Origin of the sequence: Ensifer sp. ENS11 (genome assembly GCF_014851895.1) — a bacterium.
Taxonomy (GTDB): Bacteria; Pseudomonadota; Alphaproteobacteria; order Rhizobiales; family Rhizobiaceae; genus Ensifer; species Ensifer canadensis.
In genome coordinates, this window is record NZ_JACVAN010000009.1 from 57,672 (window position 1) to 114,205 (window position 56,534).

Annotated in this window: 53 protein-coding genes and 2 pseudogenes (2 of these 55 cut by a window edge); 30 read left to right on the forward strand and 25 right to left on the reverse strand. The window is 60.9% G+C overall.

Annotation, left to right across the window (positions count from 1 at the left end; all coding sequences use genetic code 11):
- Positions 1-320, forward strand: the final stretch of a protein-coding gene (locus IB264_RS18570) for a hypothetical protein (RefSeq protein ID WP_084814012.1). It extends 1,546 nt beyond the left edge of the window; only the last 320 of its 1,866 coding nucleotides appear in the window; the start codon falls outside the window, past its left edge; the stop codon is at positions 318-320.
- A 24-nt stretch (positions 321-344) separates the two neighbouring features.
- On the opposite strand, the gene IB264_RS18575 is transcribed toward IB264_RS18570, so the two are convergent.
- Complete coding sequence (locus IB264_RS18575; protein ID WP_057220057.1) at positions 345-1,061, reverse strand: transcriptional regulator NanR; 717 nt, start codon at positions 1,059-1,061, stop codon at positions 345-347.
- Between the two features lie 150 nt (positions 1,062-1,211).
- Between IB264_RS18575 and oiaX the strand changes: the two genes are divergently transcribed.
- Together oiaX and IB264_RS18585 are read left to right on the forward strand one after the other, a co-directional pair.
- Positions 1,212-2,468, forward strand: coding sequence for a 3-oxo-isoapionate-4-phosphate decarboxylase OiaX (gene oiaX / locus IB264_RS18580; RefSeq protein ID WP_057216965.1), 1,257 nt, complete (start codon positions 1,212-1,214; stop codon positions 2,466-2,468).
- 3 nt (positions 2,469-2,471) lie between these two features.
- Positions 2,472-3,773, forward strand: coding sequence for a four-carbon acid sugar kinase family protein (locus tag IB264_RS18585; RefSeq protein WP_057216967.1), 1,302 nt, complete (start codon positions 2,472-2,474; stop codon positions 3,771-3,773).
- 299 nt (positions 3,774-4,072) lie between these two features.
- Here IB264_RS18585 and IB264_RS18590 read toward each other — a convergent pair whose 3' ends face one another.
- The 3 genes from IB264_RS18590 to IB264_RS18600 form a co-directional block, all read right to left on the reverse strand.
- Positions 4,073-5,518, reverse strand: a complete 1,446-nt coding sequence (locus IB264_RS18590) for a sulfatase (protein ID WP_057220056.1) — start codon at positions 5,516-5,518, stop codon at positions 4,073-4,075.
- Between the two features lie 139 nt (positions 5,519-5,657).
- On the reverse strand, positions 5,658-6,716 hold the full coding sequence (locus IB264_RS18595) for a LacI family DNA-binding transcriptional regulator (protein ID WP_057220055.1): 1,059 nt from the start codon (positions 6,714-6,716) through the stop codon (positions 5,658-5,660).
- 64 nt (positions 6,717-6,780) lie between these two features.
- Positions 6,781-7,971, reverse strand: a complete 1,191-nt coding sequence (locus IB264_RS18600) for a glycoside hydrolase family 88 protein (protein WP_057207188.1) — start codon at positions 7,969-7,971, stop codon at positions 6,781-6,783.
- 237 nt (positions 7,972-8,208) lie between these two features.
- Between IB264_RS18600 and IB264_RS18605 the strand changes: the two genes are divergently transcribed.
- The 10 genes and pseudogenes from IB264_RS18605 (at position 8,209) to IB264_RS18645 (ending at position 19,956) form a co-directional block, all read left to right on the forward strand.
- The gene (locus IB264_RS18605) at positions 8,209-9,051 is read left to right on the forward strand and encodes a carbohydrate ABC transporter permease (protein ID WP_225906239.1); all 843 of its coding nucleotides are present in this window, start codon (positions 8,209-8,211) and stop codon (positions 9,049-9,051) included.
- Between the two features lie 37 nt (positions 9,052-9,088).
- The gene (locus IB264_RS18610; protein ID WP_051509368.1) at positions 9,089-9,937 is read left to right on the forward strand and encodes a carbohydrate ABC transporter permease; all 849 of its coding nucleotides are present in this window, start codon (positions 9,089-9,091) and stop codon (positions 9,935-9,937) included.
- A 47-nt stretch (positions 9,938-9,984) separates the two neighbouring features.
- Positions 9,985-11,067, forward strand: a complete 1,083-nt coding sequence (locus IB264_RS18615; protein WP_192433896.1) for an ABC transporter ATP-binding protein — start codon at positions 9,985-9,987, stop codon at positions 11,065-11,067.
- Positions 11,068-11,101: 34 nt separating this feature from the next.
- Positions 11,102-12,388, forward strand: coding sequence for an ABC transporter substrate-binding protein (locus IB264_RS18620; RefSeq protein WP_057207190.1), 1,287 nt, complete (start codon positions 11,102-11,104; stop codon positions 12,386-12,388).
- A gap of 111 nt (positions 12,389-12,499) precedes the next feature.
- A complete protein-coding gene (locus IB264_RS18625) occupies positions 12,500-13,786 on the forward strand; it encodes an ABC transporter substrate-binding protein (protein WP_084814009.1) in 1,287 nt (428 codons plus the stop codon).
- A gap of 59 nt (positions 13,787-13,845) precedes the next feature.
- On the forward strand, positions 13,846-15,720 hold the full coding sequence (locus IB264_RS18630) for a DUF2264 domain-containing protein (protein WP_192433898.1): 1,875 nt from the start codon (positions 13,846-13,848) through the stop codon (positions 15,718-15,720).
- 46 nt (positions 15,721-15,766) lie between these two features.
- Positions 15,767-16,606 (forward strand): 5-dehydro-4-deoxy-D-glucuronate isomerase, encoded by an 840-nt coding sequence (gene kduI / locus IB264_RS18635; protein ID WP_084814008.1) that lies wholly within the window; start codon positions 15,767-15,769, stop codon positions 16,604-16,606.
- On the forward strand, positions 16,603-17,367 hold the full coding sequence (kduD, locus tag IB264_RS18640; protein WP_084814007.1) for a 2-dehydro-3-deoxy-D-gluconate 5-dehydrogenase KduD: 765 nt from the start codon (positions 16,603-16,605) through the stop codon (positions 17,365-17,367). The genes kduI and kduD overlap by 4 nt, the downstream gene beginning before the upstream one ends.
- A 44-nt stretch (positions 17,368-17,411) precedes the next feature.
- A pseudogene (locus tag IB264_RS34675) lies at positions 17,412-17,555 on the forward strand (transcriptional regulator); the annotation flags it as partial.
- A 268-nt stretch (positions 17,556-17,823) separates the two neighbouring features.
- Entirely contained in the window at positions 17,824-19,956 is a 2,133-nt protein-coding gene (locus IB264_RS18645; RefSeq protein WP_244494263.1) for an adenylate/guanylate cyclase domain-containing protein, read from the forward strand.
- A gap of 243 nt (positions 19,957-20,199) precedes the next feature.
- On the opposite strand, the gene IB264_RS18650 is transcribed toward IB264_RS18645, so the two are convergent.
- The 5 genes from IB264_RS18650 to IB264_RS18670 form a co-directional block, all read right to left on the reverse strand.
- Entirely contained in the window at positions 20,200-21,531 is a 1,332-nt protein-coding gene (locus IB264_RS18650) for a DUF2778 domain-containing protein (RefSeq protein WP_244494691.1), read from the reverse strand.
- A gap of 441 nt (positions 21,532-21,972) precedes the next feature.
- A complete protein-coding gene (locus IB264_RS18655) occupies positions 21,973-22,578 on the reverse strand; it encodes a nucleoside deaminase (RefSeq protein ID WP_025430241.1) in 606 nt (201 codons plus the stop codon).
- A gap of 83 nt (positions 22,579-22,661) precedes the next feature.
- Positions 22,662-24,149 (reverse strand): nucleobase:cation symporter-2 family protein, encoded by a 1,488-nt coding sequence (locus IB264_RS18660; protein ID WP_192433928.1) that lies wholly within the window; start codon positions 24,147-24,149, stop codon positions 22,662-22,664.
- Positions 24,150-24,240: 91 nt separating this feature from the next.
- A complete protein-coding gene (locus IB264_RS18665) occupies positions 24,241-24,708 on the reverse strand; it encodes a hypothetical protein (RefSeq protein ID WP_192433900.1) in 468 nt (155 codons plus the stop codon).
- 192 nt (positions 24,709-24,900) lie between these two features.
- Positions 24,901-25,794 carry a LysR family transcriptional regulator gene (locus tag IB264_RS18670; protein WP_192433902.1) on the reverse strand — a complete coding sequence of 298 codons (894 nt, stop codon included), beginning with the start codon at positions 25,792-25,794 and terminating at the stop codon, positions 24,901-24,903.
- Between the two features lie 92 nt (positions 25,795-25,886).
- Here IB264_RS18670 and IB264_RS18675 point away from each other — a divergent pair, with 92 nt between their 5' ends.
- From IB264_RS18675 to IB264_RS18685, 3 genes are all read left to right on the forward strand, one after another.
- A complete protein-coding gene (locus IB264_RS18675) occupies positions 25,887-27,302 on the forward strand; it encodes an aldehyde dehydrogenase family protein (protein WP_057216984.1) in 1,416 nt (471 codons plus the stop codon).
- Positions 27,303-27,310: 8 nt separating this feature from the next.
- Entirely contained in the window at positions 27,311-27,463 is a 153-nt protein-coding gene (locus IB264_RS18680; protein WP_158071659.1) for a hypothetical protein, read from the forward strand.
- 64 nt (positions 27,464-27,527) lie between these two features.
- Positions 27,528-28,094, forward strand: coding sequence for a tyrosine-protein phosphatase (locus tag IB264_RS18685; RefSeq protein ID WP_057220050.1), 567 nt, complete (start codon positions 27,528-27,530; stop codon positions 28,092-28,094).
- Between the two features lie 98 nt (positions 28,095-28,192).
- On the opposite strand, the gene IB264_RS18690 is transcribed toward IB264_RS18685, so the two are convergent.
- From IB264_RS18690 to cmoA, 5 genes are all read right to left on the reverse strand, one after another.
- On the reverse strand, positions 28,193-28,867 hold the full coding sequence (locus IB264_RS18690; RefSeq protein ID WP_051509367.1) for a phosphatase PAP2 family protein: 675 nt from the start codon (positions 28,865-28,867) through the stop codon (positions 28,193-28,195).
- Positions 28,868-28,926: 59 nt separating this feature from the next.
- Positions 28,927-30,249, reverse strand: a complete 1,323-nt coding sequence (locus IB264_RS18695; RefSeq protein WP_084814249.1) for a histidine kinase dimerization/phospho-acceptor domain-containing protein — start codon at positions 30,247-30,249, stop codon at positions 28,927-28,929.
- A 6-nt stretch (positions 30,250-30,255) separates the two neighbouring features.
- Positions 30,256-30,909 (reverse strand): response regulator transcription factor, encoded by a 654-nt coding sequence (locus tag IB264_RS18700; protein ID WP_192433904.1) that lies wholly within the window; start codon positions 30,907-30,909, stop codon positions 30,256-30,258.
- Positions 30,910-31,134: 225 nt separating this feature from the next.
- Positions 31,135-31,884 (reverse strand): isoprenylcysteine carboxylmethyltransferase family protein, encoded by a 750-nt coding sequence (locus tag IB264_RS18705; RefSeq protein ID WP_057220049.1) that lies wholly within the window; start codon positions 31,882-31,884, stop codon positions 31,135-31,137.
- A gap of 9 nt (positions 31,885-31,893) precedes the next feature.
- Positions 31,894-32,655, reverse strand: a complete 762-nt coding sequence (cmoA, locus tag IB264_RS18710; RefSeq protein ID WP_057207202.1) for a carboxy-S-adenosyl-L-methionine synthase CmoA — start codon at positions 32,653-32,655, stop codon at positions 31,894-31,896.
- 108 nt (positions 32,656-32,763) lie between these two features.
- Between cmoA and IB264_RS18715 the strand changes: the two genes are divergently transcribed.
- Positions 32,764-33,189: a LysR substrate-binding domain-containing protein gene (locus IB264_RS18715; RefSeq protein WP_057207203.1), complete on the forward strand. Its 426-nt coding sequence runs from the start codon at positions 32,764-32,766 to the stop codon at positions 33,187-33,189.
- Positions 33,190-33,427: 238 nt separating this feature from the next.
- Here IB264_RS18715 and IB264_RS18720 read toward each other — a convergent pair whose 3' ends face one another.
- The 4 genes from IB264_RS18720 to IB264_RS18735 all read right to left on the reverse strand — a co-directional run bounded on the left by IB264_RS18720 (position 33,428) and on the right by IB264_RS18735 (position 36,728).
- Entirely contained in the window at positions 33,428-33,667 is a 240-nt protein-coding gene (locus IB264_RS18720; RefSeq protein ID WP_057207204.1) for a 4-oxalocrotonate tautomerase family protein, read from the reverse strand.
- 86 nt (positions 33,668-33,753) lie between these two features.
- The gene (locus tag IB264_RS18725; RefSeq protein WP_057207205.1) at positions 33,754-34,467 is read right to left on the reverse strand and encodes an SDR family NAD(P)-dependent oxidoreductase; all 714 of its coding nucleotides are present in this window, start codon (positions 34,465-34,467) and stop codon (positions 33,754-33,756) included.
- Positions 34,468-34,609: 142 nt separating this feature from the next.
- On the reverse strand, positions 34,610-35,542 hold the full coding sequence (locus tag IB264_RS18730; protein ID WP_057207206.1) for a LysR family transcriptional regulator: 933 nt from the start codon (positions 35,540-35,542) through the stop codon (positions 34,610-34,612).
- Positions 35,543-35,696: 154 nt separating this feature from the next.
- The gene (locus IB264_RS18735; RefSeq protein ID WP_084814004.1) at positions 35,697-36,728 is read right to left on the reverse strand and encodes a GlxA family transcriptional regulator; all 1,032 of its coding nucleotides are present in this window, start codon (positions 36,726-36,728) and stop codon (positions 35,697-35,699) included.
- Positions 36,729-36,816: 88 nt separating this feature from the next.
- On the opposite strand from IB264_RS18735, the pseudogene IB264_RS18740 reads away from it, so the two are divergent.
- The 3 genes and pseudogenes from IB264_RS18740 to IB264_RS18750 all read left to right on the forward strand — a co-directional run.
- A pseudogene (locus IB264_RS18740) lies at positions 36,817-38,145 on the forward strand (FAD-binding oxidoreductase); the annotation flags it as partial.
- A gap of 1,103 nt (positions 38,146-39,248) precedes the next feature.
- Entirely contained in the window at positions 39,249-40,682 is a 1,434-nt protein-coding gene (locus IB264_RS18745) for a family 16 glycosylhydrolase (RefSeq protein ID WP_057207209.1), read from the forward strand.
- Positions 40,683-41,049: 367 nt separating this feature from the next.
- Positions 41,050-41,235, forward strand: coding sequence for a twin-arginine translocase TatA/TatE family subunit (locus IB264_RS18750; RefSeq protein ID WP_025430220.1), 186 nt, complete (start codon positions 41,050-41,052; stop codon positions 41,233-41,235).
- Between the two features lie 246 nt (positions 41,236-41,481).
- On the opposite strand, the gene IB264_RS18755 is transcribed toward IB264_RS18750, so the two are convergent.
- Genes IB264_RS18755 through IB264_RS18765 form a run of 3 tightly spaced genes read right to left on the reverse strand, consistent with a single transcriptional unit; the run spans position 41,482 to position 43,884 of the window.
- Positions 41,482-42,405 carry a U32 family peptidase gene (locus tag IB264_RS18755; protein ID WP_057225867.1) on the reverse strand — a complete coding sequence of 308 codons (924 nt, stop codon included), beginning with the start codon at positions 42,403-42,405 and terminating at the stop codon, positions 41,482-41,484.
- Between the two features lie 4 nt (positions 42,406-42,409).
- The gene (locus IB264_RS18760) at positions 42,410-43,387 is read right to left on the reverse strand and encodes a peptidase U32 family protein (RefSeq protein ID WP_057217002.1); all 978 of its coding nucleotides are present in this window, start codon (positions 43,385-43,387) and stop codon (positions 42,410-42,412) included.
- Complete coding sequence (locus IB264_RS18765) at positions 43,378-43,884, reverse strand: SCP2 domain-containing protein (RefSeq protein WP_057225863.1); 507 nt, start codon at positions 43,882-43,884, stop codon at positions 43,378-43,380. Before IB264_RS18765 ends, IB264_RS18760 begins: the two co-directional genes overlap by 10 nt.
- A gap of 113 nt (positions 43,885-43,997) precedes the next feature.
- Between IB264_RS18765 and IB264_RS18770 the strand changes: the two genes are divergently transcribed.
- Both IB264_RS18770 and IB264_RS18775 read left to right on the forward strand, forming a co-directional pair.
- Positions 43,998-45,509 (forward strand): UbiD family decarboxylase, encoded by a 1,512-nt coding sequence (locus IB264_RS18770; protein WP_025430216.1) that lies wholly within the window; start codon positions 43,998-44,000, stop codon positions 45,507-45,509.
- Positions 45,506-46,132: a UbiX family flavin prenyltransferase gene (locus IB264_RS18775; protein ID WP_025430215.1), complete on the forward strand. Its 627-nt coding sequence runs from the start codon at positions 45,506-45,508 to the stop codon at positions 46,130-46,132. The genes IB264_RS18770 and IB264_RS18775 overlap by 4 nt, the downstream gene beginning before the upstream one ends.
- On the opposite strand, the gene IB264_RS18780 is transcribed toward IB264_RS18775, so the two are convergent.
- The 3 genes from IB264_RS18780 to IB264_RS18790 all read right to left on the reverse strand — a co-directional run bounded on the left by IB264_RS18780 (position 46,081) and on the right by IB264_RS18790 (position 47,481).
- A complete protein-coding gene (locus IB264_RS18780) occupies positions 46,081-46,773 on the reverse strand; it encodes an NnrU family protein (protein WP_025430214.1) in 693 nt (230 codons plus the stop codon). The genes IB264_RS18775 and IB264_RS18780 overlap by 52 nt on opposite strands.
- 9 nt (positions 46,774-46,782) lie before the next feature.
- Positions 46,783-47,199 carry a hemerythrin domain-containing protein gene (locus IB264_RS18785; RefSeq protein WP_025430213.1) on the reverse strand — a complete coding sequence of 139 codons (417 nt, stop codon included), beginning with the start codon at positions 47,197-47,199 and terminating at the stop codon, positions 46,783-46,785.
- A 120-nt stretch (positions 47,200-47,319) separates the two neighbouring features.
- Entirely contained in the window at positions 47,320-47,481 is a 162-nt protein-coding gene (locus IB264_RS18790) for a hypothetical protein (protein ID WP_164474911.1), read from the reverse strand.
- A gap of 123 nt (positions 47,482-47,604) precedes the next feature.
- On the opposite strand from IB264_RS18790, the gene IB264_RS18795 reads away from it, so the two are divergent.
- The 6 genes from IB264_RS18795 (at position 47,605) to IB264_RS18820 (ending at position 53,234) form a co-directional block, all read left to right on the forward strand.
- On the forward strand, positions 47,605-48,162 hold the full coding sequence (locus IB264_RS18795) for a cytochrome c oxidase subunit 3 (RefSeq protein ID WP_025430212.1): 558 nt from the start codon (positions 47,605-47,607) through the stop codon (positions 48,160-48,162).
- A gap of 5 nt (positions 48,163-48,167) precedes the next feature.
- Positions 48,168-48,446 (forward strand): cytochrome C oxidase subunit IV family protein, encoded by a 279-nt coding sequence (locus IB264_RS18800; RefSeq protein WP_025430211.1) that lies wholly within the window; start codon positions 48,168-48,170, stop codon positions 48,444-48,446.
- Positions 48,447-48,618: 172 nt separating this feature from the next.
- The gene (locus IB264_RS18805; protein ID WP_025430210.1) at positions 48,619-49,071 is read left to right on the forward strand and encodes a cytochrome c; all 453 of its coding nucleotides are present in this window, start codon (positions 48,619-48,621) and stop codon (positions 49,069-49,071) included.
- A 24-nt stretch (positions 49,072-49,095) separates the two neighbouring features.
- Positions 49,096-50,442, forward strand: coding sequence for a nitric-oxide reductase large subunit (locus IB264_RS18810; protein ID WP_025430209.1), 1,347 nt, complete (start codon positions 49,096-49,098; stop codon positions 50,440-50,442).
- 67 nt (positions 50,443-50,509) lie between these two features.
- Positions 50,510-51,322, forward strand: a complete 813-nt coding sequence (locus IB264_RS18815) for a CbbQ/NirQ/NorQ/GpvN family protein (protein WP_025430208.1) — start codon at positions 50,510-50,512, stop codon at positions 51,320-51,322.
- Positions 51,323-51,332: 10 nt separating this feature from the next.
- The gene (locus IB264_RS18820) at positions 51,333-53,234 is read left to right on the forward strand and encodes a nitric oxide reductase activation protein NorD (protein ID WP_025430207.1); all 1,902 of its coding nucleotides are present in this window, start codon (positions 51,333-51,335) and stop codon (positions 53,232-53,234) included.
- A gap of 69 nt (positions 53,235-53,303) precedes the next feature.
- Here the strand turns inward: IB264_RS18820 and hemN are convergent, their stop codons facing one another.
- Positions 53,304-54,656 (reverse strand): oxygen-independent coproporphyrinogen III oxidase, encoded by a 1,353-nt coding sequence (gene hemN / locus IB264_RS18825; RefSeq protein WP_057225852.1) that lies wholly within the window; start codon positions 54,654-54,656, stop codon positions 53,304-53,306.
- 226 nt (positions 54,657-54,882) lie between these two features.
- Here hemN and IB264_RS18830 point away from each other — a divergent pair, with 226 nt between their 5' ends.
- Complete coding sequence (locus tag IB264_RS18830) at positions 54,883-55,173, forward strand: DUF2249 domain-containing protein (RefSeq protein ID WP_025430205.1); 291 nt, start codon at positions 54,883-54,885, stop codon at positions 55,171-55,173.
- Positions 55,174-55,307: 134 nt separating this feature from the next.
- Positions 55,308-56,534, forward strand: the 5' portion of a protein-coding gene (locus IB264_RS18835; RefSeq protein WP_025430204.1) for a hypothetical protein. The gene runs 138 nt beyond the window's last position; only the first 1,227 of its 1,365 coding nucleotides appear in the window; the start codon lies at positions 55,308-55,310; the stop codon falls past the right edge of the window.

Below are 56,534 nucleotides of genomic sequence, written 5' to 3' on the forward strand. Positions count from 1 at the left end.
CAGGCCCTTTCGGGCTTGTCGCCGGTGAGGGGGAGACGACCGCGAAAGGCGAGTTGCGGCCGCTTGCACATGTGCTGGCCCGTCTCGGGGCACTCGCAGGCGAAGAGGTTGTCGCGGTCGAGACCTCACGGCCGGATGCGGTGCTGGGGCTGGCGTCCCGGGAGCGGTTGCTTCTGGCAAACATAACGCCTGCGCCGCAGACAGTGTTGCTCACTGCTACGCCGCGAAAGGTCGTGGAAATTGCGAGCGGTGAGAAAGTCCTGGCGTCAGGACAGCACGTCACTCTACCAGCCTATGGCTGCGTCGAGATCTTCATCTGAGCGTTATACCAACCTACGTTGATACTACTTCTGGCTCTTGAGGGCATAGAGTGCGCGGGAGCGCTCCAGGTGTTTTACCATCGCCTGTTCGGCAAAATCGGCGTCACCCTTTTCGATCGCGCGGATGATTTCCGCGTGTTCTGCAAGTGTGAAGTCCTCGCGGCCCGTCCATATGAGCATTTCCGTATGGTAGGACTTCAGCCATCCCAGCATCGCGCCGCTGACGGCCGCAAAGATCGGGTTGCCCGAAATCCGGGCGATCGCGTGGTGGAATTCCATGTCGGCATCGATGAAGGCATCCGCATCGCCGAGACTCTGTTTCTGCTTTTCGAGCAGCCCGCGCAGTTCGGCGATCTGTGCCGGGCTTACCTTGGCTGCCGCCTCGCGGACCATGCCGCGCTCGAAGAAGATGCGGGCGCTCTTGAGGTGTTCCAGCGAGTCCGAAGAGCCGGAAAGCATCAGCTTTGCCGGCAGATCGACCTGCCGGAAGATGGATTCCGCGGTTATGCGCAAAACTTTGGCGCGCTCGCCTTGGGAAATCTCGACGAGGCCCTTGCCGGCGAGCGCCTGCATCGCTTCGCGGATGGCCGGGCGCCCGACGCCGTAGCGTTCCATCAGTTCGCGTTCGGACGGCATGTCGTCGCCGGCCTTCAGCTCGCCGGTCTCGATCATGAGCTTCAGTCGCGAAAACACTTCATCGGAGAGTTTCTTGCGGACGATCGGTTCGGAAACAACGTTCATGAGTCACCTGGTTTCGACAGGTTTGATTATGCATCAAGTTCCCATGCTGCAACAGGTTTCGCCGCAGCCGGCTTGCAATAACATAAATACTCATTATACCAGTTTGTAGCCGTTAACAAGCGTGCCGCACGGGATGCGGGAGGAGAGAACGTGATCCGTCTGACCTATCGGATAGAGACGCCCGGATCTGTAGAAGCGATGGCGTCGAAGATCGCCAGCGACCAGTCGACAGGCACCTTCGTGGCGTTGCCGGGGGAGACGGAAGAGCTGAAGGCGCGCGTGGCGGCGCGCGTCGTCGCCGTCCGTCCGCTGCCGCCCACGCACCAGGCCTCCTTCTCTGACGAAGCGGGTGGCGCCAAACAGTTCAACCGTGCGGATGTCGACATCGACTTCCCGATGGACGCGGTGGGCACGGATCTCTCCGCGCTGATGACCATCGCCATCGGCGGCGTGTTTTCCATCAAAGGGCTCACAGGTATCCGTATCGTCGATATGAAGCTGCCGCGGGAATTTGCGGCGGCCCATCTCGGGCCGCAGTTCGGCGTGGCGGGAAGCTTCGCGTTGACCGGTGTGAAGCATCGCCCGATCATCGGCACCATCGTCAAGCCGGCGCTCGGCCTCAGGCCGCATGAAACAGCTGATATGGTCGGCGAGTTGATCGAGGCGGGCGTCGATTTCATCAAGGACGACGAGAAGCTGATGAGCCCGGCCTATTCGCCGCTGAAGGATCGTGTCGCGGCGATCATGCCGAAAATCCTCGCCCACGAGCAGAAGACCGGCAAGAAGGTCATGTACGCCTTCGGCATCAGTCACGCCGACCCCGACGAGATGATGCGCAACCACGATATGGTCCTTGAGGCCGGCGGCAATTGCGCCGTGGTCAACATCAATTCGATCGGTTTTGGTGGTCTCGCCTTCCTGCGCAAGCGCTCTAGCCTCGTGCTGCATGCCCACCGCAATGGTTGGGATATCCTCACGCGCCATGCCGGCCTCGGCTTCGAGTTTTCCGTCTGGCAGCAGTTCTGGCGCCTGCTCGGCATCGACCAATTCCAGATCAACGGCATCCGCGTGAAATACTGGGAGCCGGACGAAAGTTTCGTACAATCCTACAAGGCCATCAGCACGCCGTTGTTTTCGGAAGACGACAGGGCGCTGCCGGTGGTCTGCTCGGGCCAGTGGGGCGGGCAGGCGCCCGATACGATCGCGGCGACCGGTGGATCGACAGCGCTTCTCTACCTCTGCGGCGGCGGCATCGTCAGCCATCCGGGCGGGCCGGGAGCGGGCGTGAAGGCGGTCAAGCAGGCATGGGAGGCGGCGGTCGCGGGCGTGCCGCTGGACGCTTACGCGCAGGATCATCCGGAACTCGCGCAATCCATCGAGAAATTTGCCGATGGCAAGGCGGCCTGAGCCATGACACGACCGCTGATCAGCTATTATGGCGACGACTTCACCGGCTCAACCGACGTCATGGAGGCGCTCGCCTCGAACGGTGTCGAAACGGTGCTTTTCCTGAAAGTGCCGGACGCGGACCTGTTGTCGCGCTTCGACGGCGCGCGCGCCTTCGGCCTTGCCGGCACGAGCCGCAGCGAAACGCCTGAGTGGATGGACGTGCACCTTCGCGAAGCCTTCGGCTGGCTGAAGACGCTCGACGCCGAACTCTGCCACTATAAGGTCTGCTCGACCTTCGATTCCGCGCCGCATGTCGGCAATATCGGCCGGGCGATCGAGATCGGCCGCACGGTCTTCGGCGAAGCGACCGTGCCACTCATCGTCGGCGCGCCCCAGATCCGCCGATATACGGCCTTCGGAGAGCTCTTCGCCGCCTATCAAGGCCGCAACTACCGCATCGATCGTCATCCGGTCATGTCGCGCCATCCGGTCACGCCGATGGACGAGTCCAATCTGCTGATGCATCTCGCGCGCCAGACAAAGCTCTCTTCGGCACTCATCGATAATGTCGCGCTGCTGGGCCGGTCGGCGCTTGAAGACGCCGACATCCTGCTCATCGACGTGCTCGACGCGTTGACCCAGGCCGCCGCCGGTGCCTTGGTCTGGAACGCGCTGCATCCCAGAAGCGGCTTCATTTGCGGATCCTCCGGTGTCGAATATGCCTTGATCCCCGCATGGCGGAACGAGGGTCTGATCGGCGACAAACCTGTCTTTGCCGAGGCCGGTCCGGTGGATCGCATCGCGGTCGTGTCCGGCAGCGTTTCTCCCACCACGGAGCGGCAAATTCGCCATGCGCTCGCAAACGGTTTTGGCGGCGTCACGCTTGATCCTCTTGCACTTTCCGGCGACGAGGCCGGAGCTGCAATTGCCGTGGCGATCGAAGCCGGCCTCAAGGTGCTGGAAGGCGGCGACAGTGTCGTGCTTTACACGGCGCTTGGTCCATCTGCCGATCGGGGCGGCGAACTCGATTCATCGACAGGCGCTCGTCATCGCCTCGGCCGCGCGCTCGGCCAAATTCAGTCGGCGCTTGTCCAGCGCGCCGGGATCTCGCGCGCCGTGGTGGCCGGCGGCGATACGTCAAGCCACGCGCTCGGTCAGATGGGCATTTTGGCACTGACGCTAAAGATGCCCCTGCCGCAGACGCCGGGCTCGCCGCTTTGCATCGCTCATGGCGGTGCGGTGGATGGCTTGCAGATCGCGCTGAAGGGCGGGCAGGTTGGCGGCGACGACTATTTTTCCATGATCAGAGCGGGCAAAGTATAACTCGGGCGGTGAGCGGCACACCAACGTTAGGCTGGAAATAAAGAGATAGAGCGTTTCCGCGCCTCCGTTTAACGCAGACGTGCGACTGGGCCGCCCGGGCGAGCTGCCGGATCATTCTTCGAAATGCTCATATTCGAAGGTCGACCTTCAGCCAGCGGACAGCGCCGGCATGATCTCCAAGATGAGATCGGGTGCGCTTGATCGGCGAAGATGTCGGTAAACCTCAGAGCGACGACTTGTTCGCTGTGGCGGCCTCGAAGCTGTCCACCAGTAGCCGTAGGGCGGGTAATGACCGGAGCTTAAGGGAAGGCCAAGGCTTTCCTGCGCAGTATGAACTGCTGGAGCGCATCAGGGCCAAGCGCGATGTGGTCTCCTGTTAGCCGCATGTGCTCGGTCAGTTTGGAAAACAAGTATGCGGCCAGATCTTCGCGCTCCACGACCAGGTTGGTCGTTTCCTGCGGGTCGCTTGCCAGCGCGTAAAGCTCAAAGAAGACCTCGTCCTTGAAGATGTCGACGATGAGCTTGTGCGATTGGTGGATGATACACCGCGAGAAGTTGCCCAGGGCGCCATTGCCGTCGAACTGAACAAAGATATCCTTATGCTCGCAAGGCGTCCCGGCGTTGATCGACGGCATCAGGGAGCGGCCGGGAAGGTCTTTGGGTTTCTCGACGTTCACGATGTCGCAAATCGTTGGCAAGACGTCGATGTGACTGACCGCTTGGTCGCAGACCCCGATGCCGGCCATGGGCGCCGGCATCTTGAACAGGAGAGGTGTGCGGATCGCCTCCTCGTACATGCACATCTTCTGCCAGAGGCGATGCGAGCCGAGCATCTCGCCATGATCGCTCGTAAACACGATCAGTGTTTCGTCGTAAATGCCTTCAGCCTTCAGCTTGGAAACGATCGCTCCGATGCAATGGTCGAGAAGAGCCACCAGCCCGGCATAGACGCGCCAAATCTCTTTCCAATCGTCGCGGCTGTAACGGGTGCCGAGGAAGCCGGGTAGATTGTAGAGCTGCAGCGGACTTTGGCCGGAGAACCATTGGCCGACATTGTCAGGCGGCTCGACCTCTCGCGCCAACGAATACCACGGCTCGGGCACATCGAAGGGGGGATGCGGCGCCAGGAACATGGCGCTCAGGAAAAGTGGCCGCGATCTGTCGCGGTTCTCGATGGCGCCGAGCGACGATTGCAGGATATAGCCGTCGAAGAAGCTGTCGAACCCCGGCTCATAGCAGCCGGTCGCCGGCGTCGAATAGTCTCCGACCGAGGTAACGGTGCCTGAAGTCAGTTCCGGAACGATGCCGCGGAAGCGTTGGCCTCCAGGTGGACGGTGCCCCCTCGCATCGAGAAACGCGCCGTAATTCTCTTCAAGTGCATGCCACCTGACCGCCGTGCCTTCGCGCATCTCGAGCGGTGGCTGGTACATCAGATGCTGCTTTCCCGCGTGCCATCCGTCCCAATCGGCAGACAGCAGTCCGTACAGGTTGGCGAAGTCGTCACCTATGAAGCCATGCTGTTTGTCCACCTCGACCCAGGGGTTGATCAGACAACCGGTCGAATTGGGATATCGCCCGGTGAAAAACGCGCCGCGCGAGGGAACACAGAGCGGGGAAGCGCAATAGGCGTTCGGGAAAAGGCAACTGTCGGCCAGAAGCGCCTGCAGATGCGGCATGTAGGATGTGCCGATGAAATCGTAGCGAAGCTGGTCGGCCATGATGACGACGACGTTCGGTTTCTTCATGGATTATCCTCGCTAAGCCAAGGAAAAAAGGCAGCGCAATGCGTTCGCCGTGGCAGCCCGGTCAGTCAGACATCGGCGGTGGCATGCCGTCTGCAAGGGGTGAGCAGGCGTCGGTGAAGGCCTGTAGGTTTCGTCGTCGTCAGCGGGCGGGACGTTCCCTGGGCGGACCGACGGTCGCCCTTTCGATCAGTTTGACGCCCATGTTGACGCGCGTGATGCTTTCTTCGGCGTTGGCTATTCGCTTCATCAGGAGTTGAACGCCGATCCGGCCGAGCTCGATGCGATCGATGCTGATCGTCGTCAGCGGCGGCCGGCTGTGCATGGCAATCGCTACGTCGTCGAGCCCGATGATCGAATAGTCGTCGGGCACCGAAAGCCCCTGGCTCTGAAGCGCCTGCATGACGCCGAGCGCCACCACGTCCATGCTGCAGAAAAGCGCCGTTGCCTTGTCCAGCCTGCCGCTCTCGAGCGCTTGGCGCGTGGCCAATTGCGCCTGGGTTTCCAGGAAACCCATCTTGCCGAGATCAATGAGGTGCTTGTCCGGATCGAAGACAATTCCAGCTTCCTCCAGCGCCAGGCGAAATCCTTCAAGGCGACGCTGCATGGACAGTCGCCGTGGCAGCGTCACATGCATGATGTCTCGGTGCCCGGCCTCCAGCAGGCGGCGCGTCGCTAGCCAGCCCGCCGACCAGTTGTCGGGCAGAACACTGTCCATGCGCATCGAACGATCCATGCCGTTTATCAGAACGGTCGGCACACCACTTGCGGCGAGCCGGTCGATCGCGGCCCGGTCGTCCAGGCCGACCGCGATGACTGTGCTCGGCTCCGCGCCACGCAGGTATTCGTCGATCTCCGCGGTGTTCTGTTTGGTGTCGAGCGTCAGCAGCTGCACGTCGACTTTCAGCGAATGCGCCGCTGCCTCGTCCAGTGCGCCGCGGATCACATCCTCGTAGAACTGCGACCCGGAGTAGTACTCGGCCGGCACGATCAACGCGGTGCTTCCGATGCCAGCCTTGTGAAGCGATCGGGCGTTGCGCCCGAGGTAGCCGAGTTCTTCGGCAAGAGCCAAAATCTTCTTGCGGCTCTCACCGCTGACGCCGCCGCGATTGTTCAGCACCTTCGACACGGATGCGACCGAAACGCCGGCTGCATCGGCGATGTCGCGCAGTGTCAGTGTGGCGAGTTGATCATCGGTCATTGGAAACCCACTCCATCAGATTCCTGCGCTTTTTGGGAGTCGCAGCGACTGGCATTTTGTCTGCTTACCAGAAGAATTGTGTATGCCCGAGCGACCGCATCAAGGCCTCCATGAAATAGTAGTCTCCATAGGGAAGCATGGTGTCGGAATAGCCTGATCCGACATGGGCCGCGCCATGGGCGAGAAGGCCGAGTGCCGTTGGATCTTCGGTCAGGTCGCAGGTGTCGAGCAAGCCAGCGATCAAGCGGTCGGCAAACCCGCGCCAGGCTTGAGCCTCGTCGACGTCGCACTGGTCGGCGAGCATGTAGATGCCGGCTGCCATGATGGCGCCGGCCGAACTGTCGCGCGGCGCGTTCTTCGGGTTGGGGACGTCATAGTCCCACACGGGCACGAGGTCGCTGCCCATCAGCTGCTCGGCCTTGGCGGCGAGCCTGCGGGCCGCATCCAGATAGGTCCTGTTGCCGGTGACGCGCGCGCATTGCGCAAAACCGTGGATCAGCCAGGCCTGGCCGCGTGACCAGCATGATCCGTCGGCATGGCCCTGGTGGGTTTCTCCGCGCAGTGCCTCGCCGGTGCTCGGGTCGAACAGGAAGGTGTGGAAGCTGGTATCGTCGTCGCGCACCAGATGTTTCAATGTGGTGTCGGCATGGCCGTCGGCGGCCTCGCGAAAGTCGGCGCGTCCGGTTTCGCCGTAGGCCCAGTAGAGGAGGGCGAGGTTCTGCATCGTATCGGCGATGATCCGCCCGTTGGCGAAATCTGCGCGCATGGAGCCATGCGCCGGTTGCGCGTTCCACGCCTGAAGATAGCGCCCCTCCGGTCGGTACCGGCCGAGCAGCAGATTGGCGGCTTCAAGAGCGAGCGCGCGCGGCTCCTTCTCGCCGGTCATCAGCCATTCGGCGACGCAGCTGAGCGAGAACTGGAAGCCAAGATCATGGTCCTGAGCGCGGCGATGCGCCAGAATGCCCCGAAAGATCGAGCGGCGGGCGCGCGCTGCGTTCAGGAATGTCGGATCTCCTGTTAGCTGCGAGGCAAGCCATAATTGGCCGGCATGAAAGCTCACGACCCAGTCGTAGGGGCTGCAATAGGCCCAGCTATTGTCGCTCAAGCCGATCTTCGGGTTGCGAATGCCGATGATCGGCATGGTCGTGCGCAATTTTTCGATGCTGCGTACGAGCGCTGCCTGGTGGCGATCAACATGAGAGGTGGCGGCTGCCGGCACGGAGGCTGCAAAGTAGCTACTGGTTTCGATTTTCATGTGAGTGCTCCTGAGTGTGGAAATCTTTTTGCTCATTACGCAATTTTCGTCAATAGCGAAACTTTCGCTTGACGAAGAATGTTTTCGGTTTCATTCTTATGTCTAGTCTGGGCGTCCTTCGTGACGTCCACGGCGCCGATAAGGGAGGGTGAGGGAATGTCCATTACGGACGCATCGAATGCAGGGCCGCCTCTGAGCGTGCGACTGCGCAGCCAGTTGGGCGGCTACGGCTTCCTGATGCCCTGGCTGCTGGGGTTTGTCGTGCTGACCTTGGGACCGGCCGTTTCGTCGTTCTATCTCTCGCTCACCGACTTCGGCCTGATGGGGCCGGCCAACTGGGTCGGCGCCGAGAACTATGTGCGGATTGCCAGCGACGACCCCCGTTTCTGGACGGCGATGCGGGTGACTTTCACATTCGTTCTCCTGTCGGTTCCGCTCAAGCTGATGTTCGCGTTGGCGATCGCCGTGGCGCTGAACAAGGGGCTGCGCGGCCTGACGGTCTTTCGGGCGATCTTCTATCTTCCGTCGCTGGTCGGCGGCAGCGTTGCGATCGCGGTGCTCTGGCGGCAGGTGTTTGCCGGCGACGGGGTGCTGAACCAGGTTCTGGCGGCGCTTTTCGGCTACGAAGGCCCGAGCTGGATCTCGAACCCGTCCACGTCGCTCTACACCCTGGTTCTGCTCGCGGCCTGGCAGTTCGGCTCGTCGATGATCATCTTTCTCGCCGGTCTGCGCCAGATCCCGCAGGATATGTATGAGGCTGCCAGCATCGACGGGGCAAGCCGCTCCCGCCAGTTCTTCAAGATCACGCTGCCGCTTTTGACGCCGGTGATCTTTTTCAATGCGGTGATCCTGACGATCGACGCGTTCAAGGCTTTCACCTCGGCTTTCGTCGTCAGCGACGGCAGCGGTGGTCCGATCGATACGACGCTGTTCTACACGCTCTACCTCTACCAGGAAGCCTTCACCAACTTCCGTTTCGGATACGCATCAGCCCTTGCCTGGGTGCTGGTGGTCATCATCGCCATTTTCACGACGCTGTCCTTCATGTCGGCCAAATATTGGGTGCACTACGATGACTGATACCGTCTACGCGTCGAACGTCGTCGAGGCAGCTGCCATGCCCGACGGAGCCAAATCCTCGCCGCTGAAGCGGGCGTTGGTCTACGCGCTCCTGACCGCCGTGAGCTTCATCATGCTCTATCCGTTGCTGTGGATGGTCTCGAGCTCCTTCAAGCCAGAAAACGAGATCTTCGCGACGACATCGCTAATACCGCAGGAGTTTACGCTCGATGCCTACCGACGCGGTTGGAATGGCCTGAGCGTCAGCTTCGGCCACCTGTTCCTCAACTCGCTGCTGATCTCGGTCCTGGTCGTCATCGGCAACCTGATATCGTGCTCGATGGCCGCCTATGCCTTCACGCGGCTGCAGTTCAAGGGACGCGGGTTCTGGTTCGCGCTCATGCTCGGAACCCTGATGATGCCGCAGCATGCGGTGCTGATCCCGCAATATCTGATGTTTCTCAAGTTCGGCTGGGTCAACACGATCATGCCGCTTGTCGTGCCGAAGTTCTTCGCCATCGATGCCTTCTTCATCTTCCTGATGGTTCAGTTCTTCCGCGGCATCCCGCGCGAACTCGACGAGGCGGCCATCATGGACGGCGCCGGGCCGTTGCGCATCTTCCTCAAGGTGATCCTGCCGCTTTCGACGCCTGTCCTGGCGACCGCCGCAGTCTTCTCCTTCATCTGGACCTGGGACGATTTCTTCGCGCCGCTGATCTATCTGAACGACATCGAGAAATACACGGCCCAGCTTGGTCTTCGAACCTTCGTCGATGCCACGGCGCAATCGGATTGGGGCGCTCTGCTTGCGATGTCGACTTTGACCGTATTGCCGATCTTCGTCCTCTTCCTCCTGTTCCAGCGGCTGCTGATCGAAGGCATCGCGACGACGGGCATGAAGCGGTAGTGCCGCGAACAAAAACCACAGAACAAGCAATAGGAAAGGGGAGCCCCATGACGACGCTCGCTTTGAAGCAAGTCCAGAAGCGCTACGGTGCCGTCGAGGTCATCCGCGGCGTCGACCTCCAGATCGGCAGCGGCGAGTTCGTCGTTTTCGTCGGCCCGTCGGGGTGCGGCAAGTCAACGCTCTTGCGCATGATTGCCGGGCTGGAGCCCATCTCCGGCGGCGAGCTGGCGATTGGCGGCGCCAGGATGAATGAGAAGGCAGCCTCCGAGCGCGGCATCGCCATGGTCTTTCAGTCCTACGCCCTCTATCCGCATATCAGCGTCTACAAGAACATGTCGTTTGGTCTTGAAACCATGCGCATGCCAAAGCCCGAGATCGACCAGCGGGTGCGCAAGGCCGCCGAAATCCTGCAGATCACGCAGCTGCTCGAACGCAAGCCAAAGCAGCTGTCGGGCGGCCAGCGTCAACGAGTGGCCATCGGCCGCGCCATCGTGCGCGATCCGAAAATCTTCCTGTTCGACGAACCCCTGTCCAACTTGGATGCCGAGCTTCGCGTGCAGACCCGTGTCGAGATTGCAAAGCTCCACGCCGACATCGGCGCCACGATGATCTATGTCACCCATGACCAGGTCGAAGCCATGACGCTCGCTGACCGGATCGTCGTGCTGCGCGCCGGCCGGATCGAGCAGCAGGGAACGCCGCTCGAAATCTACAACAGGCCGGTCAACCGCTTTGTCGCCGGCTTCATCGGTTCGCCCAAGATGAATTTCCTGGATGTATCCGTGGTGGGGCGCCGCGACGACGGTGTTGTCATCGGTCTTGCCGGTGCCGATGTCGCGGTGCCGCTGGTCGAGAGAGCCGAGATCGGGGCGACCCTCAGTCTTGGCGTTCGCCCGGAGCATATCAGGGCCAACGGCGCGGGCGGCATCCATCTGGGGACATTGACGATCACCCATATCGAGCATCTCGGCGGCCAGACCATCGTCTATGGGCGTATGCCCGACAAGCAGGCGCTCATCGTCGCCATGGAAGGCCAGACACTGCTTGGCACGGGCGAAACGCTGAGCGTCAGCATCGCGCCGGAACATTGCCATCTCTTCGACGCCGAAGGGCGCAGGCTTGCCGACTAGGCTCAGGCAAAAACGGAACCAAAGGGAGGAATTCATGATCAATCGACGCGAACTTCTACGCAACGGCCTGCTGCTCGGCGGAGCGGCTGCATTTTCGCAGCTTCCGCTGCGGACCGCATTTGCCGACAGCGCCACGATGCGGCTCTACTGGTGGGGCACGCCTGCGCGCGCCGAGCGCACCCTTGGCGTCGCCCGGCTGTTTGAAGCCGCCAATCCGGATGTCAAGATCAACGGCGAAGTCGGCGGCAACGACTATTGGTCGAAACTGACGACGATGCTTGTTGGCGGCAATGCCCCTGATATTTTCCAGCTCGAGCCTGGCCGATTTGCCGACTATGCGCGCCGTAACACCACGCTTCCGCTCAACGATTTCCTCGGCAAGTCCATTCGAACCGACAAGCTCGCGCCGGGTGTGCTGGAGCTTGGAACCGTTGACGGCAAGGTGGCGGGCATGCCGCTGTCGCTCAACGCGTTCGCATTGTTCTATGACACGGAAGCCTTCAAGCAGGCCGGGCTCAATCCGCCGGGGGCCGCGACCACGTGGGACGAGTTCGCCAAACTTTGTGTCGAACTGACCAAGGCGATCGACCGCAAGAACGTTTGGGCGGTCGGCAACGCATCACGTTACACCTATGCCTTTGATGCATTCTTGAACCAGCGCGGCAAGCGATTGTACGGCGAGGACGGCAAGATCGGTTTCGATGTCAACGATGCCAAAGACTGGTATGGCTACTGGGAGAGCCTCGCCAAGAACGGCGGCTGCGTGTCGGCCGAAGTTCAGTCGATGGACCAGATCCAGGTCGATTCAAACCCGCTGGCAACCGGCAAGGCCGCTATGGCCATCGCGTTTTCGAACCAGCTTCTCGGCTACCAGTCGGCGATGAAGAACCCGCTAGGGATCACCACCTTGCCGGTGACGGATCCATCAGGACCGTCCGGCCTGTTCTACCGGCCGGGTCTGCATTTCGGCATTGCAAGCACCTGCGAAAATCCGGAACTTGCTGCCCGGTTCATTGACTTCTTCGTCAACGATATGGCTGCCGGCAAGGTTCTCGGCGTCGAGCGCGGCGTTCCCGTCAACACCGACGTCAAGGGCGCGGTCGTTCCGCTGATCGACGACGTGTCGAAACGGACGGTCGACTACATCTCGTCGATTGCCGGCCGGGTCGGCGCCTATCCTCCGCCAGTGCCGGTCGGCGCCTCCGAATTCGACACACGCGCCTTCCGGCCGCTGGCAGACAAGGTGGCCTTTGGCCAAGTGACGCCCGCAGAAGCGGCTGATCAGTTGGTTGCGGAAGGCGGCCGAATTCTCAAGGGCTGATCGTCTCGCGACGATAGTGGCCGCTTCGCTTGTCGAAATCGCCTATGCGCCCAAGTGCGCCGCCGAAGGAGGTCGGCGGCGCACAGAAATCGAAGCTTTCGGGAGAGGACCATGCTTGGCAGACGCGAATTTTTGCAATTGGGGTTGTTGTTCGGGGGCGCGGCAACGTTTTTGCAATCGCCGTTGCGCTCGGCACTGGCGGATAGCGCAACGATGCGCCTCTTCTGGTTCGGTTCTCCCGCACGCGCCGAGCGCACGCTTGGTGTTGCCAGGTTGTTCGAGGCCGCAAATCCCGGCGTGAAGATCAATGGCGAGGTTGGCGGCAACGACTATTGGTCGAAGCTGACGACGATGCTGGCCGGCGGCAATGCGCCCGATATTTTCCAGCTCGCGCCAAGCCGCTTTGCCGACTACGCCCGCCGCAACACCCTGCTTCCGCTCGGCGATTACCTGGGAAGCGTAATCCGTACCGACAAGTTGATGCCCGGCGTCCTCGATCTCGGGGCGGTCGACGGCAAGGTCGTCGGCATGCCCCTGTCGTTGAATGCGTTTGCTCTGCTTTACGACAGTGTCGCCTTCGACGAGGCCGCCATTGCGCCGCCCGGACCGACGACGACCTGGGACGATTTTGCCAGGCTCTGCATCGACATCACCAAGGCGATCGGCCGGAAGAATGTCTGGGCGGTCGGCAACGGCGCGCGCTACAGCTATGCCTTTGAGGCGTTTCTCGTTCAGCGCGGCAAGCGACTGTACGGCGAAGATGGCCGGATCGGCTTCGATGCCACCGATGCCAGCGACTGGTACGGCTATTGGGAAAGTCTGGCGAAGAACGGCGGCTGCGTGTCGGCCGAGGTCCAGGCAATGGACAAGCTTCAGATCGATTCCAATCCGCTTTCAACCGGTCACGCGGTGATGGCGATCGCCTTTTCCAACCAGTTGCTCGGCTATCAGGCGCTCGCTAAGAACAGGCTGGGGATCACCTCGCTACCGATCGCCGACGCGGCGGGACCTTCCGGCCTGTTCTACAAGGCGAGCCTGCATTTCGGGATTGCCAGCACCTCGAGGCAGCCGGAGCTTGCAGCCCGGTTCCTCGATTTCTTCATCAACGACCTCGCGGCCGGCAAAATTCTCGGCGTGGAACGCGGCGTGCCGATCAACCTTGATGTCAGGGAGGCGGTGACGCCTCTTGTCGACGATGTCTCGAAACGATCGGTGGACTACATTTCCTCGATAGCGGGACGGGTGGGCGCCTTTCCGCCCCAGGTTCCGATCGGGGCCTCCGAGCTGGAGGAACGCGTGTTCCGACCGATCGCCGACCAGGTTGCCTTCGGCCAGCTGACGGTCGCTGCAGCCGGCGAGGAGCTGGTCGCGCAGGCAAACCGCATCCTCAGGAGCTGACGTTTCCAACGGCTCGCCCTGGGCCCTGCACCATAAGCCTCCCAAGACAGGAATGGCCAATGACAGATGGCATATACCCCGACAGCCTGTTCCATCCGTGGTCGGGCAATGAACTGCGCACGCGGGCCGATGTCGAGCGCGCGCTGAAATCGCTCTGCGACCCGGCCGAATCCTACCGGTCGGCCGGTGGCGCGCGGTTGCGGTTCGACGCGACCGCTGCGCATTTCGATCAGGCGGCAGCCGATCTCGAGGGCTTCTCGCGGTTGTTGTGGGGGCTGGTGCCGGCGCAGGTCGGCGGTGCCGACTGGATCGACTGGAAGCCGATCGCACGCGGTCTTGCGTGTGGCACGGATCCGCACCATCCGGAATATTGGGGGCAGCCGACGGATCGCAACCAGCGCCTCGTCGAGCTCGCGGCAATCGGCTTTGCGTTGCGTCTCGTGCCGGACAAACTCTGGGCTCCTCTTGAGCCAGATGAGCGCGAGAACGTCGTCGCCTATCTCAAGTCAGGGCATGCCTGCCGGTTTTCTGAGAACAACTGGAAGTTCTTCCGGCTGCTCATCAGCCTGGGGCTGGATTCCGTCGGCGCCGATCACGATCGGGACTTGGACCAGGCCTATATCGACGAAATCGAGACTTTCTATTTCGGTGATGGCTGGTACAGCGATGGCGACGCGCGCCGTGCCGACCACTACATCCCCTTCGCCTTTCACTTCTATGGGCTCATTCTTGCCGTGCTCGACGGCCGCGCCTACACGCAGCCCTATCGCGAGCGTGCGCGTCTCGCCGCCGGCGATATGACGCGTTGGTTTGCCGATGATGGCGCCGCATTGGCGTTTGGCCGGTCGATGACCTATCGCTTTGCCATCGCCGGTTTCTTCGGCGCTCTGGCATTTGCCGGCGAGGAGGCGCTGCCTTGGGGGCAACTGAAGGGCTTCTATCTGCGCAATCTGCGCTGGTGGGCCAAGCAGCCGATGGCGTCGAGAGACGGCATCCTGCCGGTTGGTTACGCTTACCCGAACCTTCTGATGTGCGAGACCTACAACTCACCGCAGTCGCCCTATTGGGCCTTGAAGGCGTTTCTGCCGCTGGCCTTACCGGAGCAACACCCCTTCTGGAGCGCTGAAGAGGCGGATTGCCCACCGCGCGCCGACGTCGCCGTGCACGTGCACACGGGCATGATCATCAGGAACCCTCCTGGTGATGCCATCGCGCTTTGCGGTGGCCAGCAAACGGGTCCGCAAAACACCTGGGCACGGTTCGGTGCCGAGAAATACAGCAAGTTCGTCTATTCCGCCCGCTACGGTTTCAGCGTGGAAAGTGACCCCAACCGTTTCGCCGACGCTGTCCTGGACGGCATGATCGGATTCAGCAGCGACGGTCTCCAGTTCCATGTCCGCCAGGCCAACGAGCAAGTGCTGATCGCCGATGACGTCCTCTACGCGCGCTGGCGGCCCAATGGCGACATCCTGGTCGAAACCTGGCTCTACTGTCATGGCGATTTCCATGTCCGCACCCATCGCGTCTGGGCCGAGCGAGCGGTCCTAACCAAGGAAGGCGGCTTTGCGATCGCCCGAAGCGATCGGCTTGCCGATGCACTGGAAGGTGAAGCTGGCAACGCTGTTGTTGCAACTCCGCACGACCTGTCGGCGATCGTCGATCTCGGCTCGTCGGTCATCCGTGCCGGCAAAGCGCATATCGCCCAGCCGAACACCAACCTGATTGCCGGAAGGACGCTGGTGCCGCAGTTGACGGCCGAACTCCCCCCCGGAAAGAGCACGCTTTTTGCAGCCGTCCTGGCGAGCGCCGATCCGGCCGCCGGGCGCAGCACGCTGACGCGCTTGCCGCCGGCCCCCGACCTGCCAGCGCTTGAAGCCCTGATCAAGGCAAAGGGCCGGCCGGTCACCCTTATGAGCAGAAATACGAGTGCCTGACCGGCGGTTGACGCCGGCCCATTTTGCAAGTCGAGGACAAGAACTGATGGATATTCGCCAAGCTATACATTTCGAACAGGCCGAGACGCTCGACACCGAGGGGCTGCGGCGCCATTTCCTCATCAAGGATCTCTTCGTTGCCGGCGAGATCCGCGCCACATACAGCCACTATGACCGCCTGGTTCTGCTCGGCATCCGGCCGGAAGCTGCACCGCTCGCCTTCAGCGCCGAGCTCGCGAAATCCGCTGGCGTTGCCGATTTTCTCGAGCGGCGGGAACTGGCCGTCGTGAACCTTGGCGGCGGCGCGGCGAGAATATCTGTCGATGCCGTGGATCATGTCATTGCGCCTTTTGAGGCGCTCTACATCGGCAAGGGTGCGAAAGGCGTGTCCTTTGCCGCCGTGGACGAGGCATCGCCTCCAAAACTCTATGGCGTCTCGGCGCCCGCGCATGCCAGCCACCCCACCCGCAAGATCCCCCAGGATGAAGCGTCTCCCCAGGCGCTCGGGACGAGCGAGGCCGCCAACAAGCGCACCATCTACAAATATGTCCATGATGGCCTGTTGCCGACCTGCCAGCTCATGCTCGGCATCACGCGGTTCGAGCCGGGGAGCGTCTGGAACACCATGCCTGCGCACCTTCACGATCGGCGCATGGAAGCCTACCTCTATTTCGACATGCCGGAAGATCGTATGGTCGTCCATCTCATGGGGCGGCCCGAGGCGACGCGTCACCTGATCGTTCGCAACGAGCAGGCGGTCATTTCGCCCCCGTGGTCGATCCACAGTGGCAGCGGCACGGGCTCCTATGCCTTCGTGTGGGCAATGGCAGGCGATAACCAGTCCTTCGCCGACATGGATTTTGTGGCAATGGAGACCCTGCGATGACCGAGATTGGGGATCTGTTCAGTCTTTCCGGCAAGTGGGCGCTGGTCACAGGCGCCCGGGGAGGGCTGGGGCAGGCGACGGCACTCGCGCTTGCGAAGGCAGGGGCCGACATCGTGGGCCTCGGGTCGACGCCGATGCCGGAAACCAGAGAGTTGATCGAAGCTGTCGGACGCCGATTCCTCGGCATCCAGGCGGATCTTTCGCAACCCAACGATTTTCGCTCTCTCGTCGGCGAGATCGACGAGCAAACCGGGCCAATCGATATCCTGGTCAACAATGCCGGAACGATCAGGCGTGCCGATCTGCTCGACTACTCCGAGGCTGATTGGGACGTGGTGACGAACGTCAACGAGAAGAGCCTGTTCTTCCTCAGCCAGGCCGTTGCGCGCGGCATGGTTTCGCGTCGCTTCGGCCGCATCATCAACATCGCATCGCTGCTCTCCTTCCAGGGGGGCATCCGGGTTCCGGCCTATACCGCCTCCAAGCATGCGGTGGCGGGGCTGACGAAGCTGATGGCAAACGAGTTGGCTGCATCCGGTGTCACCGTCAATGCGATCGCGCCCGGCTATATGGAAACTGACAACACCGCGGCCCTGCGAGCGGATCCGGAGCGACAGAGGCAAATCCTCGAACGTATTCCCGTCGGGCGATGGGGCGTTCCTGAAGATCTGGCGACCGCGGTCCTGTTTCTGGCAAGCCCGCATGCATCCTATGTGACTGGAGCTATCATTCCGGTGGATGGAGGATGGCTCGCGCGGTGATGGCACTTCGATCGTTAGGACAGTCGCTATGTCGAGCGTGACGCGAGATCGGCATCGAGGATCTGGAGGGTGAGAAAATCATCTCGTTCTCGCGACAGAACCTGTCTTACACGGAGCGCTCCGAGAAGTTCGAGGAGTACAATCTTTCGACGAACGTCACTTACAGCTGCGACGACACCTTCTCGCTACAACGCCGCGCGTCTTGTTAGACGCGCAAAGGTCGCTGTAGCACTTTGAATTGCTGCATGTTTTTATCCTTAAATCGAATACGACGTTGGCCGTCGAGTGGTTTCTAGCTTAAGATGGCATCTGCTATACGCCGAGGTTGGCACTGCCCAACAGGCAGCAGATGACGGTTCCACCTTGAACAGTCTGCTGTAGCAGAGGTGCGACGTTCGGATCATCACCATTGACGGTATTTGCCCGGCACTTCGCGTTATTGGTGGGAGTGGATTCATGCGTTCGCCAGATATGACCGGAATATCCCGACCCCCGCGCTGGGGGTTGGCCGCAAAGCTGTTTACGACGCTCGTCCTGCTTGGCGCCGCCGCGATCTTGGTGACCGGTGTACTCGGTTACTTCCGTGCCCGTGACGCCATCGAAAAAGCGGTTTTCGACCAACTCACGGCCGCCCGTCAGAACAAGACGCGTCAAGTCGAAACCTATTTTCGCACCATCGCAGCGGAACTGCGCCTGCTCGCCGCCTCCAAGATGGTGGTTGATGCGACGCGCGAATTCCGGATTGCAGTCGACCAGCTCGATCGCGCAGGCGTACAGCCTGACCTTCGGCAGAAGGTCCAAGATTGGTACGCTGCGAACTTCATCCCGCAGATGACGAGTATCCTGGGAAGGCAACCGGAGCTGTCCGACTATCTGCCGGTTGGTGGCGCTCCGTACTATCTGCAGTATCACTACATCGTGGAAAATCCGAACCCGGCGGAGCGACGCAAGCTGCTCGATGATGCCGGTGATGGCAGCGAATACACCAGGCTGCATGCCACCTATCATCCATTGATGCGCGCAGCCGCCTCGATGGTCGGTTTCTTCGATTTCATGATTGCTGATCCCAAGTCGGGTCGCCTGATCTACACAGTCCAGAAAGAACTCGATTTCACCACGTCCCTGCAATTCGGCCCCTACCGTCGCTCCAACGTCGCAGCCGCTGTCGCTCGCTGTGCAGAGCCCGCCGGGCAATCGGCCATCTGCCTCGAGGATTTCGCTCCATATGCACCGACCGGTGGGGCGCCAATTGCCTTCATGGGAGCACCGGTGATTGATAAGGGTGTCGTCATCGGGGTGCTGGTGGCGCAACTGTCGAACGAGGAGATCGACAACGTCGTCACTGGTGGTCGCCGGTGGCGACAGGAAGGGTTCGGCGACACGGGCGAGGCATATTTAATTGGACCCGACTATCTGGTGCGCTCTGGACCGCGGACATTCTACGAGAACCGGGAGGCGTACTTCGCCGAACTCAAGTCTGTCGGTGCCTCGGACGAGGAGATCGCCGCCATTCAGCGTTACGGGACGCCGGTGATGCATCAGCGCATCGACACCGAAGCATCTCGGGCAGCACTTGCCGGTGTCGAAAACACCGGCGAGATCATCGGGTACCGCGGCGTGCCGACACTCGCCTCGTGGGGCCCGCTCGAGATACCCGGCGTCAGGTGGGCGCTCGTCGCTAAAATTGACAGCGCCGAGGCCTTCGCGCCGATCGCCCAGCTCCGCCAGGAGCTGCTGATCGTCGGGGGATTGGCGCTGTTGGCGGTGGCCGTGACGGCCGCATGGCTTTCGCGCGCACTGCTCGGACCGCTGCGTGAACTCACTGCCGGAGTAAAGCGCTTCGCGGCCGGCGACTATGGAGCCAGTGTGCCAGTTCGCACGCGCGACGAGGTGGGCCAACTCTGCTCAGCCTTCAACGGCATGGTCGAGACGCTGCACGAAAAAAATGTCGTGATCGAGAACAAGAATCGTGAGAACGAGGAACTGCTCCTCAACGTGCTGCCGGCTCCGATCGCCAACCGGTTGCGCGGTGGCGAGGCTGGGATCGCCGACGGCTTCGCCGAGGTGACCGTCGCCTTCGCGGATCTGGTTGGCTTCACGGCTCTGTCATCGGAGATGCCGCCACACGAGGTCGTCACGTTTCTCAATGGGCTATTCACGCGCTTCGATGTCGCCGCCAATGAACTCGGAATCGAGAAGATCAAGACGCTTGGTGACGCCTATATGGCGGTGTGTGGCTTGCCCGAGCCGGTGGCTAACCACTCCGAGCGGATGGTGCGCATGGCTATCCGCATGGTTCACATTACCCGAGAGCACGCGATGGAAAACAACGTCTCGATGAAGCTCAGGGTTGGTGTCAATACCGGGCCGGTCGTGGCCGGCATCATCGGCAAGAGCAAGTACATCTACGACCTGTGGGGCGATACGGTGAACCTTGCCAGCAGGATGGAATCAGGCGGCGTGCCCGACGCGGTTCAGGTGACGCGCCCTGTCTACGAAAAGCTCAAAGACCACTTCGTCTTCGAGCCGCGCGGCCCTATCGAAGTCAAGGGCAAGGGCAAGGTAGAGGCCTGGCTGTTGAGGTTGTAATGCCGGACCGGCCATATCCGGCCTGTCGATCAGGTGGAAGCGATACGGGAACGCGTCCGCAATTTCTCGCCGGCATGAACGTCTACGTCTCAACCTAATGGCAGCGAATTTGGAATGTCTTTGACCTTTATGGCCTTCGCGCGGAGATGATGTAGCTGGAATACTCCAAGCCGCGTCCTTCTCAGTCGCGTTGGCGAAACGCCTTGGCGGCCATCACTACCGCGACTGCCGGGATGTTGTCCGTCAGCCCTTCTTTCCGTTCGATGCCATCTGTATGCCGGCCGCGCGTCCGCCGCTCGGAACCACGACGATCTGCCTGACCTTGCCTTCTTTGAACGCTGTGAGGAAACGCTTGTAGTCCTTGAAGGCGACGCAGCCATGCGATTCCGCCCGGCCGCTGCGCAGCAGGTAGCTGTGGGTCAGGAAACCGTCTCGGCCGTGCTTGTTCTTTCCGTCGACAGGCAGCATGCGGACCGCCTCGACCCCATGGAAGCGCGTTTCGCGCATCTTGAGATTGTAGGTGTGCGGTGGGGTGGGTCCGGTCATCTTGACGTTTACGTAACGCGGATTGTCGGCCATCTTGCCGATGCCGGAATGGGCTTCGAGCACGCTGCCGTCGGGCATATAGACCTTCGCGGCGGTGATGTCGTAGACGGCGACGCCATTTCCTGCCCGGGCACCACCGCCGAATAGGTTGCGCAGTGCGCCGAGGCCACCGCCCGATCTTTTGTCCGCCGGATTGTCCGGCCGCACAAAGGCAAGCTGTTGCTGCTTTGGCGTTTCGCGTTCTTCGGCCTTCGGCGCTGCGTCGTCCTTGGCTCGCCGGGTCTCGGGTTTCTCTGTTTCAGCGGTAGGCTTTTGGGCTTGATCTCCGCCGGGACGGAACTGCGGCTTCGGTCCCGAAGACGGCGTGTCCTCGTAGTCTGGCAGGGCAACGGCCTCATCTTCGGCGTTCGGGTCCGGCGAGGCCGCGAGGTCGTCCTCCATTGGTACCGTCAGCAACGCCGAAAACACAGCGCTGTCCGTTGCGCTCTGAGAGGGGCCCGCATAGGCCAACGAGACCAAGGGCTTGTCGGTTGCTACGGCGCGCGGCGGCCCGAACCGTTCCGGCGCAGGCGCGTCAAGACTGGCGATCGCGCGGCCTGGCGTGACGGAATGAGAGGCCCTGAAGTGGCTGGCGAGCTGCTCGGATGTCAATGCAGCCTGCTTCGCACCGGAACTGAAGCGTGCAGCCTTGCCACTCGTCTCGGCATCTCCAAAGATATCGGCCCTGCGGGGGAGTTTCCCTTCGGCGCCGCTAAGGCTTGCGAGCACGACGGGCTCGGCCACGGCGACCAGCCTCGGCGTCTGTTCGACCCTTGCCTGCTTGACCCACGGGCGCTCTTTTTTGTGCTGCGCCGCATAGAGTTGTGGTTTGGGCAGGAGGTTGCCCGAACCGTGACCGAAATAGCTGCCCATCGCGACTGCACCCACGACGGATCCCGCGGCCGCGCCGGCAAGGGCGATGCCGCAACAGGTGATCAGCAGTGGACGCAACAGACGGCGCAAAGACTGTGAACGAACGACCTTACTCAAACGCATCTCAAGCCAGTAAATCTCGCAAACGCTCTCGGGCCGACGAGCGACCACCGCTGCGCAATTTCCCGGATTGTCCCCTTTTTTGACGACGGATCGACAAAGAATGAACAAGTATGGTTAAATTTTGCTTTCCATGAATCTCACTAGATTAAAACTGGCATCAAGGCGTCCGTTCTCGGCCGTCGAATGGGTTTGCCGGATGATCGGCGGCTGGTTTCTGAAGTGGGTAGGATGCCGGGTGTAGCCCCAGCAAGGACTACACCCGATGCGTACTCTTCAATCAGCCTACAGCACCGCGCGTCCTATTCGACGCGCAAAGGTCGCTGTAGCACTTTGAATTGCTGTATGTTTTCGTCCTTAAATCGAATGCGATTTAAGGAAACATGCAGTAGGCAACGGTTTCTATCGAGACCGGCGCGAAAGGGACGGATCGGCGCGTTAGTTGAGGGGGATTGCATTATCCCCTTTGCTGGCTTGATAAACTGCGGAGAGGTCGTCGTATTTGCGCCCGATTGCAGTTGCTCTTTCCTTCAAAAGCGAATGCTGCGGTTCCGGCACTCCGTCGATCAGCCCCATGATCGACTGTCCTTTCCAGAATGAATTCGTCCGATTGTAGCCCCCTGGCTCCAGCGTGAAGACTTCCTTCAGGATCTTCAAATCGTGCGGAATGGAAAACGCATCCCGGGAATCCTCGTGGCTGAAGAAGTAAAAGAAGTTGTCGAAGCCTGCCCAGGTGATCGCCGAAAGGCACATCGAACACGGCTCATGGGTCGACAGGAAAATGAGGTCCGTCGTATCCGGCCGCTCGGATCCGGTCATCTCATAGAAGCGCTTCAGGGTGTGAACCTCCCCGTGCCATAACGGATTCTCGGTTTCGTTGTTGGTTTCGACGAGCACAGTGGAAAGGTCCGATTTCCGCAGCAGCGCCGCTCCGAAGATCTTGTTGCCGGCCGCGACGCCGACCTCCGTGGCGGGGATGATGCCAGCCTCCATGGCTGTCAGCAGGGCGTCGAGCAGACGCGTCGTTTCGATTTTTTCTGACATTCTTTATCTCCTTGAAATGTCGGGAAACGGTTGGTTCGGATCAAAGTTTAGACTTCGATCCGGACGTGCTTTCAAAGCAATACTCAGTGAGCGCCCTCAGGAATCATCGGTATTTCGATGCCTTTTTCGTCATAGAGCTTGCCGTTGAGGAAGTAGTCGCCGTCGCGAAGCCGGACGATGTCCTTGTAGCGGATCGTCCGTTCTGTGCCGGCCACGAACACTGACTGCTGATCGGCATTTCCTGCTTTGAAATGATTGAACAGCAGGTTGAGGACGATCGCCATCAAAGCAGCGGAACTGATGCCGGAATGAAAGATCGTCGCAACCCATGCCGGGAAGTGCTCGTAGAATCCCGGCGACGCGATGGGGATCATGCCGAAACCGATCGACGTCGCGACGATGATCAAGTTCATGTTGTTGTGGTAGTCGACCTTGGAGAGCGTGCGTATGCCACTTGCCGCGACCGTACCGAAAAGGACGATGCCGGCACCACCGAGAACGGAACTTGGCACCGCTGCAACAACGCGTCCCATGACCGGTAGAAGGCCGAGGACGACGAGAAAAAGACCGCCGGTCGCCACCACATAGCGGCTCTTCACGCCGGTTACGGCGACAAGCCCGACGTTCTGGGCAAAGGCACTCTGTGTGAACGAACCGAAGATCGGCGCGAGAATACTCGACAGCATGTCGGCCCGAAGCCCATCGCCCAGGCGGTGAGAATCAACCTTCGTTTCGACGATCTCGCCAACGGCGAGAATGTCGGCTGATGTCTCCACGAGCGTCACGATGATGACGATCAGCATCGAGACGATGGCGGCGATCTCGAAGGTGGGATAGCCGAAATGGAATATTGTCGGCAGGGCGAAGAGGGGGCCATTTCCGACTTGTGAAAAGTCGGTCATGCCAACGGCATAGGCGATGCCCGTTCCGATCACGAGCGCAAGCAGGATGGAGAGCCTTGAAACCGATGCGCTTCCAAGTTTGCTGAGCAGGAGAACGATGGCGAGCGGAGTGGCGGCCAGCTGGATATTTGCCGGGCTTCCGAAATCGGGAGAACTGTTGTTGCCGCCCATTGCCCAGAACGCGGCGACCGGCATCAGCGTCAGTCCAATGGTGGTGATGACGATACCGGTGACTAGGGGTGGGAAGAAACGGGTAATCCGTGAGAATACGGGCGTAATCAATAGCCCGATCAACGACGCCGCGATGACGGCGCCGAGAATAGACGGTATTCCCCCATTGCCGGAAATCGCCACCATTGTTGCAACCCCCGAGAACGAAACGCCCTGCACAAGCGGCAGACGGCTCCCGAAGAATGGCAATCCCAATGTTTGCAGGATGGTGGCCAGACCACCGGCAAAAAGCGACGCCGTCACCAGGAGGCCGATGTCACTTGGGCTAAGCCCCGCCGCCTGTCCGACAATAAGGGGTACGGCGACTATGCCGCCGTACATCGTCAGAACGTGCTGTAATCCATATGCGATATTGGCGCCGATGCTGAGTTTTTCGTCTTCCGGGCGCCTGCTTGATGCACTTCCCTCTTTTATAATTGCCAAGGTAAACTCCTCCATACCTTTGCTGAGTTGCGTTTTGAGTTGAACCCCATTTCGGTCAGACACGTCGGCATAGCCATCGGGGCACAGGCCTATGCCGAGCATGGGCTCATGCCTGAATGAGAGATCGTTGCCGCTTATCGTCGACGTTGCTGGAACGCGCACGAGAGACGTGTCGTCGTGCAACAGGGGCAGGGTGCCCAAACCGATTTTCAGGAGCGGTGCCCGGCGGCGCTGCGCGCTCTAAGAGGTGAACCGGATCATCGAAGAGACCGAGCGGCAAGGCAGTTTCGCCACCCTCGATCGAACGGATCCTGATTCCGCGAACGAAATCGAGGCTGCCGATAATTTTATGGATACCCTGGGACCGAGCAATGACTGTGAAACGCTTCGAGTGGACGTCGACCAGCTCTGATGCGACCACGTCGCTCTTGGCAGGGGACTTGCGACGGGCGTCAGACTGGCGCGTATTGCGGCAGATAACGCAATGAAAGCCATAGACTAACCGACCAGCGGTTGAGGTCTTCCAATCATGCTGAAAGCAAAAAATATTACCAAAGGGAAGTTCGGTTTCCATGCCCCCACCAGCTCCATAGTTGAACTGGCAATTGGCCAGTTTCGCTAGGACCCTGTTCCAGGAGGTGCGAACTCCGGATCGTCATCAACGTGGGTTGAACGGGGCAATTCTTGCGAGGCACAGGCCTACGCTTCAATTAACGATGCAATGTTTTTACAGATACTGTCAAGGGGGCCAAGGAGACGTTATCGCTTATCGAGATCGTTCCTTCACGAGATCGATGAAGGCGCGTAGTTTGGCGGGCGCGTGCCGGCGCCCGGGGTAGTAGAGGCTGAGGCCGGGATAGGCCGGGGTCCAGTCATCCAGCACCTGGATCAGCCGTCTCGCCGCCAGATCCTCGGCGACCAGGTCTTCCGTGATCAGCAACAGGCCGACGCCGGCGAGAACCGCCTCGTGCATCAATGCGGTTTCGTCGAGCGTCAGGACGCCGGGAACGTCAATCTCCACCGTCTCGCCGCGCTTCTCGAATTCCCAGCGATAGATCGAACCGGAGGACATGCGCATGCGGATGCAGACATGGCGCAGCAGGTCGGCGGGCACGCGCGGCTGTTCGCGGCCCGCAAAATAGGCGGGCGACCCGACGACGATGGAACGGATCGTCCGGCTGAACGGCACGGCGATCATGTCCGCCGACAGGCTCTCCTGAAGGCGGAAGCCGGCATCAAATCCTTCCTCCACAAGATCGATCAGCCGATTGTCGGTCACCAGCTCGACCTTCATCTCCGGATGGCGCCGGAGATATTCGAGGATCAGCGGCGACAGGATCATCCGCGCTGCGCCGAGCGAGGTGTTCAGCCGCAGCGTGCCGGAAGGGCGCTCGCGGTGCTGATCGACATTCTCGATGGCGGCGTGGATTTGCGAAAGGGCCGGAGCGACCTCCGCGATGAACTGCTCGCCCGCCGCCGACAGGGAAACGCTGCGGGTGGTGCGATCGAACAGGCGTACGCCAAGCCGCGCCTCGAGACCCGCGACCGCGTGACTGAGGGCTGAGGAGGACATGCCAAGGTCGCGGGCGGCGGCGCGAAATCCACCGCGTCGGGCCACCGCCACCACGGCTTCCAGTTCAATCAGGCCGCTGCGATTCATTGCGCTGGTTTCCGGGACAGTTTGCGTCTCTTTCACGGTCTTATACACGCAATCGGAAGGCGCTACATCCTGGTTTCAACAGGAGAACGACTATGCGCGATATCAACGAAATCTACATCGATGGCGCCTTCGTCACGCCGCACGGGACTGAGCGGTTCCAGCTTTTCAACCCGACTACCGAACAAGCGATCGGCGCGGTGCGCCTGGGCGACGTCGAGGACGCCCGCGCCGCAATTGCTGCTGCGAAACGCGCGCTGCCGGCGTGGTCGCAGACCAGCAAGGAGGAGCGGATCGTCCTGTTGCGCCGTTTCCATGACGTGGTCGCCGCCCGGTTCGACGATCAGCTCGACGCTATCGTCGAGGAATACGGCGCGCCGAAGAGCCGCGCCGGTTGGATGGTGAACATGGCGGCCACTGCCTTTCTGGAGGCGGCGGAAACGCTTGAGGCTTATGATTTCAACCAGACCATCGGCCGTGCGGACGTGCGCATGATGCCCTTGGGCGTCGTCGCCGCCATCACGCCCTGGAACAGCAATGCCTCCTTCATCTGCGGCAAGATGGCGATGGCTATCGCCGCCGGCTGCACCATCGTGATCAAACCCAGCGAAATGAGCGCAATCCAGACCCGGATCGTCACCGAGGCGCTGCATGAGGCGGGTGCTCCTGCAGGTCTGTTCAACATCGTCACCGGACGGGGTGATGTCGTCGGTGCGGAGTTCGCCTCTCACCCCGACGTCGCCAAGGTGACGTTCACCGGTTCGACAGCAGTTGGACGGTCGATCCTGCGGTCGGCCGCAGAGACGATGAAACGCGTGACGCTGGAGCTCGGTGGCAAGGGGCCGCAAATCATTTTGGACGATGCCGATCTCGATGAGGCGATCCCAGTGGTGGTGGCGTCCGGTTTCATGAACAGCGGCCAGGCTTGCGTAGCGGGGACGCGGGTTCTCGTCCCGGAACGCAGAATGGCAGAGACCCTGGCGAGGCTGAAGGCCGAGGTCGAGGCGGTCCGCGCCGGCGATCCGACCAACCCCGAAGTGTCCGTTGGCCCAATGGTCAGCCGGAAGCAGTGGGACCGGGTGCAATCCTATCTGAAGCTTGGACAGGAGGAAGGCGCGACGCTGCTGGTCGGCGGCGAGGGCCGACCTGAAGGCCTTGAGCGCGGCTGGTTCGTGCAGCCGACCGTCTTTGCCAACGTCACCAACGACATGCGGATCGCGCGCGAGGAAATCTTCGGACCTGTGCTGAGCGTGATCGGCTACGCCACGGAGGAAGACGCTATCGCCATCGCCAACGACACGACCTACGGCTTGCAATCCTATGTCCTGTCGTCAGATCCCGTGAGGGCGCGACGGGTTGCCGCGCGCCTGGAGGCCGGGCGAGTCGTCATCAACGGAGCACCCCACGAGCCCCTGGCACCCTTCGGTGGGTTCAAACAGTCGGGAATTGGCCGCGAACGCGGCGTCGTGGGCCTGGAGGCTCATCTTGAGCCCAAGGCGATCCTTGGCTGAGGCAATCGATGGCGTCTCTCGAGGTTTGTCTCGACCTCGAGAGACCCCTGATCGTCCTGCTGGACGGCGATCTTTCGGAAGACGCCGGAACGGATTTCTTCGCAAGCGGCGATGACGCCGTCTCCAGCTTCCAATGGTCAGCCGCAGCAGGCGAACATTGACAACATTGGCGTTCAGCTTCATGTCAGCGGTTGCATCCATGGTGCTCGAAAAGGAGCAGGTTGGATGAAATTTGGATCCATAAGACCAATCCTGTGGGCGACACTCGCGGCCGCATTGATCATCGGAGGGTACCTCGGCGGTATCCAGCTTTCCGGGAACTTCCACGAGGTTGTTCCGGGCGAGCTCTACCGTTCGAACCAGCCGACGTCGGCGCAGATCGCCGACTACGCCAAGCGATTTGGCATTAGGTCGATCGTCAATCTTCGTGGTGTCGACAACGGCGCGGCTTGGTATCGCGATGAGGTCGCAACTGCCGCAGCGCTCGGTCTGAAACATGTGGACTTCGGGATGTCCGCGAGCCACGAGATGACACTCGATCAATCCTTGAACCTCGTATTGCTGCTGCGCGATGTTCCCAAACCGGCCCTCATTCACTGCCGGTCAGGCGCCGACCGCACGGGGCTTGCTTCGGTCATCTATCTCCAGCAAATCGCCAAGGCCGACGAAGAGACCGCCGAAAAACAGCTGTCGATACGCTTCGGGCACATCGGGATCCCCTACCTTTCCCCCAGCTACGCAATGGATGAGAACTGGGAGATGTTGGAGAAGGTCTTCGGCCTCGCCGGTTAGGGCATTTCCAGGAAAAGTGCCAAGCGACGTTCCGTGAGGAAATGTTTGGAAACAAAGAGATGGAGCATTTCTTTCACACCGCGTAAATCGGAAGCGCTCTAACCGGCACTCTCCTCGGGGCGGGGCAGATAACGCCTGGCGATCATCCAGCAGATCGTTGCCCATGTCGCACCCGCACACCAACCGCCAAATACATCTGTCGGATAGTGAACGCCGAGGTATATCCGGCTCAATCCGACCATCAAAGTCAGCGCCAGGGCCACGGCGATGACGTAGAGACGCGTGGCGCGGTTCGATTGGACCCGCGAGAGAAGCAGGCCCAACGTCAGATAGGTAACCGCAGACAGCATCGCATGCCCGCTTGGAAAGCTGAGATCATGCACATCGACCAGGTGGGGCACGATGTCGGGTCGAGGTCTCGCAACCCCGATTTTCAGAAGCGTGCTCAGCAACCATCCACCCAGAACCGAGAGCAGTACGAACATACCGGTGGCGCGACGCGATGCGAGAACCAGATAGCCGACTGTAACGATAGTGACGAGGGTCAGTACGGTGGTGCCACCGAGGCTGGTGATGTCGGTGACCACATGCGTCAACCATCCGGGCCCGATGGGAGCGGAGAGGTTGCCGGGCTGGCGCAGCGCGCGCAGGATCGCCTCATCGAACGCGCGCGTTTCTCCCTCGACCACCTCGCTCGTCAGCCTAATGAAGACAAAGGCGCCTCCGGATGCCAGTGCAAAGGCGGCGATGCCTAGCGGCCCATACGCCCTCATGCGTCTGTAAAACCGTTCGGTTAGCGCGGCGATCTTGGACAAGGCGGGCTCCCGCTGGGTTAAAGGCGCACGGCGGCCTCGAAGCCGCCCAACCTCCCGGTCGCAGGAGATTGGAGTGCCAGGCTGCCGTTCATCTGCTCGACGAAGCGCTTGACGATCGACAGCCCAAGTCCAGAGCCGGCCGCTTGCGTTGGTCCGCGCGTGAACCGTCTCGTCAGGCCCGCCAATGTCGGTTGATCGAGGACGGCGCTTTCATTGACGACGCGGATGCCATCAGTGCCGAAATAGACATCGACGACACTGCCCGACGGGCTGTGGACCAGTGCATTCTCAAGCAGGTTGCGCACGACGATCGCGAAGGCATCCGGGCGGATTTGCCGCTCGAGGCGCGCCTCATCTGGCGCATGAAGCACGATGCGCCCCGCGCCCAACGCAGATCGCCCGATGTCTTCGATGACAACCTGCAGGACCGGGAAGAGGTCCGTTTTTTCGTCCGACACGCCGATGCCTGCTTCAGCGCGCGACATCTGCAGCAGTTTTTCCGCCAGCCGCCCCAGATGTTGAAGCGATCGTTCGATCTGTCCGACACGGGCAGAAAGCGAAGGCGGCACCTCCGCGAGCAGCCGTTGGGTCTGCGCCAGCGCGCCGGCAATCGGTGTGCGCAACTCGTGTGCGCTGTTGGCGGTGAATTCCCGCTCGGATTCGAGTGCGGCGCGCAGCCGATCCAGCAGCAAGTTGACGGAGCGGGCGATCGGGCGAAGCTCGACCGGGAGCCCGGCTTCATCCACCGGGACCATGTTGCCACCATCCTTGGTGCCGATATCGTCGCGCAGCCCTTCAATTGGAGACAGGGTCATACGGACGACGAGGATGATGGCAATGATGCTGGCGGGAATGAGTGCCAGGATCGGGAAAAAGAGCGCCATTCCCCCCTCGATTGCAGCCTCGCGCCTATTGTCGAGGGAGTCCGCCACTTGGATGTAGAATGAGCCGTCCGCGGTCCCGGCCGTGTATATCCGGTGCGTATCGTTCTGCGAGAAGCCGACCTCGAGGGGGGCCGGGAAGGGCTCGGCAGGCGCATCCCTCGATTTCAACAGGATCTGCCCGTCCCGACCGCGAACCTGGTAGACAAGATATTCGCGGTTGCTGGCTGCTTTTTCTGCCGGGCGTCGTAGCGCATCGCCCGCATCCCGCCCGGCCAGATCGTCGATGACGATCGGAAGCAGGCGTTCGGCGGTTTCCTGAATGCCGCTATCGAAAATCTCGGAAAACTCGTCCTGCATGATGAGGATGCCAAATCCCATGGCGACGAGCCAGAAAACCGCGACGACACTTGTGATCGCGACGACGAGCTTGCGGGTCATGCTTGGTTTCTGGAACATGGTCACTCACTTGATGCAGTAGCCCACACCCCGAACAGTTTCGATGCGGTCATGGCCGATCTTTTTTCGCAGCCGGCTGATGTAGACCTCGACCGTGTTACTTTCGATCTCGGTGCCGAAGGCGTAAAGCTCCTCGTGAAGCTGTGCCTTGGACACAATTGCTCCGGGTCTGGCCGCCAGTTTGTCCAGGACGGCCCATTCGCGGGCGCTCAAGAGCTGGACCTCATTGTCTACCACCACGTTTCGGTTGATCTGGTCTATCTCGATCCCGGGTAGGCGAATGGTCGAGGTTGGCTTGCCCGCATAGCGCCTCGATACCGCCAGCATGCGCGCAGTCAATTCGTCGAGGTCGAAGGGTTTGACGAGATAGTCGTCTGCCCCGCTGTTAAGTCCCTCGATCCGATCGGATACTTGATCGTGCGCTGTCAGGATGATGACCGGCGTTGCATCCTGACGTGAGCGTAAAGACCGGAGCAATGACAGTCCATCTCCATCCGGCAATCTCAGGTCGAGAAGGATAAGCCCGTATTCGACCGTCCCCGTTGCCGACATCGCATCAACGACGCTTAAGAACCAGTCTACGGCATGGCCCGCGGTGGCGACGTGATCACGCAGCGCCTCCCCCAGGACCTGATCGTCTTCCACAAGCAGAACGCGCAAGCTACCATCCGCCACCAAACAACCTCTGCCTATTGTCGCCCATAGGCATGCGTCAAGTCGATTGTTTTTCGATCGGTCGGATTGCTCATGAGCCATGGCTCCCTTTCAGGCCGAAACGGCGCCGAGTTGTGGATCGTAGGCTGCGGGATTTCTGACATGAACCTGAGAGGCGCGGAGGCGATGGAAGCCGTCGTCTCCGGCAGGGTGCCACGGCAGACGGCGCCCTTAGAGCGATGTCTTCGGTTCGCGAAACGCACCGTGCTTCTTGAAGTGGCTGACCAATGCGGTCGCCATGCCGACAAGCGCCATCAGGGCAGCGAGAACAAGCAGATAGGATCGCCGGTGCTCAAGGTTCTCGGCGATGGCGAACCGATACATTTCCGTTGCGAGGATGGCGAGCAGAGCGGCTGAGACAGTCGAATAATCCTTGGCGACGACGCGTTTGAAATTGAATGACATCCCGTCGATCGAGTGACGGAAGTTCTCAAGCCGCAGCGCCCAGCGCGGCACGTCTCGACAATAGGCGCGATAGGCTTCGCCGAACTTCTGCTCCAGGAAAACTTCCTCGGCATAGACGATGCATTGGTACATGAAGGCAAACAGGCCAACGCCAATCGCAATGACCAGCGGATTGCCGTGCAGCAGGAAAATGCCGGTATAGACGAGCATGTTGCCCACATAGAGCGGGTTTCGGCAGACGCCGAACATGCCTTCGGTGACCAGGTCCTTTGCGTAGACCCTCTTGTTCAACCCGCCGCGCTTAATGTAGGCGTAGCCCACCACGACCGTGCGTAATGCCAGCCCGGCGAGAACAACAGCAATGGCGGCCGCGGTCTTCAGCAGGTTCGCTGTCCCGCTGCCCCACATTTCGGTTGACGGCGGCACCAGGATGAATAGTGCCAGGATGATGGCCGGGAAGACCTGGTTGCGGTACCGGAAGAAGAAATTACCGAGCTGTATCATCAGCGTCTTCATGTCGGCGCCCTACTTGACTGCGACGATGCCGCAGAAATTGTACCAGCGGAAAAAGACTTCGACGCTGCGGAAGCCCACTTCTTTCAGCAGTTGCAGGTTTTCCTCCAGGCGATAGGGGATCAAGACATTCTCCAGGGCTTCGCGCTTCTTGGATATCTCGATCTCGGAGTAGCCGTTGCGCCGCTTGAAATCGTAGTAGTGCTGGATGAAGAGCCGGTTGAAGGTCGTATCTTCACCCGTCAGCTTCTCGACGAGAAGCAGGCAGCCTCGATCGTTGAGAGCTTGATACATCATGCGCATAACGCGTTCGCGGTAGAGCGGACGAATGAACTGCAGCGTCAGCAACATGGTGACGACGCTCGCATTGTCCATGTCCACGCCCTGATGGAGGTCGGCGACCTTGAGGTCGATCTGCCTGCGGGGTGCCGATGCGTCTATCTTCTGGCGCGCCTTGTCGAGCATGTCGGGCGCATTGTCGATGCCGACGAAGCGAACGCTCGGCTCGATGACGCCGTCGAGGCTTAGAAGGGTCGTGGCTGTGGAGCAGCCGATGTCATAGACGTTGGTGTCGGGTTGCGCGAAATCACGCGCAAGCTCGCACACCATGCGCTGCATTTCCTCGTAGTAAGGAACGGAGCGGCCGACCATGTCGTCGAACACATCCGCAACCGTTGCGTTGAAGGCGAAATCCCCGACCTGTTGGTCGTCGCGGGCAAAGACTTCGTCCTTCCCGCTGGAGCGAAGATGCAGGTGTTGTGCCTTGTTGGCCATGGGTCGCAATCCGATTGATACCTTGCGTCATGACCTTCATCGCAGGCGATGAAGGTCTACCGACATTCGCAACAGGCCATTCGAACCTGACATGAACCTGAACGACGGTTGATCCCACTCATCGGATCGTTCCGGCAGGAGAATCCGACCGCCGATCTTGTCATCCAATCGCTCGCGCTGGGCTCGCTTGAGAGGCCCGACCTAACCATCACATATCGGCGAAGCGCCGACGCTCGCGAAGTGTCATCGGCGTTCCTGCTGGATAGGACGATGGCGGTCTGCTCGCCGAAATTGATAGCCGGAAGCAGGGGGCAGCTCGAGGCCAGTGACATCCTCGATTTGCCCATCTTGCTGGACACGGCAGACGCATGGTCTTGGCGGTGCTGGTGCAGTTCTGCGGCGCTCACGTTCGAGCCTCGGGGCGGAAGCATCGCTTTCGATACCGACGAGGCGTCGATCGACGCTTGTATCTCGGGATTGGGAGTAGGACAGGCAAGCCCGCTGTTTATCGAACACGAGCTGAGATCGGGTTAGCTTAGCCTTGGCGGCGTCGGTGTTGCCGGTGGTCGGTGCTTACGAGACCTCAAGGCCCGTCGAATTCGGCATGGCAGGCGTTTTCCTGAAATGGTTGGAGAAATGGACGAACGTCGAGGTTGATTGACAGAGATTCGACGTTCATGCTTTGCGCTACGAAATCCGGCGTTTCCACTATCGCAACGGTCTCTGCCCACACGTTTGGGCAGAGACCGTTGAAATCGGTTGGCCAACTGCTTCAGGACTTGGCGGCGGCAGCACGCAGTGTGCGGTATTGTGCCGTCGGAAGCCCACCCCAGCCCCAGTTATCAAGATCGACCTCTTCGATCACGACATAGGTCGATTCAAGCGGCTTGTGCAGAACATTGAGCAGCACCTCGCTGACGCCCTTGATGATGGCCGCCTTTTCCTCCGCCGACACCGAATTGCGGCCGGGCGTGGTTCCTTCGCGGGTAACCTGTACGGTGACAATAGGCATTGCAGTCTCCTTGCCGAGAGTTGGTTCGGTAAATCATCGGATTTGGTGGGCCGGCGCGGGGATCGTCCCGAGCCAGCACCATGAGGTTACCAGCGCCCGGCGTTCTGGCCGCCATCGACATGGAGGATCTCGCCGGTGACGAAGCTCGCGTTCTCCAGATAGAGTACGGCGTCGACGATATCGCGGATTTCGCCCATCCGGCCAACCGGATGCAGCGCAGAGAGGGCCGCGTGTGTCTCGGGCGCGTGCATGGGGGTCTTGATAACCCCTGGAGATACCGCGTTGACGCGAACCCCGCTCTTCGAGAATTCCATGGCAAGCGACTGGGTGACCGCGTTCAGCCCACCCTTGGTCAGGGAAGCAAGCGCTGAAGGCAGGCCGACGATCGGCTGATTGACCAGGCTTGTGGTGATGCTGACAATGTGGCCCGAGCCCTGCTTCAACATTTCGGCCGCGGCACGCTGGGTAATGTGGAAGAATCCGGCGACATTGACCCCGAGGTTGTGATCATAGTCTTCCTGGGTCATTTCAATGAACGGCTTGGCAAGAAACACGCCGGCGTTGTTCACAAGCGAGTCGATGCGACCGAAGCGCTCCATACCTTCGCGGACGATCCGTTCGGCGGTCTCCGGCCTGCTGATGTCGCCGGGCACGGCGAGAATGTCCGGGTCGGCCGTGGCCGCGATCGACCTGGAACTGGCTATGACGCGAAAGTTTCGGTCACGGTAGGCGCGAACCAGGGCGGCGCCGATGCCTTGTGACGCGCCGGTGATAATGACGACCTTCTGTTCGGTATTCATGATGTGATCCTTTCTCAATGGCAGCGACCGTCTGATCGACGCCCGCCCGACGCCCTCGGCGTTGGTGCTATTGATTTAGATCTATCCTGAGATCGGGAGAATGGTCAGAAGTTGGACGTCAGTCATTCGAATATCGGCATAATCAAGGGAGCGTACCTGCTTCTGCAGCCAGTCGGGCAAATTCGGAGCGCAGACGTGGCGTGGCGAAATCGACAAAGGCTCGAACCTTGGGCACGGACATGCGCCCCTGGGGTGCGAGCAAATGAACGGGCAGGGGTGGGTGCTCGGCGTCGGCGAGGACGATCTTCAGTCGCCCGTCTTTGACATGTTCAGCGACATGATAGGAATAGAGCCTGGCTACGCCTCTACCCGCGACGGCCGAAGCAGCGGCGGCCCGAACGCTGTTGACGATCAATCTCGGCGTGAAGTGAACCGTCCGCGGAATGGTCGAGTCTTCTGCCGGTGTGAAGTTCCAGGAATCGAGACCGAAATTGGTAAAGGCGATGATCTGGTGCTTTGTGAGGTCGGCTGGCACCTCGATGACGGGATGATTGGCGAGATAGCGGGGAGAAGCGACCACCACGCGCCTGACATCACCGCCCAATCGGGTGGAAATATGTGACGAATCCGCCAGATGGCCAATACGCAACGCAATGTCGACGCCTTCGTCCACCAGGTTGACGAACCGATCGAGCAGCAGCAGCCGGGCAGAAACAGCCGGGTGGACGTCGAGGAAATCATCCAGGATCGGACGCATAACCTCGTCCCCTATGATCGGCGGCACGGAAATGGTCAGCGTTCCACGCGGAGCCGCACGCTCACCGCCGGCGAGCATGTCGGCCTCCTCGAGATCGATCAGCACCCGCCGACAGGCAGTCGCGTAGCGTTGGCCGGCCTCGCTGAGCTTGAGTGTGCGGGTCGTTCGATGCAGCAGTTCGGCACCCACATGCGCTTCCAGGAAGCTCAGCGCGCGACTGACCGCCGTCGGGGAGCGCTTCAGCCGACGGGCAGCACCTGCGAGGCTGCCCTCGTCGATCGCGGTCACGAACACTTTCATTGCATCAATGCGATCCATTATTCTGCCGATCTCCGGTGTAGTGCCTATCAGCAGGCAAGTATTCGCCCGAAACTGGCAATAGGTAAATATGCGAACCGAAGGCACCTTCGGTTCCTCTCGGTCGAGATCGATATCGGCGATCGTCGCCGGCTGTGCCGAAACGCGGCTCCAATCAGGTATGTTTCAAGGCTTGGCGCAGCGAGCCAAATCTGAGGCGATAATGCGCGGCGGTCAGGCCCGTTTCACGGTGGAACAGGCGGCTGAAGAAGCTTGCGTCCTCATAGCCTGTTTCGTTGGCGATCGCCTCGATCGTCAGGTCGGTTGTTTCCAGCATCTGCTTTGCTTCTTCGATACGAAGCGCGTGTGCGTAGGCCAGCGGCGTCATACCTGTCGCTTTGGTGAAGCGGCGGATGAACGAGCGTTCCGACAGCCCGGAAAGAGCCACCATTGCGGCAACGGGCGCGCGGGTCTTGTAGTTCAGCGCGAGCCACTTTTGGCAGGAGTTGATCACCGCGTCGACCGTCTGGCGGAGGCTCATGAGTGACGCAAATGGCTGCTGCCCCAGGTCATGCCATTGCAGCATGTAGACCTTGGCCACTTCCATCGCCTCCTTGAGGCCGACGAACCGCGCAATGAGGTAGAGAGCGAGATCCTGCCAGCTTGACCCGCCCCCCGCCATAACGATGCGCTGCGCCTCACCACTCAGGACCAGTGACCGATCCAGGCGCACCCTGACACCAGGGTAATTGTTGGAAAGGGTCGTGACATAGCCCCAGTGGATCGTCGCTTCGCAATTGATGAGCAGTCCCGCCTCGCCGAGCAGGACGGCACCGGAACAGGCACTGGCCAGCAACGCGCCATCCTCATGCGTTCGCCTTAGCCATCTTGCTTCAGGCTCATACAGCCCTGCGACGCTGTCGCCCGGATTGATGAAAAAATCCGGAATGCACACGATCTGCGGTGGAGGGGAGTCGCCGAATGCGAAGTCTGGTTTGACCCAAATGCCGTTGGCGGCGCGAAAACCACTGTGTGAACGGGCAACGACATAGGGGCGCATGCGCTGTTGTCCCGCTTCACCCTTGACGATGAACGGCCAGTCGCGGCCGGGAGATGAAAACAGATCGAACATTCCGAACAAGGCGGAGGCCGTGACTTCGGGCACCGCGAGAAGTGCTACATTGATAGGGCTGTCCTGATCAAGCATGGCAGAAATGACCGCCTTCCAGCATTTTCGACTTTAGTACCAAGCGTCGAACGCGACTAGGCTCTTTCAGCCAAGAGGAGGTCTCGACATGTCCCATGATGTGCTCCGCAGTGTACTGCGTGGCGAGCTGCTCGAGCCCGGAACTTCGGCTTATGACGCTGCTCGAGTGGTTTGGAACGGGCTGATCGATCGGCGGCCTGCCTTGATTGCCAGATGCCGCAATGCTGCCGACGTCATCGCAGCGGTAAACCATGCGCGGACGCATCGGCTCACCATCGCCGTTCGCAGCGGCGGGCACAATGTCGCCGGCTACGCCGTTTGCGATGATGGTCTGATGATCGATATGTCGCCCATGAATGCCGTCCACATCGCGCCTGGGCTCGACCGTGTGCTGATCGAAGGCGGGGCGACATGGGGCGATGTCGATGCGGCGACCACGCCTTTTCGGCGGGCCACGCCGGGCGGACTGATTTCGATGACAGGCGTGGCCGGGCTCACTCTTTCGGGCGGCATTGGCTGGTTGCGCGGCACCCATGGCCTGAGCTGCGACAATCTCATTGCTGCCGATGTGGTCACCGGTGATGGCAGGCTCATCCGCGCCAGCGAAGTCGAGAATATCGACTTGCTTTGGGCGCTAAAGGGCGGCGGCGGGAATTTTGGCATCGTCGTGAACTTCGAGCTTCGTCTTCACGAAATCGCCGATCCGGTGATGTTCTGCGCGCCTGCCTATCCGGAAGAGCACGCCGTCGACGTCATCCCACAGTGGCGCGACCATATGGCTTCAGCCCCAGACGAAGTCAGTGGTCTCGCCGAATTCTCCACCATACCGAGTGATCAGGCCTATCCGGAACAGACATGGGGCAGGCGAGTGATAACGCTTGCCACTGTTTATGACGGTCCCGCTGAAAAAGGGGAGCGCGTCATGCAGCCGTTGCGCGCTCTTGGTGAGCCGTTGCTCGATTTCAGTGGTCAGATGCCCTATCGCGAGCTCCAGTCCATTTATGACGGATTGTTCCCCAAGGGGCGTGACCGCTGCTACTGGAAATCGACCTACCTTTCGGGCCTTGGTGACGATGTCATCGGCGCGATCATCGAGCGCCTGATTAAACGACCCTCCGAGATGACCTACGCGTCGATCTGGAAATTTGGCGGAGCCATGCAGCGCGTTGCTTCCGATGCCACTGCCTTCGGCGATCGCAACATACCTTACATGTTGAGCCTTGATGCGATCTGGTCCGATCCGTCAGATGATGACGCGAACATCAGTTGGGTTCGCAATGCATGGCAGGACATGCAGCCACATTCCACGGGTCGCCTCTACCTGAATTTTCCCGGGCTCGGCGAGGGTGACAACCTGGTTCGCAATGCTCTCGGCGCTGAAACCTATTCGAGACTTCAGAAGATCAAACGCGTCTACGACCCGGAGAACACAGAACATTGCGCCGGACGTTCGATTGTCTTGACCAATGAGCGGTCGCGGCAGTCGGCAAGGGCTGCACTCTGCCGATGGGGCGGATCGACCTGTGGATCCAAGCGCGCGTCACGCCGGAGTGGTACGCCATTTAGATCGCGACGTTGTCCCGCTCTCTCCTGTTACCAGTGGAACATTCGAGCTGACGCCGATGAGGTAAATTTCATCCGCGGATCTGTGGAGGAGAAACGTGATGACGACGGACATGACGATATCCGAAGTTCTGAGAGATCCACTTATCAGGCAGGTTCTGCGCGCCGATGGTATCGCCCCTGAGGCGTTCTCTGCTGCTTTAAAGCAGGCGGCCGCAGGTTTGCGACGCAGTCCCGGATTGTCTTGCTCTTCGACTGAGGCCCAGAACGCATCCATATCGACGTGAATGAGTTTCCGGAGCGGTCAAGCGCCTCATCGTCCAAGGTAGTTCGCGACCAGCTGTTTAGCGAGGCGACAAGATCGTTTATGCCGCAGCCACCCATCGCGCGTTCTTATTAGACGTGCAAAGGTCGCTGTAGGACTTTGAATTACTGCATATTTTTATCCTTAAGTCGAATGCGATTTAAGGATAAAAATATGCAGTAGGCGGCGGCAACGATACGAGTTGCTTGCGATCGTCACGAACGGAAATTCGTTCTCCAGCACACCCGAACCGGTGCTTCGGTGCCGCTTTTCGGATGGCGCCGTCGCCGTTGCCGAGCATCCAAGGCGCCACGTGCGGTTCCGAATCGGACAATTTCGGCAGCATGCTTCGAAGCCTACTTGCGTAACCGGGAGCATCCACACATGCACGCCGGAACACACCTTTGCGTTCATGCAAGATCTCTGAGGATGTGGCAGGATTTCCCTCTAAGCCTTTCAATACGCGACAAAATTCTGTTTGCAGCGATGTGACCTGGGTCGTGTCATTTACTGCGGCAAAGCGTTGAGATCATCCCGATCACCTGCGTTTTCCAGCGCCGCAATTCACATCAAAAACCCATAAATGCAGGCGGTGCCACCGTCTGCCGAGCGATGTTAGCTTGCCTTCGGGAGGAAACGAAGGAGCTGACCATATGCCAAAATCGATCGTCAACGCCGTAGGCACCCCGCTTTTTTACAGTGGAGCATCGACTGCGTGGTTCTCTGCGACGGGATCGGGGCCTGTGCTTTACGGCACTGAGGCAAACGACTCGATCTGGGGCGATGGCTCCGTCGATGTCACCATGGCGGGCGGGAAGGGTGACGACATTTACTACCTCTATTCGGGCATCAACCGTGCCATGGAGACGGCTGGAGCTGGTGTTGATACCATCAACACCTGGATGAGCTATACCTTGCCTGAGAATTTCGAAAACCTGACCGTCACCGGCAGCGGCCGGCATGCTTTCGGCAACAACGCCGACAATATTATCTCGGGGGCTTCCGGTAGCCAGACGATCGACGGCGGCGGCGGCAACGACATTCTGGTCGGCGGCAGCGGCGCGGACATCTTCGTCGTCGGCCGAGGTGGCGGCAGCGATCTGATTGCCGACTTCGACAGTTCCGATACGGTCCGGCTGAATGGTTACGATCTCACAAGCTTCCAGCAGGTCACCAGCCTTGCGACACAGGAAGGCACGGATTTGAGGCTGAACCTCGGCGACGGCGAGAGCTTGCTGTTTGCTGACACGACCGTGGCCGATCTCGCGCCGGAGCAATTTCAGCTTAGTCTCGATCGCTCAAACCTTGCGCTGAGTTTTGCCGACGAGTTTGACAGCCTCTCCCTTCATGATGGCGATCAGGGCGTATGGGATGCAAAGTTCTGGTGGGCGCCTGAAAAAGGCGGAACCTTGGCCAGCAACGGCGAACTGCAGTGGTACATCAATCCTGACCATGCGGAGACCGCTGCCATCAATCCATTTTCGGTCGAAGATGGCGTGCTGACGATTAAGGCAGAGCCGACGCCGGATGCACTGGAATCAGAGATCGATGGGTACGAATACACGTCCGGAATGCTGACGACGTACTCGACCTTTGCGCAGACCTACGGCTATTTCGAAATCAGAGCGGACATGCCGACCGAAACCGGCACTTGGCCGGCGTTCTGGCTGTTGCCGGCAGATGGCTCCTGGCCCCCCGAACTCGATGTTGTCGAGATGCGGGGGCAGCAACCGAACATTGTCAACGTAACCGTTCACAGCAACGAGACCGGTGAACAGACAAGCGAGACGACCGCAGTCAAGGTCGCCAGTACCGAAGGGTTTCACACCTACGGCGTGCTATGGGAAGAGGATGAAATCGTTTGGTATTACGACGACGTCGCCGTGGCGCGTGCCGATACGCCCGCGGACATGCACGACCCCATGTACATGGTGGTCAATCTGGCGGTGGGAGGGGCAGCGGGGGAACCGAACGCAGACTTCGGCGACGGAGCGGAAATGCAGATCGACTATATTCATGCCTATGCTCTGGATGAAGTGCAGTCGGCGACTGGCGAAGCGCAGCCGATGGACGACTGGTTATCCTGATTCTTCACTTGGGCGCGCGCCGACCAATGCTCAGCCCGTGCCTCCTTGAGCGGTTGGACAGTGCCGACATCCGTCCGAAGTTGCCCCGCGTCGAACAGTCCGGCGATTGCGCGCAGTGCCTTGGCTCGCTTCTCGTCGGGATGCGCCGTCGGCGACACAAGGATGCCACCGGGCCGGCAATCTCTGGTAGCGGTTTAGCGCCAATGACCACCAGATCGGACTGACTGGTGAACGAGCGCCGCGCGCTTTGAATGTTTGCGACCTGACAAAGACCGGTGCCTCATGGCCCGCTAGCTTCCCGATTGTCGCCAGCGGCGCCATCGCCGCGCGGCATTGTAACGGTTCATTGGATCAGGGAAACAACGATATGGGATCTTTTAGTGTCTGGCATTGGGTGATCGTGCTGGCAGTCGTGTTGCTGTTGTTCGGGCGCGGCAAGATCCCGGAGTTGATGGGCGACGTCGCCAAGGGCATTCGCAGCTTCAAGAACGGCTTGAGCGACGAGACCGCAGCGCCCGCCGAGAAGCGGATAGAAACGGGATCGGGAGAGTAATCGGTTGCGCCGAGCCCACGACCAAGCAGCCTGAGCATGCCGATCGTCAACCGGCTCGCTCAGGCAGTCGGTCGGGGGGAAGCCTCACGACCTGCTGGAGCAATTGATCGATTTTCTTCCGGCAAATTCAAACGAGCGTGGCGTGATCGATCAGACGGCGGATGCTGCCAACGAAGTCAGCGATGTTGGCATCGTGTGTCGGCACCATGGCCGCGTGGATCAACGCAGCTGCCAATGCGCGCCTCCCTAGGGTGAGCCGGTCGGGGCTGAGATCCACGACGCGCCGGATTGACCATGGTGAAAGCCGTTCGACAACGGCACGCCGGGATAGGCGATCGCCAGCCGTTCGAGCCCCTCTGTGGCCGAGATCCGCCCGGTTGCAACATCCTCATAGATACGGGCGACCGTCACCATGTCGCAGTCCTGCGGCGACAGCCGGACTCGGCTGATGCCGACGGCCGGCAGTTCGGCAAGCTCCTGCAGCAGGCTCTGGCAGGTGTGCGACAGGGTCTGGACCCCATTGAGCGTGAGGAACGGCTGGCGATCGAGCGTCTCGACAATGAGGCCGTCGCTGTCTTCGCCGCAGATGAACTGGCAGTTGTCCTTGACCAGCCCCTTGGAGCGGGCGTGGGCGCAGCGCGCCGAGATTGCCAGCGGCACGCGGCCAAAGCCGAAGATTTCAAATTCGACATCAGGCGCATCGCGAACGATGTCGCGCACTGATGCCATGGGCAACTCCGGCGGCAGGCAGATGCTGGTCGCACCGCGTGACGCCAGCAGTCTCGCGGTGGCACCGTTGTAGACGTTGATCAGAGGTCCGATCGAATGCGGTTTGCCGGCAAGGAGCCCGAGCGCGGACAGATCGTTGGCCTCGATCGGGTGGATGCTGTCGCGCACCAGACCGCGCACGAGTTGGCTCTCGCGCTCCAGGGTGACGAGTGCAAGCGAGGCAAGGCTGACCTTCTTGCCGGCGCCTTCCAGCCGTTCGATTACTTCCGCGACATGCGGCTCGATGAAATGCAGGCGCTTCGAGCAGACCGCCTCGCCGAGGGTGACATGATCAACCGGGCCTTCGTCGGCGATACGGAAATAGAAGTCGCGCCATTTGGGTCCGTCCCAGAGGTAAAGCACCGGGCCGAGGCTGAGCGAGGGGTGGGTTGTTGCGGACATGTCGTTACCTCCACCGCTTTTCATAGGCGCCCGACGTCGTCTTCTGTCCTTCGCTGAGCCGCCTAAGTCGTGACAACAAGGCGGGCCTTTCGGCCGCATCGGCAGCGACGGCGCGGCGCATGATTGAAACAACCTCGGCGACATAGGCCTTGCCGCGCTGGCGACCCTCGATCTTAAGTGCGCCGACGCCGGCATCGCGCAAGGCATCGATATGATCCATGACATCGAGAGAAACCGGATCCTCGAAGGCGTAGCCACGCTCCTCGGCAATGTCGAAACGTCCCTTGCAGAGCGTCGGATAGCCGGCAGCCTCGCCGGCCGGAAATCGGTTGATGGTGTAGTCGCCCAGCTCCGACACCAGTTCGCTGCCATCCTCGCGGTAACGAACGTGGCTTGCCGGCGAACAGACTCCGTTCATGTTGGGCGATTTGCCAGTGGCATAGGACGACAGCGAGCAGCGGCCTTCTGCCATCACGCAAAGCCCGCCGAAAACAAAGACCTCGATCTCGCAGCTGATCTGGCGTGCAAGGCGGGCAATATCCGGAATGGTCAGAATACGCGGAAGCACGACGCGCTTCGCTCCGAAGGTTTCGACCAGGAATTTGACGGCATCGGCGTTGGAGGCGGAAGCCTGGACCGAGACGTGTAGCCGCTGCTGAGGGTGGCGCTCGGCGGTGTAGGCCATCAATCCGAAGTCGGCGAGGATCACGGCATCGGCCCCCAGACGCACGGCATCGTCGACGGCGTCATGCCAGAGCTTTTCGTGGCCAGCCCGCATGAAGGTGTTGATGGCAACGAAGGTCATCACCTTGTGCCGGCGCGCATAGGCGATCGCCGTCTTCAGCTCGTCGCGCGAAAAGTTCAGGCCGGGAAAGTTGCGTGCATTGGTCTCGTCGCGAAAGCCGCAATAGACCGCATCGGCACCGGCATCGACGGCCTCGCGAAAGGCAGCCGGCGTGCCTGCCGGACAGATCAGTTCCATCTGGCTGCCTCCCCGGACAATGCGCGTGTCCTGATCTCAGATGCCGCGCGCAGAACCAAAGGCGCGAACGGCCCGCTCATGCGGGCGATATCTGCGGGCAGGTCGATATTGCAGTCGTCGAGCGCGTTGCGCAGCGCCAACATGGCTTCCATGTCGCCCGTTATCGTCAGGCTTCTGGAAAAGAACACGGCATCGCCGTCGATCTGGCCCTCGAGCAACGCCAGAAGCAGCACGAACTTGCCGCCCATGCAGGCGTCAGCGGCCGGCAGATGGGCAGCGCGGTGAACAGAGATGCGCCGGGCGGCCGGCTCGACCAGAAAGCTTACCGGAAGGTCCGTCGGGATGAACGCATAGCGTTTGCCGGCGTGCTCCCCGAGCCGGTCAAAAAGATCCGGATGCTGCTCGACGACCTGGGCAAAGACGAGCCGCGCGGCGTGTTCTAAGAGGGGGATTGGTACGATCCGGAGCGGCACGGTCATCGCAAAGGGTAGGGTCATAGGCTGCCTGCATGAAAACGGAGCAAAGAATGGCCGCATGCTAGTCGGCGCGTCGCCACCGCTGTTTGTCCCACGTCAAAGACATCGGGCATTTGCCGCCCGTAAGAGGCGGTATGAACAAGAGCTTCCTTCCCGCCAAGGGTTTCGTCTCGCTTCAGGGTTTTGCCTGTGCGCTGGAGCGCGAGGGGGAGCTGAAGCGTATCTCCCGTCCCGTGTCCCTGGTGCACGAAGTGACGGAGATCCACCGGCGCATTCTGGCAGATCAGGGCCCGGCTTTGCTCTTCGAGCGGCCGGTCGATGCGTCAGGGCGCGTCCACGACATCCCGCTCTTGGCCAATCTCTTTGGCACCGAGCGTCGGATCGAACGTGGTTTCGGACTGACGGCCGGCGGGCTGACCGGGCTTGCGCGAGACCTGGCGGAACTGCGAGACCCGCGGGCGCCGGGATCGCTGCGCGACGCCTGGGACCGGCTGCCGCTGTTGCGCTCGGCGCTCTACATGCGGCCGAAACATGTGACATCAGCACCGTGTCAGGACATCGTCTGGCGCGGTACGAACATCGACCTTGGCCTTCTGCCGATCCAATGGTGCTGGCCGGGCGAACCCGCACCGCTGATCACCTGGCCACTGGTGATCACCCGCGCACCGGACGATCCGCGTGATGTCAATGTCGGCATCTATCGTATGCAGGTGCTTGGCCGGGATCGAGTGATCCTGCGCTGGCTTGCCCATCGCGGCGGCGCGCGACACCATCGCCTGTGGCAGCGCCAGGGGCGCGACATGCCGGTTGCCGTAGCAATCGGCGCCGATCCTGCGACGATCCTCGCTTCGGTCATGCCGCTGCCGGAGGGGCTGAGCGAGCTCAACTTTGCCGGATTGCTGCGGCGCAGCCGAACGCAATTAGTCGCCGCCACATCGGTGCCGCTGGCCGTGCCGGCAAATGCCGAGATCGTGCTTGAGGGAACGGTGTCGGCAACCGAGACCGCCGACGAGGGCCCCTATGGTGACCATACCGGCTACTACAATTCGGTCGAGCCGTTTCCGGTCATGACGCTTTCTGCCATCACGACGCGCCGTGCCCCCTATTATCTCTCCACCTACACCGGCCGCCCGCCGGACGAGCCTTCAAGGCTCGGCGAGGCAATGAACACATTGTTCATTCCGCTCGCCAAGAAACAGTTCCCCGAGATCACCGATCTCTGGCTGCCGCCGGAAGCCTGTTCCTATCGCGCTATGGTGGTCGCGATCGACAAGCGTTACCCGGGACAGGCGAAACGTCTGATGATGGGTCTGTGGTCGATGCTGCCTCAGTTCAGTTACACCAAGCTGATCATCGCAGTCGACCCGGATATCAACGTCCGCCACTGGCCCGACGTCATGTGGGCGCTGGCGACCCGCTTCGATGCCAGCCGCGACGTCACCATCATTGCCGACACACCGATCGACTATCTCGATTTTGCGTCGCCGCGCTCCGGTCTCGGCGGCAAGCTCGGGCTGGATGCCACCGCCAAGATCGGTTCCGAGACCGATCGGGAATGGGGACGCGTCCTCGATATGACACCCGATGTCATCAGCCAGGTGGATGCCATCTGGGCCGATCTTGGGCTTGAAAGGAAAGCATCATGAGCAGGCACCGAATTGTCGTCGGCATCACCGGTGCGTCGGGCGCTGCCATACCGTTGCGCATTGCCGAGCGGCTTGCACAGATCGAGGAAGTGGAGATGCATCTGGTGCTATCGCCGTCGGCCCATCGCACACTTGCCCATGAGGTTGGCGGACATGCGCTGTTGCGGTTGCTGGAGAAGGCGGACCGGACCTATGAGCATGACGATATCGGCGCTGCGATCGCCAGCGGGTCGTTTCCGACCGCCGGCATGATCGTCGCGCCCTGTTCGATGCGCACGCTTGCTGCGATCGCCAACGGGCTTGCCGACAATCTCATCGTTCGCGCCGCGGACGTGCACCTGAAGGAACGCCGTCGTCTGGTGCTGATGGCGCGCGAAACGCCGCTGCATCTCGGCCACTTGCGCAACATGTGTGCGGTGACCGAGATGGGAGCGATCGTCATGCCGCCGGTGCCGGCGTTCTACAATCGGCCTGATAGCGTCGAGGCAATCATCGATCATCTCGCCGCAAGGGCGATCGATCTCCTCGCGCTGCCGATCGGCCCGCTTGCGACCGCCTGGCAGGGGGAGGTTCAGTCGAAAGGCAACGCCTGCAACAGCGGATCTGCCCCGAACATAACGTAGTGGCCACCGGCGAGCAGCCAGAACGTGATCGCCGCGGTCGCGAAGGCTGACAGGATCATCACCGGATCGAGGCGCAGGCACGCCTGACCTTTCAATATCGCGACAAAGGGCCAAATCGAGGTGCCTTGCTGGGCAATCGACCAATTGTCCGCCAGGCGGCGCCGCACACGCTTTTCCACCATGAGGAAACCGCCGAGGGCAAAAAGCGCGAAGCCGCCGAAGAGCACCAGAGAGCGCAGATCGCCATTGGTGACGACATGGCCGAGAGCCCACAGCAGGAAGCCCCAAAGCACCGGGTGACGTGTGACGCTGACGATCGCACCCTTCCGGGCGTTGCTTTGGTAAATGGAGATCGACAGCGGGTTCTCACTGAACAGGCCGGCGAGAACGAGGAAGAGCCCGAGTGGCGCGAGGACGAATGTCGTCCACGCCTGCCACGGGGCCGGCTCCCAGAGCGGGATGAAATCGAGCGCAAGCGCTGCCTGAAAAACCCAGATGAGCGCGACGATCGACAGCAGCGAATAGACGGTGAAATAGGTCCGCCGCCCCAATAGTGTGATCAGCCGCTGACGCAGCGTCGGCAATGCCGGCACCATATGAAGGGCAAGGAAAACTGCGAATGCCGCGAGAAAATTGTACATCACTGGGCCTCAGATCCTCTCAGCAAGGAGCAACCGTTCTGTCGCGATATGGCGCCGGACGGTTTCGAAAAAGGCGCGCAGCATGTAGCCGATCGCCTCCCAGCTGTGCGGGCAGCGCGTGTGAAGCAGTTCATGGAGGACGCGGGCGACTTGCTCGGCCAGTTTTCCGTCATGCCGGTGCTCGTCGCGCAAACGCTCGATCAGCCTCTGTCCGTCGTTGGGGCTTCTTGCCGCCATGATGGCTGGAAACAGGATCTGATCCTCAAGCCTGTGCACGGCCAGCAGCGTCGATGGCAACTTCTCTGCAATCTCGCTGCAAGCGGCCGCATCGATGCGGCGCGGCAGGGAGTCGGCAATCGCCTCGAGGCGATCACACAATCCGAGTAGGCTCTGATAGCCTTCTTCCAAGGCAGTCCGTCCGGGCATGGGCAGCTCCGTCAGCGAGATTTGTCATCCCTCAAACGTCTAGGCGCAATCGAAAGGGCGATCTTTGACATTTCGCAAACTGGATGGTGACCGCCTGGTGAGGAGACATCCGCGACATGGCTATTGCGACGGGTCGAGGAAGAGCACGACGGCGATCGCGACGGAAAACAGGATAGCCGACAGCGTTGCCGCACGCTGCAGGACCCCCATGCGATAGAGAAGGATGGCGAACCCGACAATGATCGGGGTTGCGACGGAAAGGCCGATTTGAGCATCTGTCATCGAAAAACTCCTGGAATGATCCTGCTGCTATCAGCCCAGTTGCCAGGCCTCTTTGCGTAATCGCAAAGACAGGTCATCCCCGCCTGCCTAGGTGTCGGCCGGTTCCGGCAAAGGAGTTGGCGCATGGACGGACGGGCACTCCCGGTTCAAGACGCAGACGAGAACGCATCCGCGGATGACCTTCTGCTTTGGGTGCTGGTGTGGAGCGAGTTGGCCGCCTTCGGCATCCTGCTCGTAGGTTTTCTCGTGGTCGGTGTCATCCAGGCGGACGCGTTTGCCGCCGCCCGTTCACATCTCAACCCGTTGCTCGCAGGTATCAATACGCTCGTTCTTCTGACCAGCGGCTGGCAGGCGGCTCTGGCGACGCGTCCGGCAGCTTCGACGCCGACGCGCCGGCGCGCGCTCGTTCTTGCCGCGCTCTTCGGTTTCGCCTTCGTCGCCATCAAGCTGTTCGAATATTCGACCGAAGTCGCCGTCGCCGGGTTGCCGAAGTTCGGCGCCTTCTTCGAGCTCTATTTCCTCATCACTGGCTTCCACCTGCTGCATGTCGCCTTCGGCAGCGTGATTCTGCTGTTGGTCGCCTGGCGCCCAAGCCCGGGAAACATCGCTCTGATCACCACGCTCTGGCACGTCATCGACCTTGTCTGGATCGTGATGTTCCCGATCATCTATCTCGCGTGAACGCCATGACCCATCACAATGCGCGCCGACTTCGCAATACCTTTGCCGTGCTGATCGCGATCGTGCTTTCGGGCATGGCCATCATGACGCTTTGCGGCGGCACGGCTTTCGTGATCGCGGCCCTGCTGGTGCTGGCGGTGATCAAATGCCGGCTTGTTGCCCTCGATTTCATGGGCCTTGGCCAGGCGCCGGCTGGCCTGCGGTTTGGCCTCTTGGCCTGGCCGATGATGCTTGCGCTTCTGGCCCTGGCCAAGCTTGCGATGGACGTGGTGCTATCCGCTTGAAACCACTCTCTGTCTTGTTTGCCAAAACGCAAAGAAGGCCCTTCGGAAATCCCTAGACATGGGTCGCGCCCCGACAGTTCGTCGGTGCCGCACGTCGCGGCGCCAAGCGGGGAGGGGATCAGATAAGCCGGCCACGGTGTTTGCGGCCGGCCGAAGTCGAAAGGATGACGTGATGGCAGAACGCCTCACCAAGACCGGGGCCCGAAACGTCTTTTACGGCGGGTCCTTTTTCTTTTTTGCAATCTTTGTCGGGCTTACCGCCCACAGTCACTACTACATGCGGACTGTCTCGACCGATGAGTCGACCCTGACGGACGCCGTCGCCCGCGGCAAGCACGTCTGGGAAAAGAACGCCTGTATCAACTGCCACACGCTTCTCGGTGAAGGCGCCTATTTCGCGCCCGAGCTCGGCAATGTCTGGAAACGCTGGGGCGGCGAGACCGATCCGGAAGGTGCGCGCGAGACAATGAAGGCCTGGATGGCGGCCCAGCCGAGCGGCATCGAAGGGCGCCGCCAGATGCCGCAGTTCAACCTGACCGAACAGGAACTCAACGACCTCGCCGATTTCCTGGAGTGGACGAGCCGCATCAAGACCCAGAACTGGCCGCCGAACGAGGCCGGCTAAGCGTTGCGATTGGAGTGTGAAATCATGAAATACCAGACCCAGAAGGTCGCAATGCTCTACTTCTACGGAGCAATCGGCCTGTTCCTCGCCCAGGTGCTGTTCGGCGTCCTTGCCGGCACCATCTACGTCCTTCCCAATACCTTGTCCGAACTGTTGCCTTTCAACATCGTTCGCATGGTGCACACCAACGCGCTCATCGTCTGGCTGCTGATGGGCTTCATGGGGGCCACTTATTATCTCCTGCCGGAAGAGGCGGAGACCGAGCTTTACAGCACGAAGATCGCAATCGCGCAGTTCTGGATCTTCCTGATCGCAGCTGCGATTGCCGTCGTCGGCTATCTCCTGCACATCCACGAAGGCCGAGAGTTTCTCGAACAACCCTTCGCGATCAAGGTCGGCATCGTCATCGTCGCTCTGATGTTCCTCTATAACATCACGTTGACGGTCCTTAAGGGCCGCAAGACGACCGTCACCAACATCCTGATCTTCGGGCTCTGGGGTGTGGCGATCTTCTTCCTCTTTGCCTTCTACAATCCGATCAATCTCGCGCTCGACAAGATGTACTGGTGGTACGTCGTTCATCTCTGGGTCGAAGGCGTCTGGGAACTGATCATGGCGTCGGTGCTCGCCTTCCTGATGATCAAGCTCAACGGCATCGACCGGGAAGTCGTCGAGAAGTGGCTCTATGTCATCGTCGGCCTGGCACTGTTTTCGGGCATCCTCGGCACTGGCCACCACTACTACTGGATCGGCGCGCCGGGCTACTGGCAGTGGATCGGTTCGCTGTTTTCGACGCTCGAGGTTGCGCCGTTCTTCACCATGGTGATCTTCACCTTCGTGATGACCTGGAAGGCCGGCCGCAAGCATCCGAACAGGGCGGCGCTGCTGTGGTCGATCGGCTGCTCGGTTATGGCCTTCTTCGGCGCCGGCGTCTGGGGCTTCCTGCACACGCTGTCGTCGGTGAACTACTACACCCACGGCACGCAGGTGACCGCCGCTCACGGGCACCTCGCCTTCTTCGGTGCCTATGTCATGCTCAACCTTGCGGTCATGGCCTATGCGATCCCCGAAATTCGCGGGCGGGCACCCTATAACCAGATGCTTTCGATGGTCAGCTTCTGGATCATGTGCACGGCCATGTCGGTGATGACCTTCGCGCTCACCTTCGCCGGTGTGCTGCAGGCCCACCTTCAGCGCGTGCTCGGTGAAAGCTACATGGACGTCCAGGACCAACTCGCTCTGTTCTACTGGATCCGCCTTGGCTCCGGCGTCTTCGTGCTGATCTCGGCATTGATGTTCGTCTGGGCAATCCTCGTCCCCGGCCGGGAACGCAGCAAGACGCTGAGCGCATCGATGCAGCCCGCAGAATGAATGAACGTGCCGGTCCGGGTTGCCCGGACCGGCCAATCTCCTTCCTCCTTTTTTACGGAGTCATGCCATGAGCATTGTTCAACCAAGCCTGGTACCGGTATCGATCGACATTCCGGCCTATAGCCCCTCCGGCAATGAATGCGCGCTGTTCGAGAATGCCTGGGTCCGGCAATTGCCGCTGCTGCTCAAGGGGCCGACCGGTTGCGGCAAGACGCGTTTCGTCAGCCATATGGCAGCAAAGCTCGGCCTGCCGCTTTCCACCGTCTCCTGCCATGACGATCTGGCCGCAGCGGATCTGACCGGACGCTACCTGTTGAAGGGCGGAGATACGATCTGGGTCGATGGCCCCCTGACGCGCGCCGTGCGTGAAGGCGGGATCTGCTACCTCGACGAGATCGTCGAGGCCCGCAAGGACGTCACCGTCGTGCTGCATCCGCTGACAGACGACCGCCGCATGTTGCCGCTGGAGCGGACCGGCGAATTGCTCGAAGCGCCTTCAGCGTTCATGCTGGTCGTCTCCTACAATCCCGGCTACCAGAACCTGCTCAAGAGCCTGAAGCCGAGCACCCGACAGCGCTTCGTCGCAATCGAGTTCGATTTCCTGCCACGCAACCAGGAGATCGAAGTGGTCTCCCGCGAGAGCGGACTGGCCGCAAGCCAGGTCGCGCCACTCGTCAACCTCGCTCAGCGCCTGCGCGCACTCAAAGGGCATGATCTCGAGGAGGGCGTCTCGACACGGCTGCTTGTCTATTGCGCCTGCCTGATCGATGCCGGAATGCCGATCAGGGACGCGGTGCGCGCTGCGATGATCGAGCCGCTGACCGACGAGCCGGACGTGCGGGCAGCCCTTCTCGAAGTCGCCGCCTCCTTGATCGCCTGAGGACAGGCCCATGCTGGATTTCCTAGAACTCGAAGAAACCGTCGGGCGCGCCTGGCACCGGTTCATTGGCAACACCGGCACCTGGCGACGTTATCCCGAGCAGGCTGTCAAACTGGCCGACATGATGCCGATGCTGGCGATCAGCTTTCGAGGACACGGCGGCGAGACCGCGGTCCAGATCGTCCCCGCACGCGGCCGCACGTCTGGCCACCGTCTGAAGTGGCGACAGAAAATGGGTCTCGGCGAGGAAAAGCTCGTTCAGCCTGGCCGGGATCACGCCTCGTTGATGCTGCCCGGCGAGATCGACATCTTTCCCGACCGGAAACTCAACATTGACCTCTATCTCTGGCTGGTCGCCTATATGGCGACCATGCCGCTTGCCCCGCGTGATGAGGCCGACCCGTTACAGGCCGACCTTACGTATCTGTCGCAGGCGCAGGAAACCGTGGCGGAGGTCTTTCAGCGATTTCCGGGCATGCGCCATAAATACTGCCGCCTGGCTGAAGCCGTTCTTATCGAGCGCCAGCGCGGTTCACTCCCGTCGGTAGAGCAGCATGTCGAAAACCGTGTCCTGCGGCTGTTGCGCAAGGCGGCCGGACAGCCGGATACGACTTTGCCGGCAATCTTCCCGCATCGCGCGCCGCCGGGATATTTGCCGCTGCTGCCGGTGCCGCTGTGGCCCGATACCTTGCTGCGACCCGAGACCATTACCGAACGCGATGACGATGTGGCGGCAACAGGTGCCGCCTCCAGCCAGATCGCCGAGACCGAACGGCACGTGGCCGTCAGGGAAAACCCGGAGAACCGCAAGGGCGATCGTAGCCCCTTCATCCTCAACCGCTTCGAAAAAATTCTGGCGATGGCCGAGATGGTCAATGTCGACCGGCCATCCGACGACAGCGACGAACACGACAACAAGGCCGCACAGGATCTTGACGAGATGACGCTTGGCGAGCGGAAGGGCCGCCCGTCTGCGCGTTTTCGCTTCGATCTCGACCTGCCGCCGGAAGCCGTCGACCCGACGCCGCTGACATCAGAACTGACCTATCCCGAATGGAACTACAGGACGTCGAGCTATCTGAAAGACCATTGCCGGGTGCTGGCCAGCCCAGCCTCGGGCATGGAGGACCGGGCTGAACTCACACCGGAAACCAGGAGCCTGATCCGGCGGGTACGGCGCCAGTTCGAAGTGCTGCGTCCGCGCAACGAGATCCTGCGCGCGCAGATCGACGGCGCCGATCTCGATCTCGATGCCGTGGTGCGGGCTCGCACCGATCTGGCGGCCGGCGGGCAGGGGAGCGATCGCATCCATCTGATGAGCCGCCCGCAGGTTCACGACCTCGCCGTCACCATCCTGGTCGACGTCTCGCTTTCAACCGATGCCTGGTCCGACAATCGCCGGGTGCTGGACGTCGAAAAGGAGGCGCTGCTCATTCTCGCCCATGGCCTTTCGGCCTGCGGCGACAATCATTCGATCCTCACTTTCACCTCGCGGCGGTGCGACTGGGTGAAAGTGGAAAGCGTCAAAGCTTTCGACGAGCCGATGAGCCCGCTGGTCGAATCCCGTATCGCCGCATTGAAGCCGGGATATTACACCCGCATCGGTGCGGCTATCCGCCATGCCACATCAGAGCTCCAGAGGCAGCCCAACCGCAAGAAGCTGCTTTTGGTCCTGACCGACGGCAAGCCGAACGACGTCGATCACTATGAGGGACGCTTCGCGCTGGAGGACAGCCGCAGGGCGGTGATGGAAGCGCGCCGAAGCGGCATCAGCGCTTTTGCCGTCACCGTCGACCGGGAGGCGCGGTCCTATGTGCCTGCCATGTTCGGCCAGAACGGTTATGCGCTGGTCGGCAATATCGCCCGGCTGCCGGCGGCATTGCCGGCGATCTACCGAAGCCTGGCGGGATAGAACGGTCAGGTACAACGCGAAAAGGCCCGGTCTCGACCGGGCCTTTTCGTGTTTGTGGTCAGCCGAGGTTCAGGCCGCCTTGCTGTGCGTGCGTGGCGCGTCGTCGATATAGGCATCGAATGCTGCGGCCACGGCGCGGATCACGAAGCGATGATCCTGACTTACCGTTATGACGCCGTCGGCGATATCCAGCACGCCGTCATTGGCCATCGTCGTCAGCCGTGCATTGCCACCGAGAAGGACGTTCGGGTCGCGTCCGTGTGCGGTGGCGATTGCCTTGATGTCGACCGTGAAGTCGCACATCAGTCTCTCGATGATCGCGGCACGCAGGCGATCCTCATCGGTCAAACGATATCCCTTGGTCGTTGCCAGCCGTCCAGACGCGATGTGGCTTGCATAAAGTCCTGGGGGAACCTCGTTCTGCACGTAGCCGGCTTGTGACCGGCCGATTGCCGAGGCGCCGAAACCGATCAGCGTTTCACAATTGTCCGTGGTATAGCCCTGAAAATTCCGCCGAAGCGTGCCAGAGGATTGCGCGAGCACGAGATCGTCGTCGGGCAGGGCGAAGTGGTCGAGCCCGATCTGGCGGTAACCCGCTTCGCAGAGCGCCTCGCTGATGGCGAGCGCCTGATCGGTGCGCGCCGAAGCGTCGGGCAGAACGTTCTCGTCGATCATGCGCTGGTGTTTCTTGAACGACGGCACATGCGCGTAGCCGAAGACGGCGAAGCGCTCCGGCCGCATCGCCACTGCCGCCTGGACCGTCTCGACGCAGGAGCGAACCGTCTGGTGCGGCAATCCATAGATCAGGTCGAAATTGATTCCGGTGACACCGGCTTTGCGAAGATGCGCCACTGCATCCGCCGTCTGCTGTTCTGTCTGAATGCGGTTGATCGCCTTCTGGACGACCGGGTCGAAGCTCTGTACGCCGAGGCTGGCGCGTCCAACGCCCCCTTCGCCAAGCGCTTGCGCCATGGCTGCGGTCAGGCGTCGGGGATCGATTTCGACAGCCACGCCTGTCTTTTGACCAAACAGGTAGCGTTCGCGCAGGAGGGCCATCAGGGAAAGGAACTCTTCCGGCTCGATGATCGTCGGCGTCCCGCCGCCGAAATGGACCTCGCCGATCGGCAGCGGCGCGGACACATGATCGGCCACCATGCCGATCTCCTGCCTCAGCACGTTGAGGTAATCGAGGATCGGTTCGTCCTGCCGGGTAATCGTGGTGTGGCAACCGCAATACCAGCACATCGATCGACAGAAGGGGATGTGCAGATAAAGAGACACATCCCGATCTTCGGGAACCGCGCCGAGCCAATCGGCGTAGGTCGTGCGATCGACACCGGCGGAAAAACGCGGTGCGGTCGGGTAGCTGGTGTAGCGCGGCAAGCGCATCTCGGCATATTTCAAAAGGGCGGTGGACTGCATGGCGGTTCCTATCGGCTTGTCGAAACAATCGATCCGTTTCTAGGCCGCGTGCCCCCGTCGTTCTTTGCGAAATGCCAAGTAACCGACCATGAAGGCGCAAAGCGGGATTTGTTTGCGCTTCGACAAAATGTCGCGTTGCCGTCGGCATTAGCCTTTGCAAATCCGGGCCGTTTGCGCCGGCGTTTCCCGGAAGCTGAGGCAACAACGGCGCCCTGAACGGACTGAGATGACCACTGCAGAAACAGAAACCAAGCCCTTCATCGACGTGCGCACCATCCCGCCGGTGGAGCGCCATCCGAAGATCTTCGGCATGCTCAATGCGCTGGCCGAGGGCGGCTCCTTCATCATCGTCAACGACCATGATCCGCGTCCGCTGCACTATCAGTTGGAAAGCCGCTACCCCGGCGAATTTACCTGGGATTACCTCGAGCAGGGACCGGATGTCTGGCGGGTCGAGATCGGCCGGCAACAGGCCTCCGGCTGCGATTGCTGCTGCGGCAGCAGCAGCGGCCACTGATACGAGTGTCCCGGCTAGGGCGTTTCCAGTTTAGGCGTAGCCGCAGGAACGCTCTATCTCTTTGTGTTTACGCATTTCCGGCCGGAAAGCCGCTTCGCACTTTCCTGGAAATGCGCTCTTCTGGATGAACCGCGATGTTCGGTGCCACGCTTTCCCGCTGGACGATGTCCTATTTCGCGGCTGCGCTGATCTTTCTTGCCATCGGCGAGATCATGATGGTCCTCGGCTTCGGATATCCGGTTTCATCCATCGAGGCCCCTGAGACGCTGGCGCTCGTCCATACCATTGCGCTCGGATGGCTCAGCCTCTTGATGGCGGGGGCCCTGCTGCAGTTCGTGCCTGTTCTCGTTGGTCGGCCGCTTTCGCTTCCCCACCTGGCTCTTCCGGCTCTGGTGCTGCTGGTTGTCGGCATAACCAGCCTGGTGCTTGGTTTTGCCAGCCTCGCAGGCGCCAACAGCCTTTCACCGCTCCTTCTGCCGTTCGGGGCGACTGTGACGATCGCCGGTTTCGGCCTGCTCATCATCATCTTTGCATCGACGCTTTGGCAGGCGCGACCGCTGCCCTTGCCCGCGCGGTTCGTCGCCGTTGGTCTTGGCTCGCTGGTCATGACCTTCTTTCTCGGTGGCATCTACGCATTCGTCCTTGCCGGACTTGCCGATGCGCCGGCCGCGATCGATCTGACGCTCGAAGGTGTTTCGCTCCATGCCACGTTGGGGCTGGGCGGCTGGCTGAGTTTTACGACCATGGGGGTCAGCTACCGTCTTTTGACCATGTTCATGCTGTCGCCGGACCGCGAACGGCATAGTAGCAGGATCGTCTGGGCGCTGGGTGCTGTTGCCCTCGGAATGATCGTCTGCATTGTGCCGATGATCCTTTCCGGTTCGGACGGGCGGACGCCCCTTCTCGTCGGTGCGGCGCTCGCCGGTGTGATCGCCATTGGAATTTACATGGCGGACATCGTGCGGATCTACCGCGAGCGCAAACGCAAGCTCATCGAATTGAACAGCCGCGCCGGCATCGGCGCTTTCGTGGCGCTGATAGTCGCGACCGTGTTCTTCGTAGCTTTGATCGTCAGCGGCCAAATCGAAGAAGGCGTGGGCGCGCTTGTCTATCTCGTCACTTTTGGCTGGCTGACGGGCATGGGGTTGGCGCAGCTTTACAAGATCGTTCCCTTCATCACCTGGCTCGAATGCTACGGCGCGCTGCTTGGACGCATGCCGACGCCGCGCGTTCAGGATCTGGTCGTCGAAACGCGTGCGACGTTCTGGTTTCGCCTCTACTATCTCACCGTGATCGTTGCCTCGACAGCGCTCTATTTCGACAACGCATTGCTGTTTCAGGCGAGCAGCTTTGGCCAGTTG

Bases quoted from the DNA above. Each gene is read 5' to 3' on its own strand.
- IB264_RS18790 (WP_164474911.1), bottom strand. From the start codon at position 47,481: ATGACAGATGCTCAAATCGGCCTTTCCGTCGCAACCCCGATCATTGTC.
- IB264_RS18815 (WP_025430208.1), top strand. From the start codon at position 50,510: ATGAGCATTGTTCAACCAAGCCTGGTACCGGTATCGATCGACATTCCG.
- IB264_RS18595 (WP_057220055.1), bottom strand. From the start codon at position 6,716: ATGACCGATGATCAACTCGCCACACTGACACTGCGCGACATCGCCGAT.
- IB264_RS18575 (WP_057220057.1), bottom strand. From the start codon at position 1,061: ATGAACGTTGTTTCCGAACCGATCGTCCGCAAGAAACTCTCCGATGAA.
- IB264_RS18820 (WP_025430207.1), top strand. From the start codon at position 51,333: ATGCTGGATTTCCTAGAACTCGAAGAAACCGTCGGGCGCGCCTGGCAC.
- IB264_RS18625 (WP_084814009.1), top strand. From the start codon at position 12,500: ATGCTTGGCAGACGCGAATTTTTGCAATTGGGGTTGTTGTTCGGGGGC.
- IB264_RS18680 (WP_158071659.1), top strand. From the start codon at position 27,311: ATGGCGTCTCTCGAGGTTTGTCTCGACCTCGAGAGACCCCTGATCGTC.
- IB264_RS18585 (WP_057216967.1), top strand. From the start codon at position 2,472: ATGACACGACCGCTGATCAGCTATTATGGCGACGACTTCACCGGCTCA.
- IB264_RS18725 (WP_057207205.1), bottom strand. From the start codon at position 34,467: ATGAATACCGAACAGAAGGTCGTCATTATCACCGGCGCGTCACAAGGC.
- IB264_RS18830 (WP_025430205.1), top strand. From the start codon at position 54,883: ATGACCACTGCAGAAACAGAAACCAAGCCCTTCATCGACGTGCGCACC.
- IB264_RS18630 (WP_192433898.1), top strand. From the start codon at position 13,846: ATGACAGATGGCATATACCCCGACAGCCTGTTCCATCCGTGGTCGGGC.
- IB264_RS18765 (WP_057225863.1), bottom strand. From the start codon at position 43,884: ATGACCCTACCCTTTGCGATGACCGTGCCGCTCCGGATCGTACCAATC.
- IB264_RS18780 (WP_025430214.1), bottom strand. From the start codon at position 46,773: ATGTACAATTTTCTCGCGGCATTCGCAGTTTTCCTTGCCCTTCATATG.
- IB264_RS18705 (WP_057220049.1), bottom strand. From the start codon at position 31,884: ATGAAGACGCTGATGATACAGCTCGGTAATTTCTTCTTCCGGTACCGC.
- IB264_RS18590 (WP_057220056.1), bottom strand. From the start codon at position 5,518: ATGAAGAAACCGAACGTCGTCGTCATCATGGCCGACCAGCTTCGCTAC.
- IB264_RS18615 (WP_192433896.1), top strand. From the start codon at position 9,985: ATGACGACGCTCGCTTTGAAGCAAGTCCAGAAGCGCTACGGTGCCGTC.
- IB264_RS18755 (WP_057225867.1), bottom strand. From the start codon at position 42,405: ATGTCCGCAACAACCCACCCCTCGCTCAGCCTCGGCCCGGTGCTTTAC.
- IB264_RS18660 (WP_192433928.1), bottom strand. From the start codon at position 24,149: ATGGAGGAGTTTACCTTGGCAATTATAAAAGAGGGAAGTGCATCAAGC.
- cmoA (WP_057207202.1), bottom strand. From the start codon at position 32,655: ATGGCCAACAAGGCACAACACCTGCATCTTCGCTCCAGCGGGAAGGAC.
- IB264_RS18785 (WP_025430213.1), bottom strand. From the start codon at position 47,199: ATGCCCGGACGGACTGCCTTGGAAGAAGGCTATCAGAGCCTACTCGGA.
- IB264_RS18645 (WP_244494263.1), top strand. From the start codon at position 17,824: ATGCGTTCGCCAGATATGACCGGAATATCCCGACCCCCGCGCTGGGGG.
- IB264_RS18800 (WP_025430211.1), top strand. From the start codon at position 48,168: ATGACCCATCACAATGCGCGCCGACTTCGCAATACCTTTGCCGTGCTG.
- IB264_RS18605 (WP_225906239.1), top strand. From the start codon at position 8,209: ATGCCCTGGCTGCTGGGGTTTGTCGTGCTGACCTTGGGACCGGCCGTT.
- IB264_RS18690 (WP_051509367.1), bottom strand. From the start codon at position 28,867: ATGAGGGCGTATGGGCCGCTAGGCATCGCCGCCTTTGCACTGGCATCC.
- IB264_RS18610 (WP_051509368.1), top strand. From the start codon at position 9,089: ATGCCCGACGGAGCCAAATCCTCGCCGCTGAAGCGGGCGTTGGTCTAC.
- IB264_RS18770 (WP_025430216.1), top strand. From the start codon at position 43,998: ATGAACAAGAGCTTCCTTCCCGCCAAGGGTTTCGTCTCGCTTCAGGGT.
- IB264_RS18655 (WP_025430241.1), bottom strand. From the start codon at position 22,578: ATGTCAGAAAAAATCGAAACGACGCGTCTGCTCGACGCCCTGCTGACA.
- IB264_RS18775 (WP_025430215.1), top strand. From the start codon at position 45,506: ATGAGCAGGCACCGAATTGTCGTCGGCATCACCGGTGCGTCGGGCGCT.
- IB264_RS18695 (WP_084814249.1), bottom strand. From the start codon at position 30,249: ATGTTCCAGAAACCAAGCATGACCCGCAAGCTCGTCGTCGCGATCACA.
- IB264_RS18600 (WP_057207188.1), bottom strand. From the start codon at position 7,971: ATGAAAATCGAAACCAGTAGCTACTTTGCAGCCTCCGTGCCGGCAGCC.
- IB264_RS18675 (WP_057216984.1), top strand. From the start codon at position 25,887: ATGCGCGATATCAACGAAATCTACATCGATGGCGCCTTCGTCACGCCG.
- IB264_RS18685 (WP_057220050.1), top strand. From the start codon at position 27,528: ATGAAATTTGGATCCATAAGACCAATCCTGTGGGCGACACTCGCGGCC.
- IB264_RS18730 (WP_057207206.1), bottom strand. From the start codon at position 35,542: ATGGATCGCATTGATGCAATGAAAGTGTTCGTGACCGCGATCGACGAG.
- IB264_RS18670 (WP_192433902.1), bottom strand. From the start codon at position 25,794: ATGAATCGCAGCGGCCTGATTGAACTGGAAGCCGTGGTGGCGGTGGCC.
- IB264_RS18720 (WP_057207204.1), bottom strand. From the start codon at position 33,667: ATGCCTATTGTCACCGTACAGGTTACCCGCGAAGGAACCACGCCCGGC.
- IB264_RS18795 (WP_025430212.1), top strand. From the start codon at position 47,605: ATGGACGGACGGGCACTCCCGGTTCAAGACGCAGACGAGAACGCATCC.
- IB264_RS18665 (WP_192433900.1), bottom strand. From the start codon at position 24,708: ATGGAAACCGAACTTCCCTTTGGTAATATTTTTTGCTTTCAGCATGAT.
- IB264_RS18620 (WP_057207190.1), top strand. From the start codon at position 11,102: ATGATCAATCGACGCGAACTTCTACGCAACGGCCTGCTGCTCGGCGGA.
- IB264_RS18750 (WP_025430220.1), top strand. From the start codon at position 41,050: ATGGGATCTTTTAGTGTCTGGCATTGGGTGATCGTGCTGGCAGTCGTG.
- IB264_RS18805 (WP_025430210.1), top strand. From the start codon at position 48,619: ATGGCAGAACGCCTCACCAAGACCGGGGCCCGAAACGTCTTTTACGGC.
- kduI (WP_084814008.1), top strand. From the start codon at position 15,767: ATGGATATTCGCCAAGCTATACATTTCGAACAGGCCGAGACGCTCGAC.
- hemN (WP_057225852.1), bottom strand. From the start codon at position 54,656: ATGCAGTCCACCGCCCTTTTGAAATATGCCGAGATGCGCTTGCCGCGC.
- IB264_RS18735 (WP_084814004.1), bottom strand. From the start codon at position 36,728: ATGCTTGATCAGGACAGCCCTATCAATGTAGCACTTCTCGCGGTGCCC.
- kduD (WP_084814007.1), top strand. From the start codon at position 16,603: ATGACCGAGATTGGGGATCTGTTCAGTCTTTCCGGCAAGTGGGCGCTG.
- IB264_RS18745 (WP_057207209.1), top strand. From the start codon at position 39,249: ATGCCAAAATCGATCGTCAACGCCGTAGGCACCCCGCTTTTTTACAGT.
- IB264_RS18760 (WP_057217002.1), bottom strand. From the start codon at position 43,387: ATGGAACTGATCTGTCCGGCAGGCACGCCGGCTGCCTTTCGCGAGGCC.
- IB264_RS18810 (WP_025430209.1), top strand. From the start codon at position 49,096: ATGAAATACCAGACCCAGAAGGTCGCAATGCTCTACTTCTACGGAGCA.